61 protein-coding genes and 4 pseudogenes (1 of these 65 cut by a window edge) are annotated in these 57,671 nt (G+C 45.0%); 9 read left to right on the top strand and 56 right to left on the bottom strand.

The window, feature by feature from the left end:
* The 11 genes and pseudogenes from icmF to BLT91_RS04015 all read right to left on the bottom strand — a co-directional run.
* Positions 1-168: the 5' end (the start) of a fused isobutyryl-CoA mutase/GTPase IcmF gene (gene icmF, locus BLT91_RS04060; RefSeq protein WP_254776773.1), read on the bottom strand. The gene continues 3,105 nt to the left of window position 1, outside the view; the window shows 168 of its 3,273 coding nt (coding positions 1-168); the start codon lies at positions 166-168; its stop codon lies beyond the left edge, outside the window.
* Between the two features lie 17 nt (positions 169-185).
* Positions 186-1,328: an acyl-CoA dehydrogenase gene (locus BLT91_RS04055; protein ID WP_090816844.1), complete on the bottom strand. Its 1,143-nt coding sequence runs from the start codon at positions 1,326-1,328 to the stop codon at positions 186-188.
* 66 nt (positions 1,329-1,394) lie between these two features.
* On the bottom strand, positions 1,395-2,303 hold the full coding sequence (gene prpB, locus BLT91_RS04050) for a methylisocitrate lyase (RefSeq protein ID WP_090816841.1): 909 nt from the start codon (positions 2,301-2,303) through the stop codon (positions 1,395-1,397).
* 39 nt (positions 2,304-2,342) lie between these two features.
* A complete protein-coding gene (locus tag BLT91_RS04045) occupies positions 2,343-3,791 on the bottom strand; it encodes a bifunctional 2-methylcitrate dehydratase/aconitate hydratase (protein WP_254776772.1) in 1,449 nt (482 codons plus the stop codon).
* A gap of 19 nt (positions 3,792-3,810) precedes the next feature.
* Positions 3,811-4,938: a citrate synthase gene (mmgD, locus tag BLT91_RS04040; RefSeq protein WP_090816838.1), complete on the bottom strand. Its 1,128-nt coding sequence runs from the start codon at positions 4,936-4,938 to the stop codon at positions 3,811-3,813.
* 37 nt (positions 4,939-4,975) lie between these two features.
* Positions 4,976-6,118 carry an acyl-CoA dehydrogenase gene (locus BLT91_RS04035; RefSeq protein ID WP_090816835.1) on the bottom strand — a complete coding sequence of 381 codons (1,143 nt, stop codon included), beginning with the start codon at positions 6,116-6,118 and terminating at the stop codon, positions 4,976-4,978.
* 254 nt (positions 6,119-6,372) lie between these two features.
* Positions 6,373-7,776: an MFS transporter gene (locus BLT91_RS04030; protein ID WP_090816832.1), complete on the bottom strand. Its 1,404-nt coding sequence runs from the start codon at positions 7,774-7,776 to the stop codon at positions 6,373-6,375.
* A 72-nt stretch (positions 7,777-7,848) separates the two neighbouring features.
* Positions 7,849-8,744, bottom strand: a pseudogene (locus tag BLT91_RS04025) (IS1595 family transposase).
* 157 nt (positions 8,745-8,901) lie between these two features.
* Positions 8,902-9,078: a VOC family protein gene (locus BLT91_RS31245; protein WP_217635173.1), complete on the bottom strand. Its 177-nt coding sequence runs from the start codon at positions 9,076-9,078 to the stop codon at positions 8,902-8,904.
* Positions 9,056-9,310: an RNA polymerase sigma factor gene (locus BLT91_RS04020; protein ID WP_090816830.1), complete on the bottom strand. Its 255-nt coding sequence runs from the start codon at positions 9,308-9,310 to the stop codon at positions 9,056-9,058. The genes BLT91_RS31245 and BLT91_RS04020 overlap by 23 nt, the downstream gene beginning before the upstream one ends.
* 134 nt (positions 9,311-9,444) lie before the next feature.
* A complete protein-coding gene (locus BLT91_RS04015) occupies positions 9,445-10,950 on the bottom strand; it encodes a DUF4153 domain-containing protein (RefSeq protein ID WP_090816827.1) in 1,506 nt (501 codons plus the stop codon).
* 143 nt (positions 10,951-11,093) lie between these two features.
* Here BLT91_RS04015 and BLT91_RS04010 point away from each other — a divergent pair, with 143 nt between their 5' ends.
* A complete protein-coding gene (locus BLT91_RS04010; RefSeq protein ID WP_090816824.1) occupies positions 11,094-12,887 on the top strand; it encodes an ABC transporter substrate-binding protein in 1,794 nt (597 codons plus the stop codon).
* 19 nt (positions 12,888-12,906) lie between these two features.
* Here BLT91_RS04010 and BLT91_RS04005 read toward each other — a convergent pair whose 3' ends face one another.
* The 9 genes from BLT91_RS04005 to BLT91_RS03970 form a co-directional block, all read right to left on the bottom strand.
* The gene (locus BLT91_RS04005; protein WP_090816821.1) at positions 12,907-14,853 is read right to left on the bottom strand and encodes an ATP-dependent DNA helicase; all 1,947 of its coding nucleotides are present in this window, start codon (positions 14,851-14,853) and stop codon (positions 12,907-12,909) included.
* Positions 14,854-15,017: 164 nt separating this feature from the next.
* Entirely contained in the window at positions 15,018-15,896 is an 879-nt protein-coding gene (locus BLT91_RS04000) for a radical SAM/SPASM domain-containing protein (protein WP_090816816.1), read from the bottom strand.
* A gap of 83 nt (positions 15,897-15,979) precedes the next feature.
* Positions 15,980-16,774: a lipid II flippase Amj family protein gene (locus BLT91_RS03995; RefSeq protein ID WP_090816812.1), complete on the bottom strand. Its 795-nt coding sequence runs from the start codon at positions 16,772-16,774 to the stop codon at positions 15,980-15,982.
* A gap of 148 nt (positions 16,775-16,922) precedes the next feature.
* On the bottom strand, positions 16,923-17,450 hold the full coding sequence (locus tag BLT91_RS03990) for a DinB family protein (protein ID WP_090816809.1): 528 nt from the start codon (positions 17,448-17,450) through the stop codon (positions 16,923-16,925).
* A 262-nt stretch (positions 17,451-17,712) separates the two neighbouring features.
* The gene (locus BLT91_RS32575) at positions 17,713-17,805 is read right to left on the bottom strand and encodes a competence inhibitor ComI (RefSeq protein ID WP_254776771.1); all 93 of its coding nucleotides are present in this window, start codon (positions 17,803-17,805) and stop codon (positions 17,713-17,715) included.
* A 138-nt stretch (positions 17,806-17,943) separates the two neighbouring features.
* Positions 17,944-18,609, bottom strand: coding sequence for an HAD family hydrolase (locus BLT91_RS03985; RefSeq protein ID WP_090817287.1), 666 nt, complete (start codon positions 18,607-18,609; stop codon positions 17,944-17,946).
* 368 nt (positions 18,610-18,977) lie between these two features.
* The gene (locus BLT91_RS32570) at positions 18,978-19,157 is read right to left on the bottom strand and encodes a GNAT family N-acetyltransferase (protein ID WP_254776770.1); all 180 of its coding nucleotides are present in this window, start codon (positions 19,155-19,157) and stop codon (positions 18,978-18,980) included.
* Positions 19,158-19,438: 281 nt separating this feature from the next.
* Positions 19,439-21,313, bottom strand: coding sequence for an ABC transporter ATP-binding protein (locus BLT91_RS03975; RefSeq protein ID WP_090816806.1), 1,875 nt, complete (start codon positions 21,311-21,313; stop codon positions 19,439-19,441).
* Positions 21,310-23,073 (bottom strand): ABC transporter ATP-binding protein, encoded by a 1,764-nt coding sequence (locus tag BLT91_RS03970; RefSeq protein WP_090816803.1) that lies wholly within the window; start codon positions 23,071-23,073, stop codon positions 21,310-21,312. The genes BLT91_RS03975 and BLT91_RS03970 overlap by 4 nt, the downstream gene beginning before the upstream one ends.
* Positions 23,074-23,368: 295 nt before the next feature.
* Between BLT91_RS03970 and BLT91_RS33790 the strand changes: the two are divergent.
* Together BLT91_RS33790 and BLT91_RS03960 are read left to right on the top strand one after the other, a co-directional pair.
* Positions 23,369-23,551: pseudogene (locus BLT91_RS33790) on the top strand (PucR family transcriptional regulator ligand-binding domain-containing protein); the annotation flags it as partial.
* A gap of 2 nt (positions 23,552-23,553) precedes the next feature.
* Positions 23,554-23,844: a helix-turn-helix domain-containing protein gene (locus BLT91_RS03960; RefSeq protein WP_090816797.1), complete on the top strand. Its 291-nt coding sequence runs from the start codon at positions 23,554-23,556 to the stop codon at positions 23,842-23,844.
* Here BLT91_RS03960 and BLT91_RS03955 read toward each other — a convergent pair.
* From BLT91_RS03955 to BLT91_RS03895, 16 genes and pseudogenes are all read right to left on the bottom strand, one after another.
* The gene (locus BLT91_RS03955; protein WP_090816795.1) at positions 23,841-24,056 is read right to left on the bottom strand and encodes a hypothetical protein; all 216 of its coding nucleotides are present in this window, start codon (positions 24,054-24,056) and stop codon (positions 23,841-23,843) included. The genes BLT91_RS03960 and BLT91_RS03955 overlap by 4 nt on opposite strands.
* Positions 24,049-25,491 carry a dihydropyrimidinase gene (gene hydA / locus BLT91_RS03950; RefSeq protein WP_090816792.1) on the bottom strand — a complete coding sequence of 481 codons (1,443 nt, stop codon included), beginning with the start codon at positions 25,489-25,491 and terminating at the stop codon, positions 24,049-24,051. Before hydA ends, BLT91_RS03955 begins: the two co-directional genes overlap by 8 nt.
* 2 nt (positions 25,492-25,493) lie before the next feature.
* Positions 25,494-26,789 carry an NAD-dependent dihydropyrimidine dehydrogenase subunit PreA gene (gene preA, locus BLT91_RS03945; RefSeq protein ID WP_090816790.1) on the bottom strand — a complete coding sequence of 432 codons (1,296 nt, stop codon included), beginning with the start codon at positions 26,787-26,789 and terminating at the stop codon, positions 25,494-25,496.
* Between the two features lie 46 nt (positions 26,790-26,835).
* A complete protein-coding gene (locus BLT91_RS03940) occupies positions 26,836-28,194 on the bottom strand; it encodes an NAD(P)-dependent oxidoreductase (protein WP_090816787.1) in 1,359 nt (452 codons plus the stop codon).
* Between the two features lie 18 nt (positions 28,195-28,212).
* Positions 28,213-29,094 (bottom strand): nitrilase-related carbon-nitrogen hydrolase, encoded by an 882-nt coding sequence (locus BLT91_RS03935; RefSeq protein ID WP_090816784.1) that lies wholly within the window; start codon positions 29,092-29,094, stop codon positions 28,213-28,215.
* Positions 29,091-30,362 (bottom strand): M20 family metallo-hydrolase, encoded by a 1,272-nt coding sequence (locus BLT91_RS03930; protein ID WP_090816782.1) that lies wholly within the window; start codon positions 30,360-30,362, stop codon positions 29,091-29,093. The genes BLT91_RS03935 and BLT91_RS03930 overlap by 4 nt, the downstream gene beginning before the upstream one ends.
* Before the next feature lie 6 nt (positions 30,363-30,368).
* Positions 30,369-31,742: an aspartate aminotransferase family protein gene (locus BLT91_RS03925; protein ID WP_090816779.1), complete on the bottom strand. Its 1,374-nt coding sequence runs from the start codon at positions 31,740-31,742 to the stop codon at positions 30,369-30,371.
* A 78-nt stretch (positions 31,743-31,820) separates the two neighbouring features.
* Positions 31,821-31,943, bottom strand: a complete 123-nt coding sequence (locus tag BLT91_RS33420) for a hypothetical protein (RefSeq protein ID WP_302847449.1) — start codon at positions 31,941-31,943, stop codon at positions 31,821-31,823.
* Between the two features lie 4 nt (positions 31,944-31,947).
* Entirely contained in the window at positions 31,948-32,193 is a 246-nt protein-coding gene (locus tag BLT91_RS32565; protein ID WP_254776769.1) for an ABC transporter substrate-binding protein, read from the bottom strand.
* A pseudogene (locus BLT91_RS32560) lies at positions 32,147-32,616 on the bottom strand (ABC transporter substrate-binding protein). The gene BLT91_RS32565 and the pseudogene BLT91_RS32560 overlap by 47 nt, the downstream one beginning before the upstream one ends.
* 217 nt (positions 32,617-32,833) lie before the next feature.
* The gene (locus BLT91_RS03915; protein WP_090817284.1) at positions 32,834-33,238 is read right to left on the bottom strand and encodes an ABC transporter permease; all 405 of its coding nucleotides are present in this window, start codon (positions 33,236-33,238) and stop codon (positions 32,834-32,836) included.
* Positions 33,239-33,348: 110 nt separating this feature from the next.
* Positions 33,349-33,597, bottom strand: coding sequence for an ABC transporter permease subunit (locus BLT91_RS33785; RefSeq protein WP_368086771.1), 249 nt, complete (start codon positions 33,595-33,597; stop codon positions 33,349-33,351).
* A 9-nt stretch (positions 33,598-33,606) separates the two neighbouring features.
* A complete protein-coding gene (locus BLT91_RS32245; protein ID WP_217635172.1) occupies positions 33,607-33,933 on the bottom strand; it encodes an ATP-binding cassette domain-containing protein in 327 nt (108 codons plus the stop codon).
* Between the two features lie 307 nt (positions 33,934-34,240).
* On the bottom strand, positions 34,241-35,161 hold the full coding sequence (locus BLT91_RS03905) for a tyrosine-type recombinase/integrase (RefSeq protein WP_090816776.1): 921 nt from the start codon (positions 35,159-35,161) through the stop codon (positions 34,241-34,243).
* A 134-nt stretch (positions 35,162-35,295) separates the two neighbouring features.
* The gene (locus BLT91_RS03900) at positions 35,296-35,550 is read right to left on the bottom strand and encodes a YolD-like family protein (protein WP_090816773.1); all 255 of its coding nucleotides are present in this window, start codon (positions 35,548-35,550) and stop codon (positions 35,296-35,298) included.
* 23 nt (positions 35,551-35,573) lie between these two features.
* On the bottom strand, positions 35,574-35,777 hold the full coding sequence (locus BLT91_RS03895) for a YwbE family protein (RefSeq protein ID WP_056832733.1): 204 nt from the start codon (positions 35,775-35,777) through the stop codon (positions 35,574-35,576).
* Positions 35,778-35,882: 105 nt separating this feature from the next.
* Between BLT91_RS03895 and BLT91_RS33780 the strand changes: the two are divergent.
* From BLT91_RS33780 to BLT91_RS03880, 3 genes and pseudogenes are all read left to right on the top strand, one after another.
* A pseudogene (locus tag BLT91_RS33780) lies at positions 35,883-36,062 on the top strand (DUF2071 domain-containing protein); the annotation flags it as partial.
* Between the two features lie 182 nt (positions 36,063-36,244).
* A complete protein-coding gene (locus BLT91_RS03885; protein WP_254776768.1) occupies positions 36,245-37,108 on the top strand; it encodes a helix-turn-helix transcriptional regulator in 864 nt (287 codons plus the stop codon).
* Between the two features lie 139 nt (positions 37,109-37,247).
* Complete coding sequence (locus BLT91_RS03880) at positions 37,248-37,529, top strand: hypothetical protein (RefSeq protein WP_090816770.1); 282 nt, start codon at positions 37,248-37,250, stop codon at positions 37,527-37,529.
* A 147-nt stretch (positions 37,530-37,676) separates the two neighbouring features.
* On the opposite strand, the gene BLT91_RS32555 is transcribed toward BLT91_RS03880, so the two are convergent.
* From BLT91_RS32555 to BLT91_RS03845, 8 genes are all read right to left on the bottom strand, one after another.
* Positions 37,677-38,339, bottom strand: a complete 663-nt coding sequence (locus tag BLT91_RS32555) for a DUF3892 domain-containing protein (RefSeq protein WP_254776767.1) — start codon at positions 38,337-38,339, stop codon at positions 37,677-37,679.
* A gap of 183 nt (positions 38,340-38,522) precedes the next feature.
* Positions 38,523-38,789: an ABC-2 family transporter protein gene (locus tag BLT91_RS32550; RefSeq protein ID WP_254776791.1), complete on the bottom strand. Its 267-nt coding sequence runs from the start codon at positions 38,787-38,789 to the stop codon at positions 38,523-38,525.
* A 34-nt stretch (positions 38,790-38,823) separates the two neighbouring features.
* A complete protein-coding gene (locus tag BLT91_RS32545; RefSeq protein ID WP_254776766.1) occupies positions 38,824-39,369 on the bottom strand; it encodes an ABC-2 family transporter protein in 546 nt (181 codons plus the stop codon).
* Complete coding sequence (locus BLT91_RS03865) at positions 39,353-40,156, bottom strand: ABC transporter permease (protein WP_090816768.1); 804 nt, start codon at positions 40,154-40,156, stop codon at positions 39,353-39,355. The genes BLT91_RS32545 and BLT91_RS03865 overlap by 17 nt, the downstream gene beginning before the upstream one ends.
* Complete coding sequence (locus BLT91_RS03860; RefSeq protein WP_254776765.1) at positions 40,131-41,021, bottom strand: ABC transporter ATP-binding protein; 891 nt, start codon at positions 41,019-41,021, stop codon at positions 40,131-40,133. Before BLT91_RS03860 ends, BLT91_RS03865 begins: the two co-directional genes overlap by 26 nt.
* A gap of 468 nt (positions 41,022-41,489) precedes the next feature.
* On the bottom strand, positions 41,490-41,744 hold the full coding sequence (locus tag BLT91_RS03855; RefSeq protein WP_090816766.1) for a hypothetical protein: 255 nt from the start codon (positions 41,742-41,744) through the stop codon (positions 41,490-41,492).
* Positions 41,745-41,822: 78 nt separating this feature from the next.
* Positions 41,823-42,701: an anti-sigma-V factor RsiV gene (locus BLT91_RS03850; protein ID WP_090816763.1), complete on the bottom strand. Its 879-nt coding sequence runs from the start codon at positions 42,699-42,701 to the stop codon at positions 41,823-41,825.
* Between the two features lies 1 nt (position 42,702).
* A complete protein-coding gene (locus BLT91_RS03845; RefSeq protein WP_090817272.1) occupies positions 42,703-43,206 on the bottom strand; it encodes an RNA polymerase sigma factor in 504 nt (167 codons plus the stop codon).
* A 163-nt stretch (positions 43,207-43,369) separates the two neighbouring features.
* Between BLT91_RS03845 and xerS the strand changes: the two genes are divergently transcribed.
* Entirely contained in the window at positions 43,370-44,452 is a 1,083-nt protein-coding gene (gene xerS, locus BLT91_RS03840) for a tyrosine recombinase XerS (RefSeq protein WP_090816760.1), read from the top strand.
* A gap of 3 nt (positions 44,453-44,455) precedes the next feature.
* Here xerS and mgrA read toward each other — a convergent pair whose 3' ends face one another.
* From mgrA to BLT91_RS31230, 8 genes are all read right to left on the bottom strand, one after another.
* Positions 44,456-45,445 carry an L-glyceraldehyde 3-phosphate reductase gene (gene mgrA, locus BLT91_RS03835; RefSeq protein ID WP_090816756.1) on the bottom strand — a complete coding sequence of 330 codons (990 nt, stop codon included), beginning with the start codon at positions 45,443-45,445 and terminating at the stop codon, positions 44,456-44,458.
* Between the two features lie 367 nt (positions 45,446-45,812).
* Complete coding sequence (locus tag BLT91_RS03830) at positions 45,813-46,319, bottom strand: ADP-heptose synthase (protein ID WP_090816753.1); 507 nt, start codon at positions 46,317-46,319, stop codon at positions 45,813-45,815.
* A 161-nt stretch (positions 46,320-46,480) separates the two neighbouring features.
* Entirely contained in the window at positions 46,481-47,074 is a 594-nt protein-coding gene (locus BLT91_RS03825) for a ribonuclease H-like YkuK family protein (protein ID WP_254776764.1), read from the bottom strand.
* A 106-nt stretch (positions 47,075-47,180) separates the two neighbouring features.
* Positions 47,181-48,134 (bottom strand): C40 family peptidase, encoded by a 954-nt coding sequence (locus BLT91_RS03820; RefSeq protein WP_090816748.1) that lies wholly within the window; start codon positions 48,132-48,134, stop codon positions 47,181-47,183.
* A 126-nt stretch (positions 48,135-48,260) separates the two neighbouring features.
* Complete coding sequence (locus BLT91_RS03815) at positions 48,261-48,554, bottom strand: hypothetical protein (protein WP_090816745.1); 294 nt, start codon at positions 48,552-48,554, stop codon at positions 48,261-48,263.
* A 70-nt stretch (positions 48,555-48,624) separates the two neighbouring features.
* Positions 48,625-50,928 (bottom strand): thiamine pyrophosphate-dependent enzyme, encoded by a 2,304-nt coding sequence (locus BLT91_RS03810; RefSeq protein ID WP_090816742.1) that lies wholly within the window; start codon positions 50,926-50,928, stop codon positions 48,625-48,627.
* A 35-nt stretch (positions 50,929-50,963) separates the two neighbouring features.
* Positions 50,964-51,974, bottom strand: a complete 1,011-nt coding sequence (locus BLT91_RS03805; protein ID WP_090816739.1) for a 2-oxoacid:acceptor oxidoreductase family protein — start codon at positions 51,972-51,974, stop codon at positions 50,964-50,966.
* Between the two features lie 114 nt (positions 51,975-52,088).
* Complete coding sequence (locus BLT91_RS31230; protein WP_175532068.1) at positions 52,089-52,265, bottom strand: hypothetical protein; 177 nt, start codon at positions 52,263-52,265, stop codon at positions 52,089-52,091.
* 262 nt (positions 52,266-52,527) lie between these two features.
* Between BLT91_RS31230 and BLT91_RS03800 the strand changes: the two genes are divergently transcribed.
* Both BLT91_RS03800 and BLT91_RS03795 read left to right on the top strand, forming a co-directional pair.
* The gene (locus BLT91_RS03800; protein WP_175532067.1) at positions 52,528-53,727 is read left to right on the top strand and encodes a sensor histidine kinase; all 1,200 of its coding nucleotides are present in this window, start codon (positions 52,528-52,530) and stop codon (positions 53,725-53,727) included.
* A 91-nt stretch (positions 53,728-53,818) separates the two neighbouring features.
* The gene (locus BLT91_RS03795; protein ID WP_090816733.1) at positions 53,819-54,217 is read left to right on the top strand and encodes a hypothetical protein; all 399 of its coding nucleotides are present in this window, start codon (positions 53,819-53,821) and stop codon (positions 54,215-54,217) included.
* A gap of 86 nt (positions 54,218-54,303) precedes the next feature.
* On the opposite strand, the gene BLT91_RS03790 is transcribed toward BLT91_RS03795, so the two are convergent.
* From BLT91_RS03790 to miaB, 4 genes are all read right to left on the bottom strand, one after another.
* Positions 54,304-54,786 (bottom strand): low molecular weight protein-tyrosine-phosphatase, encoded by a 483-nt coding sequence (locus tag BLT91_RS03790; protein ID WP_090816730.1) that lies wholly within the window; start codon positions 54,784-54,786, stop codon positions 54,304-54,306.
* Entirely contained in the window at positions 54,783-55,589 is an 807-nt protein-coding gene (locus BLT91_RS03785) for a phosphonate ABC transporter ATP-binding protein (RefSeq protein ID WP_368086765.1), read from the bottom strand. The genes BLT91_RS03790 and BLT91_RS03785 overlap by 4 nt, the downstream gene beginning before the upstream one ends.
* A gap of 72 nt (positions 55,590-55,661) precedes the next feature.
* Positions 55,662-56,093, bottom strand: a complete 432-nt coding sequence (locus BLT91_RS03780) for a YlbF/YmcA family competence regulator (RefSeq protein ID WP_090817268.1) — start codon at positions 56,091-56,093, stop codon at positions 55,662-55,664.
* 68 nt (positions 56,094-56,161) lie between these two features.
* Complete coding sequence (gene miaB, locus BLT91_RS03775; RefSeq protein ID WP_090816724.1) at positions 56,162-57,643, bottom strand: tRNA (N6-isopentenyl adenosine(37)-C2)-methylthiotransferase MiaB; 1,482 nt, start codon at positions 57,641-57,643, stop codon at positions 56,162-56,164.
* Between the last annotated feature and the right edge of the window lie 28 nt (positions 57,644-57,671).

Raw genomic sequence — 57,671 nt, 5'->3', positions numbered from 1 at the left:
CTCAACCGATCGATTATGACCGAGATGGATGACCTCTGCGCCACTGGCTTGAAGAATCCGCCGCATAATCGTAATGGACACATCGTGACCGTCAAATAAGGCTGAAGCCGTTACGAATCTCACCTTATGCTTTGCACGATAGTTCGTATCCGATCCCGCTGTTGCCACTGCTGCACCTCCCTTCCTCAGTCTGACAGAAGGATTCGTGAAATAACCATACGTTGGATTTCATTCGTCCCTTCATAAATTTGCGTTATTTTCGCATCGCGCATATAACGTTCAACGGGAAATGCTTTCGTATAGCCATATCCCCCGAAAATTTGAACGGCTTCCACGGTCACCTCCATCGCGGTATCCCCCGCAAATAGCTTGGCAAAAGCGGATTCTTTGCTGTATGACAACCCTTGACTCTCTCGCCAAGCCGCTTGATACGTTAAAAGCCTAGCCGCCTCAATTTTGGTTGCCATATCAGCGAGCTTAAAGCCAATCGCCTGCTGCTGCCCAATCGGCTTACCAAACTGTCTTCGTTCCTTGGCATAAGCCACGGAAACATCTAGCGCTCCTTGGGCAATCCCTACAGCCTGGGCTGCAATCCCGCTCCTGCCGCCGTCAAGCGTCCGCATCGCGATTTTAAATCCTTCCCCTTCATTCCCGAGCAGATTTTCCTTTGGGATGATGCAATTGTCAAAAATAATCTCCATCGTAGGCGATGAGCGTATGCCCAGTTTTTTCTCTTTTTTGCCAAAAGTAAATCCTGCCGTATTTTTCTCCACAATAAACGCGCTGCAGCCCTTATGTTTTTGCGGTGGGTCCGTCAAAGCGAATACCACATAGATGTCCGCATCACCTGCATTCGTAATGAATATCTTGCTACCGTTAAGGACATAGTGATCACCGTCACGTATTGCCGTCGTTCGCATGGATCCAGCATCGGAACCGGAGCTATTCTCCGTCAAACCATATGCGCCAAGCTTCTTCCCTTCCGCCATCGGCCTCAAATACTTTTGCTTTTGCTCTTCTGTCCCAAATGTATAAATAGGCCAGCCCGCGAGTGAAATATGCGCCGATAACGTTACCCCTGTTGAGGCACAAACGCGAGACAGCTCTTCCACAACAAGACAGTAGGTCACATAGTCGGAGCCGAGTCCACCGTAGGCTTCAGGCCAAGGTATGCCAGCCAGACCGAGCTCTCCCATTTTGTCAAATAATGCCCTGTCAAACCGTTCTTCCTCATCCCTCTGGGCAGCGCTCGGTTCGACCTCGTTTTTGGCGAAATCACGGACCATCGAGCGAACCATTTGCAGTTCCTCCGATAAGTTAAAGTCCATGCCATTACCTCCCTCGGCGACTTGGTGTAGGCAAAGACCCCACCGACATCAGGATATCAGTGAGGCCTAGTCAATTTCAGGCAAAACGGTTTTGGCTATTTTCCCATCCAACGCTTCATAATCGTAATATCGAATCGTCTCATACAGCTCGTTTCGAGTTTGCATATTGCCTAGAGAGCCTATTTGCGTTCCGGTTTGACTAATTTCCTCAAATACTTTCTCATAAGCCCTGGCAGCTACTCGAAGCGAAGTGACCGGGTAAATGACCATTCGGAATCCCCAGCTTTCAAACTGCTCCGCCGTAAAATACGGTGTTCGTCCGAATTCCGTCATATTCGCTAGTAACGGACTGTTCACTTCGTTGCTAAAGCTTTGAAATTCCTCTTGATTTTCCAACGCTTCTGGGAAAATCGCATCCGCTCCGGCAGCGAGATACTGCTTCGCTCGGTTAATCGCTTTTTCTATCCCCTCAACACTCTTGGCGTCCGTACGTGCCACAATATATAACGTAGGACTGATGGCTTTGATGGTTCGAATTTTTTGAATCATTTCCTCAACAGGAACAAGCTTCTTGCCGTTCAAATGCCCGCATTTCTTCGGCATTTCCTGATCTTCAATTTGAACGGCTGCGACTTTCGCCTCCACCATTTCCTTAGCGGTTCTTGCTACGTTCAAAATACCGCCGAAGCCTGTATCGATATCTACCAGCAGGGGAAGTCCAGCTGCACGAACCAGCTCACGGGCACGTTCCGCCACCTCATTGGAGTAAATGAGGCCTAAATCAGGAAATCCTCTGCTAGCAGTATACGCTGCTCCTGACAGATAAATAGCTTTAAAATGAGCTTGCTTGGCTATTCTTGCGGCCATTCCGTCGTGGGTGCCGGGGATTTTGACAATCGGACCCGCTTCCACCAGTTTGCGAAATTCGGCAGCCAGGCGTTGTTGATCTGGTTCTTCTTCAATCAGCCATGCCATAGAGACCTCCTGCATTAACCAAACTTAAATAACCTACGGTCAAATAATGAAATGCGCCATGAACTCTTGAAAAGGTAATTGAATCAAACGCTCATAATCAAGAGAAAGCTTCAGAATTTCCGCTGTCTTTTTCCGAGGGAAGCGTGTTAATAAATGAGCTTCAAATTTCTCGATCACCTTCGGTAAACCTTCGTCCCGGCGCCTACGATGCCCGTTTGGATATTCACAAACCACTTTCTCTGTTGACGTGCCATCTTTGAAATGAATTTGGATTGCGTTTGCGATCGAACGTTTGTCAGGATCCAGGTAGTCCTTGCTGTACTGCTCATCTTCTACGACGACCATTTTCTCCCTAATCGCATCAATAAGAGGATCTTTCGCCACCATTTCCTCATAATGCTCAGCGGTCAATGTGCCAAACAGCAGCCCGATGGCAACCATGTATTGCAGACAATGATCCCGATCTGCCGGATTATGTAGGGGTCCCTTCTTATCGATAATCCGAATCGCAGATTGATGGGTGGTCAATGTGATGGTATCAATTTCGTTCAATCGGTGATGCACCGAAGGATGCAGCTCCAGCGCACATTCAACTGCCGTTTGAGCATGAAATTCAGCTGGAAATGATATTTTAAATAAAATATGCTCCATGACATAGGTACCGAGTGAGCGTCCTAATGTTAGTTCCTTTCCCTGATACAAGACATCTTGGAAACCCCAATTCTTGGCGGATAGTGCCGATGCATACCCCATTTCCCCGCCAACAGCCATCAAAGCTAGACGTACCGCGCGACTTGTGGCATCCCCGGCTGCCCAGGATTTGCGCGAACCTGTATTCGGAGCATGCCTGTAAGTTCTTAGGCTGGCTCCGTCAATCCATGCGTTTGAAAGCGCGTTGCATACCTCCTCTCTGCTTCCCCCTAACATCGCCGTCGCCACGGCCGTAGAGGCTATTTTCACGAGATGAACATGATCTAATCCTACACGGTTTAAGCTGTTCTCAAGTGCTAGCACCCCCTGAATCTCATGTGCCTTAATTGACATCGTTAGGACATCTTTGACGTAGAGCGGTGCTTTCCCCTCCGCTAATCTGGTGCGGCTTAGATAATCGGCGAGAGCTATAATACTGCCCAAGTTATCCGAAGGATGCCCCCATTCCGCAGCCAGCCAAGTATCGTTATAATCGAGCCAACGGATCATGCAGCCGATATTGAATGCCGCATGGACGGGATCTAGCTCATATCTCGTCCCCGGTACACGAGCACCTCCCGGCAAGGTCGCACCTGGTACAATCGGACCCAAATGCTTAGCGCAATCCGGGAAACGCAAAGCGAGTAATCCGGTTCCAAGTGAATCCAGTAAGACATGCTGCGCGATGCGATACGCTTCCTCACTTTCAATTTCGGCATCCAATGTATAGTTAGCAATTTCCACAATTAAGGGGTCAAATGTCATCTCCTTATTTTCCAGGTTCTCGGTACCGCTCATACTCATTCGTCCTTTCTACTTAGCGAGTCTGTGGTTCTGAAGGATGTAAACCCCGCGGTCCTGTATAGTGTACTCGAGGCCGAAACAGTCGATTATTACCGTGTTGTTCCATCACGTGCGCGCTAATACCAATGGTACGGGCAGCGAGAAATATCGGTGTAAACAAATCAATCGGAATACCGAGCAAATAATAAACGGGCGCTGCATAATAATCCAAATTCGGATGCAGATTTTTCTCTCGCTTCATGACTTCTTCGCCAAGGACACACATGTTATATAGCTCCGGTTGATTTTTTTCTATCGCGAGATCAGCTAAAGCCTCTTTCATAAGCAGTGCTCGCGGATCCGCTTTTTTCATATAGACCCTGTGTCCAAAGCCCATAATTCGTTCCTTCTGCGATAACTTGTTAAGCATCAGTGCTTCGAGGTTGGCTTCCGACCCTGCCTCTAACAGCATGGCCATAACCGCTTCATTGGCGCCGCCGTGCAAAGTCCCTTTTAGTGAAGCAACAGCGCCGGTCAACGCACCATACAAATCGGATTGAGTTGAAGCGATAACACGCGCTGCAAATGTAGAATTCGGCATTTCATGCTCACTATAGACAATCAGAGATTGATCAAAGATATCCTCCTCCATCTTGGTGGGCACCTGTCCAGTAATCATATACAAAAAATTAGCTGTAAAAGACAGCTCCTTACGTGGATCTAAGAAAGGCAGTTTCGTTTTCGCCCGATACCCGCACGCTAATATTTGTGGAACTTTCGCTAGCAAACGGATCGCTTTACGGGTGTTGGCCTCTCTGGAACGATCATCGAGTTCTTCATCGTAACTAGCCATTGCTGAGATACCTGTTCGTAAGACATCCATTAAATCGGCTTGCTCAGGGAGCAATTGTAGAATTGAACACACATTCGAAGGCAGCCCATATTCCGATTTTAGTTTACCTTCTATGGCGTTCCGTCCACTCGGAGTAGGCAGTGAACCCTCAAGTAGCAGGCCCACAATATCTAGGTAGGTTACTTTCTTCGCAAGCTCAATAAGGTCATAGCCGCGAATAACGATTTCTTCGTTCTCAACATCCAGATAAGAGATGTCGGTCTCGCTAGCAATGACATTTTCAAGCCCAGGCCGATGTAAGTCACTCATCTCATCGCTCTCCCTTCGTCTGATCCTTCTACTTCATTCAGTCGGCAAGAAGCATGCGGGATATCACTAGACGCTGAATCTCGTTCGTCCCTTCATAAATCTGTGTTACCTTAGCATCGCGCAAATACCGCTCGACCGGAAAATCCTTGGTGTAGCCGTAGCCTCCGAAAATTTGTACTGCCTCAATACTCACCTGAACCGCCGTATCACTTGCGAAAAGCTTGGCAATGGCGGCTTCCTTCCCATAAGTCAAACCCTTACTTTCCCTCCATGCAGCCTGATACGTAAGCAGTCTGGCCGCTTCAATCTTAGTCGCCATATCGGCAATCTTAAAGGCGATGGCTTGCTGTTTTCCGATCGGCTTGCCAAATTGACTTCGTTCCTTGGCATAGGAAATTGATGCATCCATTGCACCCTGCGAAATTCCAAGGGCTTGCGCAGCAATTCCGATACGGCCGCCATCGAGACTCCTCATTGCAATTCGGAAGCCTTCACCTTCTTGCCCAAGCAAGTTTTCTGCAGGAACACGGCAGTTCTCAAACCTCATTTCTATTGTCGGAGACGAACGAATCCCCAGCTTTTTTTCTTTGTTGCCGAAAATAAATCCAGCAGCCCCCTTTTCCACGATAAATGCGCTGCATCCTTTTTGCCTTTGCTGCATGTCTGTCATCGCAAAAACAATATAAACTTCTGCCTCTCCTCCATTCGTTACGAACAGTTTGGAGCCGTTTAAGACGTAACTGTCACCATCCTTCTTCGCAGTTGTTCTCATCGCCCCCGCATCAGAGCCAGAACCACTTTCAGTCAAGCTGTAGGCTCCTAGCTTTTTCCCTTCAGCTAAGGGCCGCAAAAATTGAAGTTTCTGCGCCTCTGTGCCATACTTATAGATCGCCCAGCTGGCAAGTGAGGTATGTACGGAAAGCATAACCCCTGTAGAAGCACATACCCTCGAGAGCTCTTCTACGACGATTGCATACGTGATAAAATCGGACGCAAGCCCGCCGTATTTTTCCGGCCACGGAATACCTGTTAAACCGATCTCACCCATTTTATCGAACAATGCGCGATCAAATCTCTCTTCTTCATCCCGTAGAGCAGCCGTAGGTTCGATCTCGTTTTTTGCAAAGTCTCTCACCATGGAACGAATCATGTTCTGCTCATCCGTATAGGACACATGCATGCGACCGCCTCCTTCGACATTGATGGCTTTTCCTTCATGGTCTGCCGAGGATAAATTCGGTGGTTTGTTGGATAGCAGGACAAGTTGTAACCGCTTCCAACAACATGTTTTATATATACACCCCTTCATGAAGGCTTATACCTGTGACATGAATTTTCCTCATAACTACTACATCTCCCGTCAAACAGGAATTACAAACAAAGAAAAAACACCGCCAATAGACGATGTTTTTCTAAGCCGACTTTACTATCGATTCAAATCGGTTCATGGACCGGTTGCGGGTTTTTTTTGCCGAAAGATAGGTAATACAACAACGTGCTCGCGGCGACAACTAGGCTTAATATCAAAATAAGATTGCCATACAAATAGGCATGTGAGTCAGAAATAAGCGGATGTAGCGGGAAAGCGAACAGCTCTTTCTCCATCACTTTCGCCACGAGAGCCGTTACGACGGCTCCGGAAATCGTCGATGTCATATTGAAAAAACCCATTCCGACGCCGATTTGGTGACCCGGTAATATGTGCGTAATGCTTTCCGTTAACGCCGTTTGCATGAAGGAAAATCCGATGTACATCATAACGAGGGCTGCCCCTATGTACCATACCCAAAGCCCGATTGTTGAAGATTGCAGCAGGAGACTAACCGCGATTAAAGTAAGTCCCAGATATACGACAAAATGACTTCCTCGTTTGACCGTCATATTGCCGGCAACCTTGCCAAAGATGACCGCGCTAATGGCCCCGGGAAACATAATGAGTCCGATATTTTCCGTGCTCAGACCGTATATTTTACTTAACATCAGCGGGATTACAAACATCACGGACATAACGGTTCCGAAAATAAGAAAGCCGATGATCAGTCCATTTCGGTATAGTGGATTGGTGAAAAGTGTGGGCTCAACGAACGGTTCCTTCGCCCGGCGGATCTGAACGATAAATAGGATAAGAGCTGCGAGAGCTATCAGCAAATAAAGCCAATTTGCTTTTGTTGTAAACAAAATCAGCATCGACACGACACCTCCCAGCAGCACCGCTCCAACAACATCCAATTTACCTGCTCTGCGTGGTTCCTTTGGCAGAAACTTTTGGAAAAAAGGAATCGCGATGACAACGGGGATCGAAACAAGAAACAAATAAGCCCAGTGGAACGAACCTGCAATATAACCCCCGAGTACAGGACCAATTCCGATTGCGAAGGATACCGTCGATGTGATAATACCAAACATTCTCCCCCGTTCTTCCACTGTGAAAAACCGGGCAACCATGACGAAAATCAATGCCGGGATAGCCGAACCTCCAGCTCCTTGAATAGCTCTGGAAACAATGACAGCGGGGTACCAAGATTGACATACAAAGCCCAGAACAGAACCCAAACTATACAGGATGATTCCAATTGTAATGAGTTTTTTGACGCTGTACATATCGGAAAGCTTTCCGAATATCACCATCCCCATCCCAAAGACGATAAAAAAGATCGTCACTACCCAGCTTACTCCGGAAGCATCCAGCCCGAACTGCTTGGCAATGCTTGGGGTCGATACGTTAAAAACGGATTCGTTCAGTACAGCAAAAAAGATGACATAATAAATCCATGGAACACTTTTCTTAATTTCCGAATTATCAGGTACAGATTGGGTTTGACTCTCCAACATTTTCATTTCTTTATACTTCCTTCCTAGAACATTAACCTTTATACAAAAAAGAACATTTGTTCTGACAATGCACATACCTCAGGCAACAGCAAAAGGGGTAGAAGCAAGGCATGCATTCAGAAGTCGTCCAAATAATTCTTTATTGAAAAAACGACGATTGAATCGATAGCACAATTCATCTAGATACGTTTGCAAATACTCAGAGCCTAGGCCATGATAGGTCCCTTCAACGAAAGCTTTTGCGTTGCTAATCACGGTGTGAAGCCATTTGAGAAATTCATCTTTGTCCTCTTTGTAATAGTTTTTGCTGATATGCTGGTAGCCCAATGTGCTTAGTTGCTTGTAAGAGACATGACCATCGGAAAGGATCGTTGAGCCTTTAGCAATACACTCTTCAGCCACGCGATGGATTTCTTGAATGCTGACCTTATCAATGACCTTCATTCGAAGATGCCTGGGTCTACCTTCTTCATCCGTGGACAGAGCAATAGCAACCTTTGTTTTTCCTGTACCTCTGCCATCGGTTCCTGTCTCTCGACCGCCGAAATAAGCATCATCCATCTCCACCAAGCCGCTCAACTGATAATTGGAATCTTGTGCTCTCATTGCTTCTCGAATCTTACGCAGCAAGCGTAGCGCCGTTCTGTAGTTAATTTCGAGAACGTCGGAAAGTGCAAGTGCGGATTTTCCTCTTTTGTCATGAACAACTAAGTAGATCGCCCAAAACCAGGTCAACAGAGGCAACTTCGACTTATGCATGAAGGTTCCCGCGGTCACGGAAGTTTGATGAGAACATTGCTGCACTCGTATAAACTTCGGTTTTGAATGAAGTAGTATTGTTCATGCTTACATCGTGGGCATTGAAAGCCATTTTTCCATTTCTGGGCCGAAAGGTAGGACTCACAATCTTCTTCGGTTCGAAATTCCTTTTGAAACTTGATTAAGACATCTCTTCTGCTCTTGCCATCTTCCACTCACCCCGAACGTATGTTTGATAATTCTATTTTACCACACGTATGTTCGTGTTTAAAGATGTTCCTGAGCAGAGTGTATAGTCAGAACATTTGTTCCTATTAATGTTACCACATATTTCATGTGAAATGGAATAACCTTATTCAATCCTCACTCTAATCATTGTTTTGCTTTCTCCTCTACGACCATCATACCGTTACCATCGGGATCATTGAAGATAAAGAAACGGGCACCCTGTCGGGTTTCGATCCCTTTGGCTGAGATACCGCCTTTGGAACACACATGCTCCAGTGCAGCTTCTAGGTCTGGCGACTCAATAATCACAATTGGATTCACACGAATTTCCAACTGCGGCAAATTTCCGGTCATCCTGCAAATCATGTATCTTTTCCTTCATCTTGATGAAAGCTTCCTGTACCACATCCTCTGCCAAGTAGGCATCGCGGACGATGGATTGCGCCCAAGAGATGGCTGCCAAGCGATAACGGGTAGTCACTATATCAAACGCAGCTTGGTCTCCCTGCTTGACTTGCCTTATAATATCGGGTATATCGCAATTACTCTCCACTGGTAACCTCCTGCAGAGTGATCAGTATATTTGTCTATTATGGTCATTGATCAACCTAAAATATCCTTATTTTACTAAATCGTTCACCGTCTATATTCGACAGTTGGATTTAATTCCCTTTACGAAATAGGCCGTCATGGCCTTCTACCTTGATATTTGGATAGATTCCAAGAAGGCCATGTATTGCCCTTAGAGTCTGCTTTAATGCGATCTATTGTAATTTGAACCGACACCAGTTCAGGATGCTTGATTTGCAGTTTCTTCAGTGCTGGGACAACGTCCGTTGATAGTCCACCTAGATAATCTAGGTCAATAATACCCGTTTTTTCATAGCGTTCCATGTTATTGATTGCGATACGCTGGTCGATATTCATGTAGTTCATCACCAGATAAGCGAGGATTCCCGTGGTGATATAAGCTTTAGACAAAGACATTTTTTCTACCCATATTCGGAAAAAAGCAATCACAAACAGAATCCCAAGGAAAATCATGAATCCGTGAACAAGCAATCTCGTCTGTGTGAATCCATACGCCTCTTCATACAAGGAAAGCCTTCCATAAGCTGAAATGAGCATCACAATCGTGCAAGCAACTAACATCGTTAGCAGCACTTTGCGAATGGTTTCTCCAAGTTCACCGCTGCGGCGAATCCAATGCAGGCCTGGGAACAGCAGCGTGACATTGATTAAAGCGACCGCAACAAGCTCAGCAAAGCCTCTTCGCGCATATTCCGCATAAGCCACACCATTTGGCAATAAGCCGTCAGCAGCACCAAACAAATAGGAGAACTGGATGATAGCGAACAAAACATAGACGAAATTGACACACACAAGCAATGTTCCGGCAGTTATTGGATCTAGAAGGATCTTTTTGCTTACCTTTTCGAGCTCATTTTTGGAGCCCTCAAAAGGATTAGTGACTTCGATGACTTTTGGAAAAAGCAAACCCCACAAATAGCAGAATGTATATAAGGTTATACATACCGCCATACCGGTACGTACGATCCCTTCAGCTATCGACTTTCCACTGAACCAATCAGGGATTTCCGTCACCCATGACAGAAAAATGCGATCCGCTGATGCTAACAATCCAATAATGACGAACAGAATGGGCGCTGCCAACAAAAGGCCTGCAGCTACTTTCCCCATCCTTCCCCATGCTGAATCTCCTTCGCTTACTCTCCTTGGCAGCCAAGCTTTGATCATTCCAAAGGGTACCGGCAAATAAGCAATCGGCCTGCCAAAGACATGCCTCGCCATATCCTGCAGGAACGTTGCATGATACCAGGGATGCTTACTATTTCGAGATAATACAATGGTCTGCATTACTATGCATAGCGGTAAGACCAGCACATTGAGAATATGGAAAAAGCTGTTGGCGAATAATGCATACGTCATTGCAAGTAAAGCGACTGGAACCATAAGCAGCCAACCGGCTGTACTTTGTCCTTCCCACGGCTCAAAGCCACCTAATCTTCCCTTTATCGCGTAAAAGTACAGGCTATAGAAGCCAGCCACACTAAGCAATACGGAAATGCCAGCGGTACGGCCAACAAACAAATATTGAACCATAAGACCGAATAAACAAGCGAACACAAGCATCTTTCCATATTTTTTTTGCCATGGAGCGGGATCTCTCATTGAACTTTCTCTCCTTTGTTAAACCAATTGTCAAGCAGCTTCAAGTATTTGATATTCCCTGCCTTTTATTGTAACCTGTAAAACAAGAACAAAAAGTGTAAGTTTAAATTTCATAATTTCATATTTTATGACGGAGGCTTCCGATGAAGATTCGCAAGCATTATTTGACACTTCGACGCTCCTTTCCTGAAGTACATGAAGAGCAGCCTCTTGAGACTACCCTCGAAGAGCTCGCTGCACATTTGGACTGTACACACCGCAATATGGTGCTGCTTCTTAAGCGTATGCAGCAGGAACATTGGCTCACATGGCTGCCCAAAAAAGGTCGCAGCAACCGCTCGACCCTGATCTTTACTGCACGTAAAGAAGATATCCTTCTGGAAGAAGCGAAGGAATTAGTAGCGAAACAGGATTTACGATCTGCATTGGAGCTGCTGCATGCATCCGAGCATGCAGCTTCCCTGCGGGAACAATTTCAGGATTGGCTGTCAGGACAATTCGGATTTCGATCTGAGGTACAAGGCCAACGGCGAACGGATATTTTACGCTTTCCCCTTATGCAAACGATCCACGCCTTAGACCCTGTTGCCATTCACTACGCGGGGGAATCCCATCTAGTGAATCAACTCTTTGATGGACTCGTTCGAATGGATGCTAAGGGCGAGCAGATCCTGCCTCATCTCGCACACGCATGGGATGTAGATGCTTCGCGCACGATCTGGACGTTCTATCTCCGTAAAGGCGTGCAGTTTCATCATGGTCGAGAGATGCTCGCCAGTGATGTGAAATATTCACTCGAACGGCTCCAAAGCCTAGCGCCGCGCGGTCTGTATAGCTGGGCTTATGCCGGAATCATCAGCATCACAATACCGGATGAAACAACAATCTGCCTTCAACTCGCAGAACACAATGAATTGTTTTTGGGATTCTTAACGACGAATCGCGCTTCTATCGTCCCAGCCGATGTGTGTGAGGCATCCGGAGGAATGCTTAGCAAATCGCCAATCGGCACGGGACCTTTTCGTTTAACAGGACATGACCAAGGGATATGGATCTTGGAGGCATTCCCTGCTTATTTTCAGGGAAGAGGTTTTTTGGATCGGGTCGAAGTGTGGACATTGCCGGAGAATGAACAGACCGATTTATCGGATAAAAGACAGCCCTTTCAAGTCATGCATAATGTGCGAATTTCCGACATGGATGCGCAGCGTTGGCAGCAAGTGCGTCAATCCGGCATGACGACGAAATTTATGACAGTGAATGAATTGAAAGACGGTCCTTTAAGGAATCCTCTTCTGCGCAAGGCACTTAACTTGGCTTTGGATCGAGCCTACTTGCTGGAACAGCTCTCTGGCGATGTAATTGAAGCGGCAAGCAGTTTCTTCCCACAAACGCAACCGGATACCGGTAGCCTTCATCAGTCAAAAGCAACGGGACCAAAAGAGTTGATGCAGTTGATAGATGCGTCCGGCTATCTTGGTGACATTTTGAAGCTTGCGACAATCCCGCAATATGAGCAGGATGCACTCCTCTTGCAGAAGGTGTACGCTAAGTCCGGAATCACAATAGAAATCATGCTCATTCCTGCTGAAGAATTCAAAGGTGAGCTGCGAATGACGGCGGACCTTCTGCTGTTCGCTGTGATGTTAGACGAGCATCGCGAGCTGCGGCTCTATGATATGTACAAGAGCATTCAGCAGCATGCTGCGCCGGAGGTACAAACCCTGCTCAATGACAGCTTACGGCACCTGCGTTCCGAGTCCGACTTGAAACGCAGAATGGCGCTGCTTGAGCAGTTAGAATCTCAGCTCAAGCAGCGCCATAGCTTGCTATTTCTATATCGTAAACATCTCAAAACCGCGTACCATCCATCGATTCGCGGCATATCCCTCGACTCCCTCGGATGGGTGCGGTTTCGCGACATTTGGTTCACCTAGATCCAACCATTGAAGCAAACTATTCGTTCTTCAATGTTACACCTGCAGGTAATATACGAACAATGTGATCGCGAAGCACTTCGTTATCGTGCAGTTCATCATTGAAGATGGCAATAATTCCACTGTCTTCACGCGTTCGGATCAAGCGACCAATCCCTTGTCTAAGTCTTAAAAGCATGTAAGGAATATCCACCTCTTCGTACGGCGAGTTTGAGGCTTGACGCTTCGCATTGAATACTGGATCTTGTGGAGGAAACGGGAGTGACCAGACAATCACATTGGACAACGATGGACCTGGTATATCAAGTCCCTCCCATAGGCTAACTGCTGCCAACACGCTGTGTTCATCGCCTTGGAAAGAAGCAATCAAATGACTGATTTCTTGATCCCCTTCAAATAAGAATTGCAGTTCAGCACAATCTGAACGGACTTGGATTTCTCGCTTAAACCGCTGCAGCTCCTCGTGGGTAGGGAACAGAATCAGAGCACGCCCTTCCGTTCTTTTTAGCAATTGAACGGCGGAATCCATCTTCTCTTGAAATGTGCCGCCTGACGACCATTTTGGTGCTATCACTTCCATCCGTTCCGCATAATCAAAAGGAGAGTCTACAGAGAAGGATAAATATTTATCAAGCCCCAGACTATCAGCCACGTAATGAAATGAACCCTCTACAGAAAGAGTAGCCGATGAGAAAACGATAGGCATTTTAGAAGAAAACACTTGCTCTTTCAGCACTTCTTTCACAGTTCTTGGCATAATCACCAGGCTAAGACCTGTAATACTTTCTGTCGCCCAACAGATGAAAGCTTGGTCATTACGGAACAAGGCCAGTGCCTTCTGCATCATTTCCAAATGCTCTTCCACAATTTTGAGCTGATAATCGTTTAAAGTGAACATCTCACCCTCAAAAACAAGCTCCTCTTCAATCTCCGATAAAATATCACTTAGACGATGGATCTCTCGCAGCAGTCGGTCATTTATGACAATCTGCTTACGATCCGATCCAACAATCGGTTGACAGCAGCTTTCAAGCACTTCGAACATGAGCTCACTTTGCTCAATGGCCCGATCAATACAGACGGCTAACGTCTCACGTACTTCCCCTTTTAACAAACGAATCACTAATTCCTCGAACACCATATGCTTCAGCTTGTAGGTTAATGCTTTCTGAGCAGCAGACTCCATCAGATGTCCTTCATCGAAAACAACCGTACAGTGATCTGGCAGCAAAGGAAGCTGGCCTTCACGCTTTCTTCCCTCATATGTCCACACATGCTCCATGTAGAAGTCATGAGAACAGATAATCAGATCCGCCGAACGTCTATACGATTCACGAGATAGCGTTTGACCGCAGCGATGCCGCTTATCACAGACGAAGCAATCCTGATAGGCATCCCAACTAACCTTGTGCCACTGCTCATCACTCAGATGCGGGTAGTTTTTACGATCCCCATAAGCATGAAAGGATTGCATCGCTTCACGTGTATGAACGAAGCCGGGAAGGCCTTCATACAGCTCGCGAAATAAGCCAATATCCTCGTGTCCGAATCGCGCCTCATCCAGCTTGACAAGACATACGTACTGGTCGGGTGATTTGGCAAGTCGCGCATCTATAACGAGATCCAAATGACGCGTTATTTTATCGATATCTCCACCAGGCTTAACCAGTTGTTCAATCAAAGATTCATCCGCACATGCGATGATAGCGGGTTTCTTCGTTAAACGCGAATAACAAATCGCATACAATAAATAAACAAGCGTCTTCCCTGTCCCTACTCCGGCTTCTGCGAAAATAGTCTGTTTCTCAGCATAAGCTCGCTCTAATTGGAACGCCATGTAAATCTGTTCGTCTCGCACTTCAAAACCGGCCTCAGGCAAAATTTCATAGAATATATCTGCAATCCAGTCTGAGACCTGCTGCATGTATGGCTGTGTATGATCATATGCAAATGGATACCGTCCCACGTTATGTGCCCCCAACAAATAGAATCGAATCAAACTTAAATTATCTCACGAACGATATGTAAAAGCAAAGAAGCACAAGAAGCTGCTAGGTTAATGTTTAACAAGTAAGAAAAAAAGCCCCTTTCACAGCGACACGTCAGCTGCAGAAAGGAGCTCTTCGTATTTTACATGCTGAATCGTTCGCGATACCCGCACTTGCGGCATAATTCTTCAACAACTTCACGTCTGGAAAAACCCTCAAACAAGCGGTTAGCCCTTTCACCCTCTACAATTTCAGAGAAAGGCGTTTGGTTGATGTTGCCCAAATTAATGACCCCTTCTCCATCGAGACAACATGGGATCACAGTGCCATCAACAAGAATTCCAGCTTGATTACGCAGCGCGTGACAGAAGCCCGGTCCTTCAATTTCTTGGGCCTTGAGATCCGGCCATTGGAACTCATGATCCTGATTCAGATATACGCGATCTGCTAATTTAACACCGGTACCACGCACGAATTTCTCATCGATTTTGTAATCGAGATTGAACTCTTTCTCTAGCAATTCCAGCACTTCACGATTTCGATTCCGTTCTTGATTCGTCTGATTATCCGTATCAAGGTTCCATAAGCGGAATGAGATAATGATATTGGATTTTGCTACGATTTCCTTGGCAAATCGCAGAATACTCGTCACATAGCCTTCCTTATCCTCAGATCCTTCGTGGCCATCAAAGCTGTGAAGAGAGAAATTCATTTGCCGAAGTGCCGGTTTATCCAGCAGTTTATGTCTATTTTTGTTAATGAGCGTACCGTTCGTTGTGATATTGACCTTGAAGCCTTTTTCATAGCTCAAATCCAGCAGCTCGTCAATCTTCGGATGCAGCAAAGGTTCACCTTTGACATGTAAATAAATATGATCCGTATGCGGCTTGATCTGATCTAATATATTTGTGAATGTCTCTATTTTAATAAAATTGGCTTGGCGTTTCGTCTGAGGGCAGAAGGTGCAGGCCAGGTTGCACACGCTTGTAATTTCAATATAAAATTTCTTAAACTTCTTCATTCCATGGCTCCGTTTCTAGCAGCGCTGCTATGATATTAGCTATTATAACAAGCTAGCACTATGAAAGAAAGGAAATAAAGCAATTAGAAAATCCATTTAACCATCCATCCAATAAAATGAGCAGACGGGAGAAGGAACACTTGTGCAAGCAGGGTCCCTAGAAATCGGGAAGTCATAAGCAGTGTATAAATTTTACCAAGCTGTTTACGTTGCGATTCATCATGCAGCGCTTTATCTGTGATGAGACCTAACTGAGGATCTATGAATATCGTGAGCAAAATAGTGGCGATGCCGTTAATGAGTCCGGATGCTTGCGAAGCTGTCGTAGCAAATTCAGGCAATAAATGCGCTGCATATAAGGAGGAAAGCACCCCAACGGAATAGAACGCCGTCACTACGATATTAATCAATAAGAAGCGTTTAGGAATGCCCAAATAGCGGAATTGGCTCAGCTTTAAATTGGGCTTCTTTATATAATTTTTCGTGTTCTTCAACTGCCCCACCGTTACACTCGAAATGAGTTTCGGGATGGATCCTGCCACTTCAAGTCGCGCAATTACCCTAACACTGAGGTTGATAAATGACGGAAATAAAGCAATCGCAATCAGTGTACCAATCGACGAGGCAAATAAACTAATTCGCAAGTAACGCTCCAGATTGAAGGTCGGTTCTATTTTAGCAAAATCAACGAAGTGGGCAGTCATTGGCGCCTGAATTAAATTTGCTGTGCGGGATACGAGGACGACAATCCCGACTAAGGAAAGTGCCACGGCGAGCTTTTTCACCTGCACACCAGCATAACGAATCGAGTACGACAGCGTTTCCGCGGTATGAATAATCATCGTCAAAATGAAGACCAGAATGAGCGTGTTCGTCATCGTACGAACTCACCTTCTGATAGAGCCAGGGGGAGCGTCCTTGTGACACCAATTTGGAAGCCCACCGAAGCGGTCAGACTGACTATTTCCTTCGAACTCATCTACTCTCCTCCTATTGAAATTTATTATTATGAGAAAGCCGTCTTGCTTACAGCGGGAGTCGTTTACGCATCCAACGAATCTGTCCACGATGATTAATTTCATCCTCGAACACGTGATACCACATGAAATAATGATTAGCTTGTTGATCTCGCCAGAAAGGATATTCTTCATACAACCAGTCATCCGTTTTCGTCTTAAAAACCTCATACGTTTTGCTGCGCACCTCGTGCAAAATATTGAGGTAGTACGCAAGGTTGTGACTCTTGATTTGCGCCCTTCCTTCGTCACCCAAATGAAGAGCAGCTCCCCAAATCCGTAACTCATCTTCGTTCAAATCGCGGTGCTCAAAAGTTTCCAACTGATAAGCAACCTCTACCGCTGCAAAGTGCAGCAGCAGTGCACCAATTGAGTTACTTGTCTCATCGATCCTATAGTCCAACTGTTCCGTCGTCAGCCCTTCCACACAGCGAAGCGTCGTATATCTAGCGTAATTCATCATCGACATCAGCCTGCTGATTTGCTGCGTGTATCCTGGTATATCCGTAATCAAAAGAAGATTTTGAGTATCGTTCATCCGTTTGTTCGCTCCTTTGGTCATTGTTAGTAGATATCTTATTTAGTTCGTTCTTTGGTGGATTTTCCCTGCTTTGCCTTATTTCAATCCCCTAATAAGTTTTTTCGTTTGTAGCCAATAGTTGATTGTGTTATCATAGGATTAATAAAGACCAAGTGCAGCGAACACTTGGTCACTACAATTGGCTTGGATGGCTTATTCCCTTCTAAGTCTTATAGGTAATAAAAACCCACCTTCGGCGGTCAACCTTTGGGTGGGTTTTTTACTTTCTCTTGTTGTTGTTAATGTATGTTAAAAGAGCAAGGATAAACATTCCGAATAGGAACATAATCGTGATTGCATCTTTTACTTCCATGGCTACACCTCCTCCTTACGAAGGGAAAACCATGCCCACCCAAGATTCAATTGTATCTATATTTTACCTTTTATTTACTATGCGTACAAGTGTTCTTATATTTTTAGGAATAAATACCTATAGCGTTGTCTACTTGGTTTATTCCTTTAAAATATGCTCGAAATAGCTCCTGATCTCCATTAAATCTTCAATTGTATGATCTCTTTCAAATGTTTCTTTGTAATAAACATCTGCTTTCCATACGCCTTTCATTCCCACATTCCGACTAGCAATAACATCATTCTCAGGATGATCACCAACATACACAGCTTCTTCAGGTTGCAAGCCCAAATTACTTAGAGCTCTAATAAAAATCTCTGGATCAGGTTTTCTTAAACCTTCAATTTCAGAAACTAAGAGGGTATCAAAATAATGGATAATTCCCAACGCTTCTATATTTCTTATTTGAAATTCACTGAATCCGTTTGTTATCATTCCAAGCTTCAACCCCTTATTCTTCAAATACCCAAGAAGCTCATGAAGATTAGGAAAACCAATACAATGAGAGTTGAAATTATTGATATAATCCTCTAATAATTCTTCCCATGAAAGTGATAAGTCATATTCTCGTTTGATTTGCTGATATACTTTGTCCTTCCATACGTAACCACGTTGATCTAATTCAATAAATCTGTTGACGTAGATTGATTTATCGATGCGATGAAGGTCAGAAATTCGATTATATTGGTGTTCTATGAAGTCTTTCAAGGATGAATTTCGATCAAGTAGCGTTCCATCCAGATCAAAAATAAAAGCTTTAATTATAATGACCAATCCCCCTCACTTACCTGAATTATCACGGGCAGGCCAAGGGCACCAGCCCGAAGTGTGAATATGTTGTTAAGTGATGTTAATTCCTTCTTTGATTCAGCTAAAAAAAGATCTTGGATATAGAAGTTCTCCATTCATATTCCTCAATTGCCCTTCCAATACTTCACAAACCATAAAAACATCATCTGATACTTTGAATTGGTTTAACTCATACCCATATGTTCTTGCCGGCTTAAATCCAAACCTCGGATAATATGTAGGATGACCGATAAGTAAAATAATCCCGTATCCTAATTCCTTAGTTCTTCTGATTCCTTCAAATATTAATTCCGAACCTACACCTTCTTTTTGAAAGTCGGGTATCACAGCTGGCCAATGATTTGATTATCTAATTCAGCCACAATAGATAATTCAGGTATGAATTCCTCTGAAGATCTAATTCGTTCAACTAACTTTGATTCACTATCTCTCTTTCCAAATGCCTCGTAATTTAGCTTATATACTTCTTTATGGTCATTCTGTGATTCTGTTCTAATTATCATTTGTTTAGCTCCTCTCTAAAAGTGCTCTCAAACTTTAAAAATAATTAAAAAGCCTTGTAATAAAGAACCTCCAAAACCACGCTGACAGTGGAAATGGAGGCTCTTTTTTAACGGTAGCTTCGATGCTCGGGAACTAATTAGGAGGAATTGCTCCCGCTAATTTTACACATATGAAGTGGACGTAGCTACTTAACTGGAATTCCTCCAGCTAATTAAGCGGTAGCCCCCGCTTTTAAGGATTTTTTCCATTTAATTAAATCAGACGAAATGATCCTACCTGCTCATTGCGAATGCCGCTCATCGCCATACCACAGTTCCCTGAACGTTGCACTCCGCAGGAGCAGCTCCTCTGAAGTGCCTTCGGCTTCTATGCGTCCGTCCCTCATCACAATGATGTGGTCCGCCCGCGTTAGCGCCGTTTTGCGGTGCGACACGACCAGGCAGGTCGCGTCGCTTCGACGCTGGAACATCCGCTCCCACAGCTTCTGTTCCGTCTCCACGTCGAGCGCGCTCGACAGGTCGTCGAAGACGTAAAGCTCGGCGTCGCGCACGAGCATGCGCGCTGCCGCCGTCCGCTGCGCCTGGCCGCCGGAGAGCTTCACCCCACGCGGTCCGATGACGGTGTCCAGCCCGCCAGGCAGCTGCGCGACGTCGAATTCCATCACCGCCGCGTTAAGCGCCTGCTGCAAGCCATCGCCTTGCTCCGCCTGCCCGAGCAAAATATTGTTGCGCAGCGTATCGCTGTATAACCGCGGCACTTGCGCGGTGTATGCGCTCCGCGGCGGTGTAAAGAAGGTGCCCGGGTCTTCGACGGGCACCCCATTCCACGCAATCGTTCCCTTTCCCTTGGGCAAAAGCCCAAGGAGCGAGCGAACAAGCGTGGTTTTACCCGAGCCGATCGTCCCCGTAATGACGGTGAACGATCCTCTTTTCAAGCTAAAGTGAATGTCCGAAATCCCTCTGCCAGTATCGGAATAAGCATAGGTGAGCCCATTCACATCAAGCCGCTTCAGCGCAGCCACACTTACGGTTTCTCGCTCGAATCTGCCCTCATTCTTTGCACTGCTCACGCTTTCATGCTTTAATCCTTCCTTGTGCTTTGGCCCAATCACGTTTTCACGCTCTAACCCCTCCTCTTTCTTTGCCCCCGGTAACGAACCACCCGGCTTCAAATGCAGCGAATTAACCATCGTAAGAACCTTAGCCGATGCCCCCTGCAAGAGAAACGTCAATCTCTCCAGAGACACGCTCATCTGTTTAAAATACGTAATGAATTTACCCACATTCGTAATAAACTGCGTCACAAAGGTTAAATAGTAAACGAAAAGAGCAAAATCTCCGACTGTAAATGTCCCTGCTCTCATTTTGGTTCCAGCAAGCAATAGAATGAGTCCTGTTCCAAGGTTAACGGAGTTGGAAAACACCGAATCCAGCAGTTCAGTCATCAGGCGATCCTTCAGCATTGCTTTCCTGCGGTCATCACCGAAACTGCGGAATCGATTGATCACACGTTTCTCGGCGCCTGCGACTTGAATAGCCTGCACATTGCCGAACATCTCGCTGATCTCCCCGGTTACCTTAGAGGTTGATTCTCGGCTAGCTGCGCGATACTTCTGTAAGCGGACCGTAGCTAGCTGAGCAGTCGTAATCACGAGCACAATCGGCATAAAAACAAGTAGCGTCATTTGAGCATCAATACGAATCAGAATATAACCCGACACAAGAGCAAAACAAGTCATCCCGAATACATCGACCGACCAGCTCGCAGCCTCTTCCGATTGATCGACATCGTCTCGGAAATGACTGATCGCTTCACCGGGTGAAACAGGAATGGCCTGCGCTCCAGGCTGCTTCAGTACATGCTCAAGCAAGTTTCGTCTTAGCAGCATCCCCATGCGAAAGCGGAAATTAACATCCGTAATAAAACCAATCACGATAAGTATGATTCGTCCTAAGGCAGCAGCTATCAACAGAGCAATCAGTCCCCAAACCCCGTAGCCTAGCTTCGAACTGCCTGTCAGGGAATCGAAAAATTCTTTCGTCACTAATCCCGGTACAATTGGCGCCAAATAAATAACCGTCCAAGCAATTGCGTTAATGATATACCGGAAAGGTCGGTACATAATGAGCCGCCATAAATATTGATACGTATTCATGCCAATACCTCCTCAAGGCCTGTGGCAAGTAATTGGCTGAAGCGAGAATTCGGATCCGCGGCAAGAAGTTCTCTTTTACCCGATTCCATCACACGGCCATTATCCAAAATTAAAATGTGATCAGCTCGTTGTACAGTTGCTAGTCGATGCGCAATCATAATGCAAGAACGTTCGGTCAACAGCTTAGAAACAGCTTTCTCAATACGCTGCTCGGTTAGCGGATCAAGTCTTGAGGAAGCTTCATCCATGATCACAAGTCCGGGATTCGTTAGGAAAACTCGAGCGAAGGCTAACAGTTGGGCTTCTCCTGCAGACAAGCTCCCTCCTCCAGAGGCTAGACGCGTATCCAACCCTTCAGGCATCGCTTCATACCATGCACCAAGTCCAAGCTCCCTGAGCACATCAATAATTTTCTTGTCCGTGATCGAATCATCATAGAAGGTCAAATTATCACGAATTGTCCCCTGCATGATTTCAATATTTTGCGTCACCAAGGCTACTCGCTTTCGTAGATCGGCTAGCTTACAGTTTCGTATATCGGTTCCACCAAGTGCTATCGTTCCACTTTGAGGATCGTAGAAGCGCAGAAGCAATCGAGCCATCGTTGATTTTCCGCTCCCCGTACGGCCAAGTAGGCCTAGGACTTCACCTGGCTTCATAGCTAGATGTATACCCTTTAAAGTTGGTTGATCTTCATCATAGCTGAACGTTACATCCCGGAATTCAACACCGAGCGGCCCCTCCGATAATGGCGCACCAGTTCCATCCTTGATCTCAGATTGTGTCGCGAACAGTTCACGAATGCGAGAGATACTGGCGTCTGCCTTTTGCAAATCTTCCATTTGCGTACGGATTTTCTCAATCGGTTTAGCTAACAATTCGGTATAAAAGAAAATCAAATACACGGTGCCTAGCGAGATATGCTGGGTATGCCACAGATAAGCACTTATTCCAAAAGCCATCGCATTCCCCAACGCAAAAACGAATATCGACATGTTCCACATCGCGCAGAAGCCGAGAAAGGCTTTAACCCGAAGCGGTAACATCTTTCTAAGCATGGTGTAGAAGCGATTCATGACGAACCCTACTGCACCATTCGCGCGGATATCTTCCGTTCCTTCCAAATGCTCACCAATAAAACCGTAAAACTCAGCGTTCGCCTGTCTCCATCCAGCCCATACAGGAACAGCAAATTTCCGAATCCACTGAATCATATAGACGGCAAAAATGACGAAAAAAGCCATTCCGGCGCCAATCAACCAATTTTCCCGAAATAATAAAACAATAATGCCAGCCATCAGCAATAGATTGCCAAATAAATGAATGATCATGCTAGAAAAGAAATTGGCCAAAGCATTCACGTCCCCATCAACACGCTCGATGAGTGAACCCGATGTATGTGATTTATGAAAAGTCATATCCAGTGACAAGCAATGCGCCGCAAGATCGACACGTAATTTATTCGTTGTTTTCCAGCCTACATTTTCACTAAAATAAGTGGCAATAACAGACACCAATTGCTGCACAAGTGAAAAGCTTATAAACAGAATCGCGGCTGTAATCAGCGGCTTCATGGTGCCTTGCGATTGCGCAGTATCAATAAAGTAGCGAATAATTTGCGGGTTAATAAGTTGTAAACCAATGGATGCAAATAAGAGCATCGTTAGTATTACGAGTGTACCCTTCTGAGGAAACAAATACTTGCTAAGCAGCTCAGCATATTGCCCCATCGCATTATTCTTTTTTTGTTTTCGCTTCATTATGCAGGGTCCTCCAGTAATTATTAATGACATTAACTTTTAATGTGGCTAATTGATTTTTCCACTTAAACCACACCTATTTACCTCCTCATCCAACCGTACAGTCAATCATACTAAATTGCCACTCAGCCGACAATGAACGATTTAATTATAATTAATAAATAGTAAAAAAGCCGCAATCTCTCGCGGCCCCTATCACTATATCCGTTGGTGATCGTCCTTGGTACAGACACTTTTACAATTACAAGTGAGAGATTTTTTGCAGCTTCCCTAATTTCAGAAAGCCGAAGCCAAAGCGAGTGAAGAAGCTTTGAACCGCACAGTTCGTTGGGTTCATATTATGGAAGTGCCCCAATTCGACCATTTACTCAATGGCAATGAGCTTATTTTAAACACGGGCATTGGTTGGCATGATGACGAGGAACTCAGCTTGCGAAGCCATTTTATCAAGAGCTGCATGTTAATAAAGTCATCATAAAAATGAAACAAACCGGCTCACTGGAGTCATTTTTTGATGAAAACATTGGAAGCTTGCTGAGCTATGATCGTGAGAAAAGCGGTCAGCTTTTAAAGACGTTGAAAATATATTTAGCGCAAAGCGGATCCAAACAGGAAACAGCCAAAGAGCTATTTATCGTCAGACAAACCCTCTATCATCGTCTGGACAAAATATCCGTGCTGCTTGGCGACGATTACATGCATCCACACAAAAGGATTGCCATCGAGCTTGCTCTTCACGGCTACGAATACATGCATGGGGTTATAAGTTAAACCTGCCCTTGACCTTGAGCAATGAGCAAAGCGACATAATACTTCCTTGCATTTGCCGTTATGAGATGCAGATTGGCCGTTTCACCGCCGGGGTGTTCGAGATCGAGCCAAGCACCGTTCAGATCTTCCTTCACACCGACGATTTTGAATTTCTGAGCCACAAAGTCGTCCAGCTTTTGCTTCTCAAGCTTAAATTGTTCATATTCAGACATGTGTGGCCCCCCCGTTAATAACGGCTTGCTTCATCAGCTTTACCTCAAGTGATGCTGAATTATAAGTCTTCCGCTTTACAAATTGTCCGGCACCCGGCGTGCCCACGAATTGTTTATCCTGGATCACATATTCACCTCGAGACAGTACAGTAACAGGCTCCCCAGTGATCTCAAGCCCTTCAAATGGGTTGTAATCCACATTCATATGGTGGGTTTCTGAGGAGAGCACACGTGTCACATTCGGATCAAAAATCACAATATCCGCATCGCATCCTACAGCGATCGTCCCCTTTTTTGGAAACAAACCAAACAGCTTAGCAACTCGCGTAGACACAATATCTACGAACTGATTCAAGGTAATCCTTCCTTTCACTACGCCTTCCGAATATAGAATTGAGAACCGATCCTCAATACAAGGCCCACCATTCGGAATTTTGCTAAAATCACCTAATCCCAAGTCCTTTTGTCCTTTGAAGTTAAAGGAGCAGTGATCGGAGCCAAGCGTCTGAAGCTGGCCATTTTTCAAAGCAGTCCACAACACCTCTTGGTGAAATTGCGGTCGAAGCGGAGGTGACCACACATATTTCGCCCCTTCGAAATTCGGTTTCTCCAAATAGGACTCATCCAACATCAAATACTGAGGGCACGTTTCCCCCCAAATATCAACTCCCTGATTCCGCGCGTCGGTAATCTGCTTAACTGCTTCTTCACAGGTCACATGAACCACATAGAGCTGAGATCCTGCCAACGCGGTAAGCTTGGCCGCACGCCCCGTCGCTTCGCCTTCAATCAAAGATGGGCGCGTTAGTGCATGGTAGATCGGCTCCGTATTCCCAGCTTCGAGCGCTTCTTTGATCAAGTACTCAATCACATCGCCGTTCTCCGCGTGAACCATAACAAGAGCTCCATGACGCTTCGCCTCTAGTAAAGTACGGTACAATGTTCCATCGTCGGCCTGAAACACATTTTTGTAAGCCATAAACACCTTGAGTGAGGTGATCCCCTCATCGTGAATCATTCTTGGCAGCTCTGCCAACACCTCATCGTTGATTTCTGCAATCATTAAGTGAAAACCGTAATCGATGGCGGCTTTGCCAGCAGCTTTTTTGTGCCAAGTTTGAACGGACTGACTAAGAGGAATCCCTTTGTTCGTCAAACAAAAATCAATAACCGTCGTCGTCCCTCCGAAAGCAGCCGCCCTCGTACCTGTCTCGAAATCGTCAGCTGTGACTGTGCCGCCAAATGGCATATCAAGATGGGTGTGAGGATCAATTCCACCTGGGAATACATAGTGACCCTCAGCGTCTATCATTTCTGCCCCCTCCTTGGCGAGATTCAGCCCAATTTGCGTAATGATCCCGTTTTCTATGAGGACGTCCGCTTGATACTGGTCTACAGCCGTCACGACCGTACCGTTTTTAATGAGTTTGGCCATTGTTATACTGCCTCCTTCTTCGTGGAATCTTTACCCTCTGACAGTTTGGCGACAGCCTCCTGCCTCTCGTTCCAAGTCATTGGAGCTTCTGTTCCATTAACCTCAATCATCGAGATCGCGCCTTCCACGGGACAAACAATCGCGCATAGGTTACACCCCACGCAATCTTCTTCACGTACTTGTAAATAGGACTGACCACTTTCTCCGGTTAACATATCAATACATTGATGCGCAGTATCTTCGCAAGCAATATGGCATTTGTTACAGTTGATACAGGTCTCTGTGTCAATTCGTGCCACGACCGCATAATTCAAATCCAGGTTTCCCCAATCGGAGTAGCGAGGAACGGTTTTACCGACCAAATCTGCGACGCTCGCGAGCCCTTTTTCATCCAAATAGTTATTCAAGCCATCGATCATGTCCTCCACAATGCGGAAACCATGATGCATCGCTGCGGTGCACACTTGAACGCCTGTTGCGCCCATCAGCATAAACTCCACCGCGTCACGCCAGTTGGAAATGCCGCCAATGCCGGAAATCGGGACGCCAACCTCTGGATTCCGCGCACAATCCGCAACCATATGAAGCGCAATCGGCTTCACAGCTGGTCCGCAATATCCGCCGTGAGAACCCTTGCCCCCAACATGAGGGATCGATTTCCAAGAGTCGATATCTACACCAGCTAACGAGTTGATCGTATTGATCAATGAAATCGCATCCGCTCCGCCTCGAACCGCAGCCTTAGCGGTGCTTGTAATATCAGTAATGTTTGGCGTCAACTTTACAATGACCGGTGTCGTTGCCGCTTCCTTCACCCACATCGTCTGTTCCTCCACGAGATCCGGCTGCTGCCCTGAAGCAGCGCCCATCCCGCGCTCAGCCATCCCGTGCGGACAGCCAAAGTTCAGCTCCAGACCGTCTACTCCGACAGCTTCGACCTTTTTCACTATTTCGTGCCACTTTTCCCGTTTCGGCTCAACCATAAGGGAAACAACAATCGCGTGATTCGGAAATCGCTTCTTCGTCTCATTTATCTCTTTGAGATTGACTTCGAGCGGTCGGTCCGTAATGAGCTCAATATTATTAAAGCCCGCAACGCGTTGTCCGTTGAAATGAATAGCTGCAAAGCGAGATGACGTATTAATAATTGGATCGCCAAGTGTTTTCCAAACAGCCCCGCCCCACCCGGCTTCAAACGCGCGTTGAACTTGGTAGCCTGTGTTTGTCGGTGGAGCCGATGCCAACCAGAAAGGGTTAGGTGATGCAATTCCTGCTAGATTTATGCGTAAATCAGCCATGCCGAATCCCTCCAGTTCAATTTAAATAAGTTGAACTTAACCTATATTATGCAGACTCATTCTGTTCTCTCACCAATTGATTATAAATGGCATAAGCCGTCTGCTTCCCTTGCTGAGCCGCCGATACTACCATCGCTTCTCCCTGGCCTTCTCCGAATATCACATCACCTGCTGCAAACACTTTAGGGTTCGACGTTTGACCCGTTTCCGGATTCACCGTAACCGTTCCTCGCGTATGTGCAAGTTGGAATTGTTCAATGAGGGAAACATGTCGCGTTTGGCCAATCGCCTTGATAACGGCGTCTACATGGATAACGAATTCGGAACCTTCAATTGGAACTGAACGTTTGCGTCCAGCCTCGACATCTACAAGCTCCATCTGCAGGCATTCTATAGCCACGACATTTCCACTCTCATCTCCAATGATCCGTTTTGGAGCGGTGAGCCACTTGAACTCCACGCCATCCTTCTTGGCGAAATCAAATTCAAAATCATACGCCGTCATCTCTTCCTGCGTACGACGATACACAATTTGCACCTTCTCAGCTCCAAGCCGCACCGAGCAGGTAGCCGCATCAATGGCTGTATTGCCCGCTCCGATTACAGCTACACGCTTTCCAATGAGATCTGTATCCAGCTCTAATTTTGTGGACTCAACAAACTCGATCGCATCATATACACCTGTTAAGCCCTCGCCTTCAATCCCGAGCATCGAGACCTTCGACATTCCGACTGCCAGCACAATAGCATCAAAGTCACGGAGCAGCTCGGCTGCGCTAATATCTGCACCGACTCTCGTGTTCATGCGGAACTCGACTCCTAACTGCCGTACCTGTTCAACTTCCCACAGTGAAATCTCCTGCGGCAATCGAAATGATACGATCCCATATGTATCTAATCCGCCAGCCTGTTCCTTTGCCTCAAAGACCGTCACCTTGAACCCGAAGCGGGCAAGCTCCCTAGCTGCCGATAGTCCTGCAGGCCCGCTCCCAATGACAGCAGCTGACTTCCCATTATTAGTCCCAGCCTTGAACAATATTTGTTCATTCTTGATGGCCCAATCTGTTGCATAGCGCTGTAATTGACCAATCAGGATAGGCTTGGACGAATGATTGAGTACACAAGCCCCTTCACAGAGTTCCTCGGTTGGACACACCCTTGAACAACTTGCTCCAACCGGGTTCGCCTCCATAATCGTGCGTGAAGAGCCTTTGAGATTGCCGGAAGCAATTTTTTTGATAAAGGAAGGAATATCGATCCCGGTCGGACATGCGCGAATGCAAGGAGCGTCATAACAAAACAAACAACGGTTCGATTCTTCAGTCGCTTCTTTTGGCTTCATGCCGGATTTGACCTCGGCGAAATTTCGCTTCAAATCTGTTAAAGAAATAAATGCTGTCCCCATCTTCCTCCACCTCCACGCTTATAAGCTGATGATTTGATCATAGGTTTCAGGCCTGCGATCACGATAAAATTGCCAAACATTGCGCACTTCACGGATCAATTCTTTATCCATTTCACCCATGACCACTTCATCCTGGTCCCTACTTCCGATAGCAACGATCGATCCGCGAGGATCAACTAAATAGGATTGACCATAAAACTCGCCCATGTTCCACGGAGCTTCTATCCCCACACGATTAATGGCCCCGACATAATAACCGTTCGCTACGGCATGTGCCGGCTGTTCCAGCTTCCAGAGATATTCCGATGTCCCCGCTACTGTAGCAGATGGATTAAACACAATCTCCGCGCCACCCAAACCCAGCGCCCTTGCGCCTTCGGGGAAATGTCGATCATAGCAGATGTAAACGCCAACCTTTGCAAACGCCGTATCAAAAACGGGATATCCCAAATTACCAGGTTTAAAATAATACTTCTCCCAGAACCCACAAGAACCGCCACCCGCCGCCACTTGCGGAATGTGATGCTTACGATATTTACCCAAATAGGCACCATCTGCATCAATCACAGCTGCTGTGTTGTAATACGTAGCAATGCCTTCTTTTTCATAAATGGGAAGTACAATGACAACACCGAGCTCCTTCGCAATTTCCTGAAAAAGTCGGGTTGTCGGACCATTCGGAATCTCCTCTGCCGCATCGTACCATTTTGTTGTTTGCTCTGAGCAAAAATAAGGACCATAGAAAATTTCTTGCAAAGAAATGATCTGTGCACCCTGCAGAGCCGCTTTGCGAACCAAGGCGATATGCTTTTGAATTGCTTGTTCTTTGTGCTGGGCCACGGCTTCATCTCCATGCACATCATTCGATGCTTGTATGAGACCGATTTTCACCTTACTCATGGTTGGAAGCCTCCCCTTTCCGTTGCAATCCGGCGTGCAGTGCGGTATAAAAGCTCCGTGCCCAGCGTGATATCCTCAGGACTGGCATACTCTTTGGGATTGTGGCTAATGCCTTCCAGACATCGGACAAAAATCATTCCATAATCACACACATAGGACATGGTTAGCGAATCATGGAAGGGTCCGCTCATGAGCTCAGGTGGGGTCAAACCCATCATTTCCGCTTCTTCATGCAGGGTAGCTTTGATCCAATTGGCGCAGTAGCGGGGTTCACTGTTCGTATCCTCACGGATCGTATAGGTTAGACCATGTTCGCGTGACACGTTCTCGATGACACTTAATAACTCCGCTTCGAGTGCGTTGCGACGCAATAAATCGATGTCACGCAAATCGATGGTAAAGGATACCTTCTCCGGTATGATATTGCGGGAGTCTGGGAATACCGAAAGGGAGCCCACCGTTCCGACGGTTGGAGCACCAGGCTCCTGCTGCACAAGCTCATTCAGTGCCACGATGATTTTGGCGCAGCCAAGAAGCGCATCATGGCGCATGGACATCGGCACCGAACCGGCGTGGCCCGCAAAGCCGGTCATCTCGACCGTGAGCCATAATGGACCCGAGATGCCTGTAACGATTCCGATCGGAGCATCAAGCGACTCGAGGACAGGACCTTGCTCAATGTGCAGCTCCAAAAAAGTGCCAATACGGCCTTCTTTAAACACATAGCCCTCGAAGTCAGCAGGGTCGCAGCCGAACTGCAGTAAAGCTTCTCTGCGAGTGATGCCATTTTTATCCATACGGTCTAACTCATTTTCTTCAAGCTTTCCTGTCATGCCTCGGACGCCGAACAATCCTTTGTTGAAGCGACAGCCTTCTTCATCAGAGAAAGCCATAACTTCAATATTGCATTCGGGTGTAATCCCTTCCTCCACTAGCGTTTGAACCGCCTCAATCGCACCAAGAACGCCTATTGCACCATCAAATCGACCGCCATAAGGCTGCGAATCAACATGTGATCCGAGCATTAAGACAGGAGCATCTGGATTGCTCCCCCGCCTTACTCCTACGAGGTTGGCGAAGGGATCGATCGAAGCCTCCATCCCTGCTTCTTCCATCCACTTTTTCACTAGCTCCACGCCTTCACGATCTTCTTTGGACAACGCAAGCCTGCAAACGCCCGTTTCCCCGATTTTCCCGATTTGAGCGAGTTCCTGAATTCGCCCATGCAGTCGTGAAGCATTAATTTGTATTTGAGGTGTCGTAGACAAGTCACTTCATCCTTTCTCATGATTGGCTTCAAACACGTCAAGTAAGGTGTCCACGATAAAAGCAATATCCTCATCCGTCGAAGATAACGGCGGACTTAACGTAAGAATGTTCGCGTACCCAGGGACCGTATCTCCATTCTTCCCTAAGAGCAGCCCTTTCTGCTTGCAGCCTGCAATGATCTTCATCACACGGTCGGCTGTGGCAGGGAGTTTCGACTTCTGATCTTCAACGAGCTCAATACCCATTGCAGAACCAAATATACGAATATCGCCAACATTCGGATGCTCAAGCAGTGATTCCAGACGGTCTCTAAAAACGTTCCCGATATGCGCAGAGCGCGCCACCAGACTCTCCTTTTCCAAAATCTCAATATTCTTCAAAGCAACGACGCAAGAAACTGGATTACCGCCAAACGTGTTAATATGCCTTAAATGACTGGTCGCCTCTTTATCCTTGAACGATTCATATAATTCAGCCGAAACTGCGGTTGCAGAAAGGGGTGAGTATGCACTGGTCATACCTTTGGCCATCGTCACGATGTCCGGTCTCACCCCATAATTCAGATGACCGAACTTCTCGCCAGATCGACCGAATCCACAGATCACTTCATCTACAATGAGCAGAACATCATATTTATCACATATGCTGCGCACTATTGGTAAATACTCGTCCGGCGGAACAATCATCCCGCCCCCCGTAATCACAGGCTCCAAAATCACACCGGCAACCGAATCCGCTCCCTCCCAGACGATGGCGTCCTCGATAGCTTTGGCGCATTGAAAGCTGCACTCTCCCTTCGTCTGACCAAACGGACAGCGATAGCAATAAGGCGGCGGCACATGTTGGAACCCAACACCAAGCGGTTCATATTTCAGCTTACGCTGTGCTTGCCCTGTTGCACCTAAGGCCCCCATTGAATTCCCATGATAAGCACGGTGCCGCGAGATGAACTTATGCTTCGTAGGCTTTCCGTTCTGATGATGGTACTGCCTAGCAATTTTGAAAGCCACTTCATTTGCATCCGACCCTGAGTTGGAATAAAAGATCCGATACTCGCCATCCAGCCACTCATTTATTTTTGCAGCTAGCTCAATTGCAGGAACATGGGATTGGACCAACGTCGCATAAGCGATTTTCATCATTTGCGCAGCGGCAGCTTCCGCAATTTCTTTTCGCCCGTGACCTACATTGACGCACCATAATCCGGACATCCCATCTAAGTAACGATTGCCGTCCACATCCATTACCCAACTGCCCTCACCAGACGCAATGATCATCGGATTATCGTTATGTGCGGACATATGATGCCATACATATTTGCGATCTTTCTCGAGCAGCTCCTCTTTTGTCACCAGATCACTCACCTCTTTAGTACTCATAAGCAGCTCCCCCTCTCCTGATGGTGTAAAGAAGGATCGCAGACGACGCTTATCCACGATCCACTTTATTCCGTTACTTCATTTGGCTGTTAAAATCGTCTTATCGATAGCCGCCGCCAGATCGGCCTGTTTTTTGATCAAGCCAATTTTAAGCGCGATGTCTGCGTTCCGTTTCGTAGATTCATCTACGAATGAACCCACCTGCTCATTTGAAAATCCTTCCGGCTTCATCCTGATGCTCAATTGCGTATACCCAGCCCTTCATGGTGGCTCTTACGGCTTTAACCGCGAGATTATGGTTCTTGTCGACCCAGTCCTTCTTAGCAATGAGCGAATCCTCCAGCATCGCAACACCGGCATCATCAAAATTAAACACATTCAAATCCGTCTCTTTTACACCATTTTCAAGCACGACGTAGTACTCGTTTATAAATGGTCGCTGTCGCCACATCCAATTGATCTCCAAAGAATTGATCCATCATGAAGCCTTGTTTCACCAATTGAATATCTTTCTTCGGATCCAGCCCGTTCTTCTCCATAAAAGCAAGCACTTGGAACTGCTGGCTCCCCATCCATGCCCCGACCTTTTTGTCCTTCATTTTGGCTGGCGAATCGATGCCCGTCGATTTTTGGAGAGTAAACGATAGGAGCTTTTCTGCGTCACTTGCGCTAAAGAAACGAGCGGTAATTCATTGTCACGGTTGACTAACAAGGAGTCAAAGCTCGATACGCCGATATCCACCGCGCCATTCACAACCTGCTGCTCGATGATCACATCCGGTCCGCCTGGCACAATTTCGACTTCAATGCCTTCATCCTTGTAAAAGCCCCTTTCCTTAGCCGCATAAATCCCGGCAAATTGTACTTGCGGCACCCACTTCAACTGGATTTTGAGTTTCTTGAGAGGTTCCGTCGAAGGCGATTTGCTTGCACTGACAGCAGTAGATGTTGCTGGTGTTTTGGAGACTACAACAAGGCAAAACTGTCAGTTGGTATTCTCTTTTTCAAACGAACCAATCCTCTCCTATTTTATTTCTATGTATGTAAAGATGGAGACATCCCTTGATGCTGATGTTAAATATTCTTTTTGATCAGCGTTGTGAAACTGCCCATGGTATCAAGCGTTTTTCTAGGAGTTGAATGATCGTATAAAGCGCGATGCCAAGGATTGCTGCGATAACAATACAGGCCCATGCTAAGGGCATATTGGCCAAGCGGATTTGTTCCGAAAGCAAATAGCCTAACCCTCGTGAGGCAATGAAAAATTCTCCCACAATCGCACCGATGATACTTGTAGACATATTGATTTTGAATGCCGAAAAGATTGCCGGTAAGGCTTTAGGTAATCTTAATTTAAGAAAAAGCTGTCTTGCGCTGGCCGCATAAGAAGTCATTAACTCCAATACGATCCCTATTCTGGAGGCAACGCCATCTCCCAACCAATTGTTCATCCTAGGAGCAAGCGCCACAAATGGGACAGCATTGAGTGAGGCCATGATGGAAATACCGCCGCTACCTGCTGGCAGCTGATACCGCCAAGCTAAACAATTTATGAATCCCCTCGCACTGCCAAACAAGGTCACTTGGTCTTAAAGTGTGACTTCCTTCATACGCTTCCCCTTCTGCCTTCTCGGAAGTCTGGCTGCACACCTATCCCATCAGGAGCTCCTATCAGTTCTACGATGATGGAAGCTGTGATCGCAAGCGGTGCTAATATCTTGAGTCCGGCGAACAGCCCTGGCAGTGCAGACGGCAGCTTGAGCTTAAGGTAGTTGTGCCAAGTCGAACAGCTAGGGAGCGCATGAGCTCCAGCTGCACAGGCTGCACAGCCCGCGAAGAGAGTTAATCGTGACAGGAAAGAATGTCACATAACCTGCCAAACGATCCGCGAAAGGCTCGGATCATGAAGGATGCCGTACAAGATCGGTGCAAGGCCGATGATTGGCACCATTTGAGAAGCAACCATACAGGGAGTTAGCGTATGTTCAACTGACTTTGAAAGGTATGCCATTAACCGCAGCAGCGTTGATTTGCCACAACCCGAAGGACCCAGTAAGGATACGAATTCATTTTGCCATACACCGAACGATATATCCTGGAGTACAGTCACTTGCCTCCCTTTCTTCCCGAATACCATAGAGACGCTATCCACCGATATTTCCACTTTCTGCTGGGAAAGATCTGAATTCATTGTGTCCCTCCTCATCTCAACTTCGATATGGCGTTATGTATTTGTAAATAATAGTGACTGTATATGTTATATTATATAACTTCCGTCACCTTTTACAATATACAAAGTGTTCTGAAATTAGGCTCTATAGTTGACAGAGTGTAAAATTGAAAATAAAAACAACCCTGTCTGGTTATGGAGTCAGGGTTAGCCGCATTAGGAGGAAATCCCCCTACTCGCTTCTTACTGTAATAATGGACAGCAAGATGTTCTTTTTTTAGTGTCTTTGACTAATTTGTTAACATATCTAATGTTATGTAAATAAATTCTATATTCCTATACCCACTGGTATAAACGCCGAAACCCGATTCATCGCTTCCTGCTTTTGTTTATCACCTACGTGTGTGTAAATCTGTGTGGTCTGAATGCTCGCATGCCCCAATAATTCCTGCAGGGTTCGAATGTCCGTCCCAGCAAGAACCTGCATCGTGGCAAACGTATGCCGAAGCTTGTGGCTAGAGATCGACTTCCCTTGAAGTTCATTATAATGCTTTTTCAGTTCCCCGAAATGCTTCTCTGCTATCGTTTGAATCATGCGTATACTTATCCGTCGGCCGAATTGTGACACAAAGAAAGGCTGTTCAAAGGAGCTCCTTGTATCCAGACGCTCGATCAGCGCTTTATTCAAAACTTTAACTAATTCACCGGGAAGCGGGATGACACGCCATTTCCGTCCTTTACCAAATACTTGCAGCGTGTTCGTTGAACGGTTGAAATCAGCGATATTCAATCGATGTAATTCACTGACACGCAAGCCCGCATAACTCATCAACAGAAACATCGCTACATTCCTAATCTGGTACTTTCCCTCGATCGATTGCAGAAACACAGACAGCAGCTGCTCACTGAGATATGTTGGAATTTGATTTTTTTCGACTTTTGATTTCTTAACGTTGAGTGACGGATTACTCTGCACAATTTGAAGCTCAATCAGGGCTGCGAAAAATGTCCGAATCGACGACAAATACCGATTCCGAGCAGAATCACCAACTCCGCCCTGCCGCATTTTCGTCAAGAAGCGCATAATATCTAAAGCTTCGATAATTGACAAAGACTTCTCCACAGAAGTAAGAAATAACCGGACATCACCTAAATAAGCTTGTTGTGTTCGTTTTGTAAAGCCTTGATCCTTCATCCACGAATCAAATAGCTCCAAATACTCATCATCATACTCATATTCCAGTCCCAATCGTGTTCACTCCGTCCGTTACAATCTAAGTTGCGTTAAATATAGATTTAGTGCAATTTTGATATAGGTTTAAACGGCCAAATAGCGCTTATCCCGTTTATGAAGGAATAAGCGTATTCACCGTTTGCCCTGTCTTAATCCCGCGGGTATTCAACTTTCATAATATCCATGAACGGCACTTTATCAATCTCGCCGTTGCTAGTTTGAATATGTACTCGACCCGTACGTGAATCCATTGTCGCGATGATTCCCCGTACAGACTCTTGACGGCCCCACACGGTAAGGACAATCTCAGAATTCTCCTGTTTGGCTTCTGACAATTGATTTCCGATCTCTTCCAGTACAAATTCATCCCGCGTTGGTCTTTTAGCTACCTTTGCCTTCGCCATCCTTAGCTCCCCCTAAGTTATATTCACCTTGACGGCGATAATATTTCTTTGACCCGTCCAACCTGTCCATCTGCAAGTCTTACCTTAATACCATGCGGATGGGTCGGTGAATTCGTTAATAAATCTTTCACAATCCCCCGCGTTAACTTCCCGCTTCGTTGGTCTTGCTTCAACACAATATTGACTTCAATTCCCGGAATCACATCTTTACGATTTTGGCCATTCATGCTGTATAGGTCGCCTGCTTTCTTTCCTAATTGTGCTTCATTATAACATATTTTGCCCCTATTCCCCATCGCAAGTAAGGACATTTAGAAAACAGCCGTGGAAATGTATATCGGGGAGAAATTGATCATGAACCATGGCCATTACAATCGGCTGAAGCTTTTATAAGCGTCAACACCCTCCCTTTATCTTTTGGGATCGACCTTCCAGACACAGCACCACGATTACATTTTGCAAAAAAATTAAAAGTAAAAATTTGGGCACTCAATAAGCTCAGCTATTCATAAGAACCCAGATGACTGGGCCAATTTGAGCTAGTTCATCTCTCAGACAAATCAGCCTTACTCAAAAAGTAGGGAATTGTATAGTTTCCATGGATTCATTAATCATATAGAATGAGAATAGTTCACGTTCCATTTTCACACTTTATCAACGATACCATGCAGTTAGTACGGAAGGAATGTACGATATGCCAAAATTCATGGACTTTATGATCAGTCCTTATCCGCTTCGGATCATTACACTGCCCATTGATTCAAGTAAGCTCAAGCTGCAATCCTTGATTATCCTTAACGTTGGACATCTTCCTGGACGAATATCCTTTCGACATCATTCGACGTTCGAGAAATGGGCATTTATTTATCTAGCCGGTGGAAAAGGCTCCTATCAAGTAGATGATGGCGCCGTTCAACGCGTTGAAAGCGGCAGTCTGCTCTTCCTTCGACCTGGCGTCGTTTATAATTATGGACCTGATGCGGACGGTTATTGGGATGAGTATTATTTCACATTCGAGGGAAACCGAATTGAGGAATGGCTTAGTAGTTGGCTCACACAAGTGGATCTGGCGAAACAGGTCGGTCATGAAGACGCTACCCAGCACAATCGGATCGAGCGCATCTTCATGCTCATGGAAAGCGGTTTGCCCGATAACATCGATCGTGCTGCTTTACTGCTGGAATCCTTGCTTTTTGAATTTATGCTTAAAGCACAAGTGCCAACCGAAACGACGAAAACGCAGCAAGTGATCGACCTCATGGACGACCTCGGCGATTCGTTATTTCAGCCTTTTGACGCGAAGAGTATTGCAAAAAGGCACCATATCTCAGTCTCCACTCTCCGCAGGGTCGTAAGCGAATATACCGGCTACCCACTGAATGCTTATATTCACCGTTTGAAAATTGCTGAGGCCAAAAACATTCTACTTAATACAGACAACACCGTTAAGGAGATCGCAGATTCACTTGGTTATAGAGATGTCTTTTACTTCTCCCGTTTATTCAAAAAATACGTTGGTGTCTCACCGCTTTTTTATAGGAACAACATGCAGCTTTGAATTTTGTTTACATAACTATTATTTTGTAAACAATGTTATTTTTTTATTAAAATGTGCGTAACGCCCTAGTACGACTTGTCATGCTGCAACATATGATAAAGCAGAAGTAAATCTTCCTACTACGGGGAGGTGAATTTAAATGACACTTGCACTTACGGGTTGGATGCTCTATTCGATGTTGATAGTTCTTGGTTTTATGGGCCTAAACTTTTTGTTTGGCTTATACAAATCACTCAAAGCTGGTTCCTTCTCCAGTTCACCGTTTCTAGCTTATCTGCGTGACTTGCTGTATTATGTGTTCCCATTATTTTTACTTTCCAACATGATGTCCCTTGATCCAACAGGCTTTTTATTATTAATCGCTTATTACCTCGGCGCACTCGGAGTTGTTCTCAAGTATCTGGAAGGATTTAAAAAATAATTTGTAACCGCATTCAATAGAATGCTAATATATGATCTCTCAACAGAGAGCTAAAGCTGCCGGGTTGTAATGGTGGCTTTTTTTGTGTGTTTTCATAAAAAAGAACAGTTTGCCCCAAGGCAAACTGCTAAGATAGGGTAAAATCGATTAAAATCGAGGTAAATTGGATAAATTGTTGCTCGGATCGCCATCCGGATAAGATCTTAGCGTTTTTTGACCTTCACGATTTCTGCCGGTATTCACATCTTCTATTAAACCTGCCTCTGTCATTGCAATGGCACCCGCGATGTCTACCACCCTGCCATCCTGGAATTGAACCGCACTGATGCCGCCATCGCCATAATGGACAGATTGAATAATAGCCTTATTAGGGTCTATGGTGTGTGGACCTGCGCCATACTGAGTTCCATCCCGCATAAATGTACCGTATTGTGTAGGCTGACCATTCGGACTATAGCCGGTGTATCCCCCTTGAAACCCTACATTCCGCGCATCCGCATGGTTTATACCTGTATTACGGATACCATATTCAGCATTCATGTTGCCTGAAGAACCTGGAGCAGGCATTCCACCTTGAAATGTCTGATTTTGATTATTGCGAGCTTGAGGAATGAAAGGCTGCTGCCCCCCCTGTCCAGCTTGTTGGTACATTTGGACATTTGGTATCGGTTGACCATTCCAGGCAAAGTTCTCATTGTGTACAGGCTCGACTGCATTACTGTAATTAGGGTTTGGATCAAGCTGTGAATTCGTCATTCCATAAGGCTGGCTTTGCATGTTAGGCTGTTGCCCACGTCGGCGTCGCGACATAGTTATCAAACTCCTTTGTTACTTCTTAGTGGCTACCCACTTATATAGCATGCGTCAACTGTATGCAGCTTATCCCTATTCTGGATTTACAGTCCATTTACTCGTGATTTACATCGCCATACACTTTTTGAAGTAAGCACCGAAGTACGGACGCCCATCTCTCACTTTTGTCCCTTCTACCTATTAACGCCGAAGCCCCATCATATTCCCAGAAGCGTATCTCCGGAGTCCTCGGTAAAACAAAGTTATCCCTCCCAAACAAAGCAGCACGGTCACGGCGATGGCTCCTGTAATAAACGGTATGTCCGCATGACGTAAAAGCCCAATTGGTAAGTAGCTAATGAATCCCGCTGGCAACACCGTAAATAACACGATTTTTCCTAACCCCCGAAATATGCTAGTTGGATACGTAGTGAATGTTAGGAGGCCATTATATAGCTGAAAACTCAGCCCATCTGCATTGCCTATCCAGAAGGCAAGACAATTAACGATAACCGTGAAAAAATAAGAATATCAGCGTCGAAAGCACAATCGCTAGCGCAAACTTAACAAATCCAATCCACGATTTATCTCCAAATGCCACATATATCAATAGTGCGAATAGAACATCTCCAATTGCGCTAACCGACATACGGCTAATGAGCACATGAAGCAACACAGGCTTCGGCTGAGTTAAATAAATATCAAGTTGTCCCGTCGCGATGAGATTCGAGATTCGCATCGCGTTACCGAATAACGTCGCCATTACCCCAAACCCTCCAGCTGCTATTGCCCATAGCATCATTACATCCCTCAGTTCCCATCCATTCAAGACGGGGAACCTCCCGAAATAAATCCCCCAGAACACAATCCACACGACATTATTGATGACCATCATGCCGGCCGTGAGCAGGAAGCTCATCCGAAACTCCATGGCTCCCGCAAGATTTAGCTTCCAGCATTGCCAGACGAAGCGAAGTAAGCGCCAATGCTTGCCTGGCTGACCAATTTCACTCATAGGTGTCATTTTGCTGTTATCCACCATTAACATTGAGCTTTTTCACTCCTTTCCTATAGACCATAGAAACGATAACGCCAATAAAAAGCACCCATATCAGTTGCGTAGTAAGCGCGCCTGCCAGTTTATTTGCATCAAAGGCTACCGCTGTTTTCGCCGGAATGTAGACAATAGCTTGAAACGGCAGCCAGTAGCCTACCCGCTGCAGTACGTCCGGAAATAACTCGAGCGGCATCAGCATGCCGCCAATCGTAAATAAAAATTTGTTATATACAAATTCCAATCCGCGTGTCTCCTCTACCCAGAAAGAGCAAAGCGCTAAAACCATATTCAACATGAAATTAACTGTGAAGCCGAACCATACCACAATAGGCAGCCACACTAACCCGAAACCAAAAGCAGGCGGTCCAATAATAATTAGCCCCAGAATGCCGCCAATCGTCGCGTTGACAACGAAACGAATCGCGGCTTCACTCATGTACTCAACATAATGAAACACAACAAAGCTGACAGGGCGGACAAACTTAAACACGATATCCCCGCTTTTCACTTCTTCCTCAATTCGAGAGCAGAGACTTGGGCAGGCAAGGATCATCGCTTCCGTTATAACCAGATACCACATGATCTGCTTAAAGCTGAAGCCAGCGATGGTTTCCGTTCCTTCACCGTGAAATGTCGTCTGCCAAAGCTGAAGAAAAATATAAAGGATCAACAGCAGAAATAACGACCGGATGATAAAATCGGCCACATAAGCGAATTGATTGCGCAGCGTGATTTTACCGATGAAAGCATATTTAACCGATTTGCTCCAGCTGCTCATGACCATTCGCCTCCTTACCGAAGTCCCCGTACATGCGCGTGATGATATCCTCCATTGGCGGATCTTCAACCGTTACATCGACAATTCTATGTCCAGCCATGATCTTGGACAAAGCAGCTTCAATCGTAGTGAGCTCTGTATCTACGGAGAGAGAAAGTCTCGCACCACTTCGCTCAAGTACCTTCACCCCTTTAAGTTCCATAGCTTCAGGTTCCTCTTCGAGAACAAGACGAACTGTTTTATGTGTCAAAAACCGCTGCTTCATCAAGTCAACACGGTCATCGAAAACAATACGGCCATGATTGATAACAATCGCCCGATCACAAAGCCGCTCGATATCACCAGCATCATGAGACGTAAGGAAAATCGTTGTCCCCGCCTCACGCTTTAACTCGAGGATGAGTTCACGAATGCGCTGTTTAACGACGACGTCTAGCCCTATCGTAGGCTCATCAAGAAACAAGATCTGTGGACGGTGCATCAATGAGACGGCAATCTCACAGCGCATGCGTTCACCTAAGGACAACTTGCGAACGGCCGTATGCAAATAAGGCCCCAGTTCAAATCGTTCAATAAGGTCGTCGCGCCGTCGTACATATTCGCTGCGCCGCAGCTCATAAATACGGCTCATCAGCTCAAACGTGTCGATGGGAGGTAAATGATACCACAACTGCGACTTTTGTCCGAAAACGGAGCCGATCCGATAGCTCAGCTTCGTCCGCTCCTTCCATGGACAGCAGCCCAGAACCTCGGCCTGACCTGTTGTTGGGTGAAGGATACCCGTCAGCATCTTGATCGTCGTTGATTTACCGGCACCATTCGGCCCGAGAAAGGCAAGCGTCTCTCCTTGCTGGACCGAGAACAATGCCCTCGACGGCTGACTTCTCTTCGTATTCCGGCCTTATCAGCGATCTGACACTCCCCATAAAGCCTTCTTCTTTCTTCTTGAGACGAAATGATTTCCCCAATTGCTCTACACGTATCGAAGTCATTTCTGTATCCACCGCCCTTTATTTCATTAAAGCAAAAAAGACCTCAGTCCGTTTCGCCTAAACAGGCGGAACTTTCCGAAGGTCTTTTATCCCTTACGGTGTAACACGTCTTTGCCCGTGTCGGCTTCGCTCGGTTCGCCACCCTTCATAGGTTCGGATCCCTAGAAGCCCTTCCGTTTATTTTCCACATATTAACACAGTATGTCATGTACAGACAACACATTTTTTGCGACCCAAAGCAAGCACAAAAAAGCCTGTTGCCAAGGCACAAGGCACAGACTTTTTTTGTGTAACATTTTATGAGGCCAACCCGAGAAGCAAAACCTTTTTTAATAATTCACTTATTCGGACTGTTGTGTTGATTGTAATTCCTGTTTTAATTCGGCCGACTTTTGCTGGGCCTGCTTAATTTGCCCTTGGAGCTGTTGTACCTGCTTTTCTGCCTCAGTCAGTGCGGCTTCAGTCGCCTGCGTGTGAATTTCTTGAGCTACTTGCAGGGTCTGTTGAGCAGCTTGCTCAGCTTTTTCCGCGGCTAATTTAATCTGCTCAATACTTTGTTGACTTTGATTCTGGTTTAGTTGATCTTGTAGTGGCATAGAGGTACCCCCAGCTGAATTTTCCATACCCGATTAATTTTAGTAAAACATCCTTTTTTTATTCTTATCCGCTCAAATTCAACGAATATATTCATCCCTACTACTCAAAATATCGGACAACACATTTGTTGGAATGACAAATTCAACAATCCCCATGTAACCGGGAGCAACCTCGTATTTTTGAAAAGATATGACCAGCTGTCCGTTCGTATTGATGTAGAAGCTTTGATCTTTGTTAATCGTTTTGAAATAAGAATTGATTTCATTAGGAACACCCTCAACCCAATAAATCTTTTGCTGGTCCTGTTTCATCTGTCCCTTCATCTGTTCTTTAATATTCTCGCTGATCACACCGATATAGCGATCATCTATGAACAAACTTGGCAATGTAATGAGTAGTTGTTTCTTTTTGTCGATTGTGTCGTATTTAAATGTTGTCGAGGAAGAACCGACCGTATTTACCACGTATTTGCCCACAGCGAAGATTTGATCATTATCGGTTTTAACGACATATCCGCTATTTACACCTAAGTGACCGCCGCCGCCTTTTTGCTTCAAACTTTCCATTTCAGCCATGAAATCACTATACAGTTTCTTACCTTCTTCCAGGTATTTGTTATTCAGGGTATCCTCTAAAGTTTTATTTTCTAAATTCGTAATTGCAGGCACTGCTAACTTAGCTTGATAGGATCCATCATTGAACTTATATTCTCTAAAAGTTAGCACCTTGATTAGGTTCCCTACTAAAGGCACTTCCGATAAAGCATGGGCAAAGGATGGACTGGTATTGATGCCTGTCACAAATAGGATGCCCGCTGCAGCAACAGCAGAAATCCATTTGACGTTACTTTTTCTCTTTTTATTTTGTTTAATGGCTTTGTTAACGATAAAATCCAGTTCTTCAGGAATCGGTATATCCATGTATTGTTGTTTCATTTGTTCTAATTTCCTATCCATGTTATTTTACCTCCTCTAGCTTTTCATCGATCATTTTAATCCGGAGTAATCGGAGGGCTTGATACAATCGTGTTTTTATCGTACTGCTATTTTCTTTTAAAACATCAGCGATCTCATCAATCTTCAAATCTTCAAAATACCTAAGTGTAATGATACTGCGATACATCGTTGGCAATTCATCCAGCGCCTTTTCCAGATCAATATTGGAATAGACGTCTTCACTACCTTGGGCAAATGATTCCAACATAGTCTCATCAACCACTTGAATCCTCTTATGCTTCCTCAAGAAATCTAACGAGGTATTCACCACAATCCTATAAAACCAACTCTTTATGGATGCTGTGTTCCTTAGTGAATCTGAAGAAGCAAATGCCTTATGTATAGAGTCTTGAACAATATCAAGTGCATCCTCCGAATTTTTTACATAGCTGTAAGCTAAACGATACACATTTTCTTTATGTTCCGTTATACATGCAATAAGTATGTTTTCAAACTTGCCGTTCATCGTCATGAGATTAAAGACGCTCCTTTTGCCCGCGCGTACTAAGAATTAGCCGTGTAAGTGTTAGGACGTTCAAGCGAGCCAAATAGTTTGGTGTAAATTCTACCAATTTCCATTACCCACTGCTATACTTACAGCAAGAAGAGCTCGTGAGGTGACGCTACATATGAACATTATTAAAGTCAAAGATCGCAATGAATTAGAGAAAAAAATCCCCTCCATGCCATGGTATATAGAGAAATTTATCAATTACAAGCTGCCAGACCTCTCTCCATCTTCCTTATTGGAATATGTCCGTGATTACGAAATCTTTCTATCCTGGCTGTTGGCCGAAGGATTAAGCACTGCCCCGGCAATGAACCAAGTTCCTCTGGAGGATCTGGAAAAATTACATATGGACAGCGTGGATAACTTCCGAATGTTCCTTGCTACACGCAAAGCACAAGCTAACGTGAAGACCACGATTAACCGCAAGCTATCCGCGCTGCGTTCCTTGTTCCATTATTTAAGCCAAATTGCAGAAGACGAGAATTTCTACCCGCTTCTGAAGCGCAATGTCATGGCCAAGGTGGAAATTAAGCGATCGCATAGGCCCAAGGACAGTGCCGCGAAGCTTGAGGGCAAGCTGCTACAGGAAGAGGAAATCGTTGAATTTATCGAATATGTGCAGCATGGGTACGAGCACGATGTAGCTAAGAACAAACAAGCTCTCTATTCCTATGAGCTGAACAAAATAAGAGATACTTGCATCATTACACTCATTCTAAATTCGGGGCTTCGTGTATCCGAGGTATTCAATCTGAATGTTGATGATATTGACCTCAAGAAGAAGCTAACCTACGTGTATCGCAAAGGTAAGAACGATGATACGTTCAAAACCCCTGTCTATTTCCGAAATGAAGCGATTCAAGCGCTAACGGACTATATTGCTATCCGACAAACGCGATATAAGCCGGTCAAAAAAGAAAAAGCCCTCTTCCTTGCCATAGCAAATGGCAAAAAAGAAGGCGAACGCATGACGAAGCGGGCTATACAAGAACTCGTTATCAAATACGCAAAACGCTTTGGCAAGCCATACTTGTCCGTTCATAAACTGCGGCACTCATTCGCCACAGATTACTACTTACAGAATGACTTGTATAAAACGCAAGAGCAGCTAGGACACGCATCTCCGGAAACAACACAAATCTACGCGCATCTCACGGATAAAACAATGTCCCAAGCAATTGATAAACGATTGGAATCCTGAAGATTATTTCAGGATTTTTTCAATTTTGGCTAGCTCTTCTGGAGCGAACTCTAGATTTTTCAGTGCAGCTACATTCTCCTCAATCTGAGAGACACGGCTTGCACCAATCAACGCGGACGTTACTCGTTCGCCGCGAAGAACCCAAGCTAGTGCCATTTGCGCTAAGCTTTGGCCACGACTGCTTGCCAACTCATTCAGTTGATTAATTTGAGCAATTTTATCTTCCGTAATATCTTTCGTGTTTAGGGATTGACTCTTTCCACTCGCGCGAGAATCGCTTGGAATGCCGTTCACATACTTGTTCGTCAGCAAACCTTGTGCAAGCGGACAAAATGCAATACTGCCTACGCCAAACTCATCCAGTACATCCTGCAGGCCATTCTCGATCCAACGATTCAACATACTGTAGGATGGCTGATGAATCACAAGTGGTGTCCCCCAACCTTTCAGAATGGTTACAGCTTCTCTCGTTTGCTCAGCCGTATAGCTGGAAAGACCTACATACAGAGCCTTACCTTGACGAACAACTAAATCCAGTGCAGCCATAGTTTCCTCGAAGGGAGTGTTAGGATCCGGTCTGTGGGAATAGAAAATATCTACGTATTCCAGTCCCATCCTTTTCAAACTTTGATCTAAGCTGGAAACCAGATATTTCTTAGAACCCCACTCTCCATAAGGACCTTCCCACATGTGATAACCAGCTTTCGTTGAGATGATCAACTCATCACGGTACGCGGCCAAGTCGCTTTTCAGCACCTTACCGAACATTTCCTCTGCTGACCCCGGAGGCGGACCGTAGTTATTAGCGAGATCAAAGTGGGTAATTCCTAAATCAAAAGCGCGAAGCAGCATAGCTTTCCCGTTTTCATGAATATCCAAGCCACCGAAATTGTGCCACAGACCCAATGAAATAGCCGGAAGCTTTAGACCCGATTTACCTGAACGATTATATTTCATTTCTGCATAGCGAGTTGAACTTGCTTGATAGACCATGTTATCCTCCTTAAATGTTTTGCTGAAAACTAACGTTGCAAGTATCCAGCAAAGTTTCACCAGTGAAATGGCTTCATATGTACTAGTATAGGCTAACCAGACCAACAAAAAAAGAACTGAAAAAAACGTGTCTTACTTACCTCGAGGTTAGTTATGCTTTTCTCGACTTCCTTCAGCAAATAAAAAAACTGCCGAATCGCTTCGACAGCTGCTAAGTTTTACTTACATTTTCCACAACCGCAATTACATTTACGCTTAGGCTTGTGAACCATTTTTTCATTTAATAATACAGTGGATTTCGCACTACCTAAGCACCACGACAGAATAAGTTTAGAGCTATGTTTATGCAGCCTTCAGCTCCCTCTCATTAAACCTGATTGTCACCTTCTACCGCGAATTCGAAATCCTCCACATCAAAAGCTTCAACTGGAATCCCTGCTTCAACAAGCCGCTCAATGAAATCCAACTGATCCGTTAACAGAGCAGCTTGCTCTTTGATCCCAGTAAGTATTAATTCCGTTTCTATCGGGTCGAATTGGTCGCCATATTCCTCATTATCGATCGCAAACACAACCATTAAGGTGACATGCTCATTGATTGGCAAAGGGGGACTTTTCCGCCATGGAACGGATAGCGCTTTTTCAATTTTTTTCTTATTAAAGGATTCCTCGAAGAAAGCAATCAGCTCACCAATCATTTGCTTCACAAATCCGTCGTCGTCTTCCTCTAACATGATCGGTTCGCTGCCTGTCTGAAGCTCATATAGCTCTTGTATACTGGTATAAGGGATTATATAAGTAACAGGCTGTTCTGGCAGCATTAACTGACCATGCACAGCTAGCATAACTGCTTCAATAATAAATGTTTTGCTCAATGGGATCTCCCCTCTCTCTAAAGCTGTAACAGCAATATTTCGCTAAGAAGTTGTGAAAATCCTTTTTTTATATCATCAAACAGTTAATCCGATGTATTTAAACAAAACCGTCAGCTCTATTGATCCATGTGACCACTTTGAACTAACGGTTCTTATTTATGCTATAGAATGCCATCGATGACCTCGCGGTCATCATTAACAGGCTGATAAGGCTTCTTCGAAAATCGATTAGCGTAAGCCGAAGCCACATAACAATCCGGTTTAATCACAGGAACCATGCCGACCGATTCCACACGCCGTACCATCTCTTGGACGAATTTCGCCGTCCGGTTCTTTTTCTCATCATCCCCGGCATCAATATGAATAAACATATCGAATGAGGCGCCTTGATACAGATGAGGAAGAATAATATTTTCCATATCCTGCCGCTTAGACTCATCAAAGTACATCGCGATCTCCTCGCTCAAAGCAGTTTCCATCGAAAGTTTTTCTTTAATCGAGTGTAAGGATCGGTGAACGATGACTTGACGATAGCACGCCCACGCTCCTTTTCCTAATCGTTGGATGACTACACCGGTAATGAATTTTGTATGACCTGTGTGTACCTGACAATCTGTACCAATAATAAATTTGTAGGTAGCTACAGGGTCTTGACGCATGAAATGGAGAATACGCTCGTGAACGGTGTCCAGGTCAAGTCCTCTTTCCGTTGTGTTCCGAAATTCCAGTGGTTGGCTCGTCGTCGAAGGTTTCAAAGATAAGGTTCTTCCTTTCTCCTTAGAATCAGGAAGAAGCGGATGCTGGTCGATGCATCCGCCCCTATCTATAGTATATGGCAAAGTTCCTCTGATCGAACCATACTTATCGTAAAACGCTGCCACCGTACAAGAAGCGATTTTCCCATTGCTTCCCGGCGATCGTGTCGATACGAACTCCGCCTGATTCAATCGAATACGTATGCAGCAAATTCCCATTTCCTAAGTAAAGGCCAACATGAGTGATTGGTTCTGTAAGCACATTCACATTATCATAATCTGAAGCTTTGTTCCCTTTGTAGCTGCTGAAGAACATTAGGTCTCCGCGCTTCAAATTTGTCCACTTCGTAACAACGGGACCTAGCGATTTAACGTAATTGCCTTGTGCCCCAGAATCACTTGGAACGGAGAAGCGAAGAGCATCCCAGAATATGGTTTGAATGAAATCCGAGCAATCAAAAGTAGTCGTATCATTGCGAACTGAACCAAATTCATAGGGTGTACCTAAGTAATCATTGCCAACTGCAATAACAGCTTCTATTTCTTCGGCTAGAGGTACATTCGGCTTGATTACAGAAAAGTCAGTACTTATGTATTTACTGTTTGTGCTAACATACCCTCTGATTCCATTAGCATCTTGGATTTTGTACCAACCGTCATTGACTTTATCAGTCACGAGAACTTGTTCCCCTTTAGTGAGCATCCGAATCACTTTGGAGCCGGTTTCTGAAGAAGGAAGTGTTCGAAAGTTAACACCATAGATGATTTTAGCATTGCTGATTATTTTTATGTATTTACTATTTGTCGAAACATATCCGCTTACACCTTGCACATCCTTGATTTTGTACCAATTCGTCGTTACATAATCCGTGACAGTAACGATTTCTTTTGTTTTCAATAAACGAATGACATTGCTAGATGTACTAGCTTGATCTCTGAAACTTACCCCTGAAACAATTTGTGCCCTTGTCGTTACCCCTTCATCAGCCAATATTGCCGTTGGAAAAACAATTGTAAGTGCTAACACAAGCAAACCAATAAGCCGCGTCCATTTTCTCATCGAATCTTCCTCCAAAGTTAAGTGTTCTCTAGCTGATTATAATTTAGAGGGTGTCCAGCGAATATAGGCGAAAGGATGCGTTTGTTGTCAAATTCATAATGGCTGCGTACCTATTGACGCATCGGTTTAATTTTCCAGTTTACGGATTTCAGGTTTTCGAGTGGGAAGCCAAAATACTTGAAGGTGGGGGTCATTTTTCAGCTTCACATTACAAAGCTTCATCTCCCCTTCCTCGAACTCAATGACTTGCCAATCCTCTGTTCTTATCCCTTCCGTTGTTTGTAGAAAAGTAAGATATTGCTCTTCAGCCTCTTCTTGATCAGGCCAAAATTTAACGCCATAATAAGCTAGTCCATAGTGATTGACGAGTGAACATGTGAAAATTTGTTCTGATATTTTGTGCTGCAGTACATAAGGCATCTTTCATTCCTCCGATAAAAAGACACGTTCACCACCCGGGTGAATGTGCCTTCATTTTTATGATGACGACTTATAAATAAGCATTCTCGTGCTTTGCTTTTAACATATTCCAACGACGCTCAACTTCCGTCTCGAACGATTTCAGGGAAGCCTCGTATTCTGGCTTCGTCATGTGCTTCGTTTTCCCCATGGTCTTCAGCCAATCCGACAATGGAATCTTTTTGCTCTTATCCTCTGGGTTATACGTAATGGACGTTACCCCATGCTCCACTTCATAGAGTGGAAAGAAACAAGAATCCACTGCAGCGCCGACGATATTGGAGCCTTCCTGATCATCTGATAACCAGTTCAGTGGACAAGCAATTAGAATTTTGCCATAAACCAAACCTTCATTCTGCGCATACCATTGCGCTTTCGCAGCTTTCTTCACGAGATCCTGCGGATACGCTTCAGAACCTGTAAATACATACGGAATATGCGTAGCGGCCATAATTTGCGCCGTATCCTTGTGATGAAACACTTTACCGCCTTGATGCTTCCCGACGTTCGATGTCGAGGTACGATGACCCATTGGTGTTGAATACGACAATTGTGCGCCTGTATTCATGTAGCCCTCGTTATCGTACTCAAGAATAATCATCTTGTGATTGCGCAGAGCGGCCCCGATCGCTGGTCCCATGCCAATATCCATCCCGCCATCCCCTGTAATCATGACGAAGGTGAAATCGTCCTTCAAACCAAGATGGTCTAGCTCGCCACGGCGCTTCCGCTCCCAGAACATCTCTACAACTCCTGAGAGCGTTGCTGCGCCGTTCTGGAATAAATTATGGATATATGTCGCTTTATGCGCCGAGTATGGATAGCCGGTCGTTACAACCATCGCACAGCCAGTATGGAAGATCGAGACGATATCACCTTCAATCCCCTTGAAAAACAGCTCCAAGCCTGAAAAAATTCCGCAGCCTGGACAGGCGCCATGACCCGGAGCAATACGCTTCGGTTTCTTCGTCAGGGCACGCAGTGGCGGGATACGCACGTTCAGCTTACCCGTGTTCTCATCCGGTGTTACCGTGATAAGTCCCGTCTTAAGATCCTCATACTTCATCGGCGTCAGTACCCGCTTCGGTGCTTTAGAAGGATCACCCGGCGTATGGCCATAGTAATCGAAGGGCACTTCTACCTTGCCGCTTTGCACCGCGTCAATGGCAAATTGGAACAAATTATGCCCGTCTTCGGCATAAAAGTCCTTGCCACCTAAGCCGTAGATTCGGCTTATGACAAGCGTATCTCTGTTCCCATGCGTGAACAGCGCCGCTTTAATTTCATTGACCATATTGCCGCCATGGCCGCCATAGGAATCCGCGCGATCCCCGACGGTGATCGCCTTCACGTGCTGCAAAGCTTCAGCGATCTGCTTTGCTGGGAAAGGACGGATCATGTTCGGTGCGATCGATCCGGCCTTAATGCCCTTCTCGCGGAGCTGGTCGACGACGTCTTTGATGATTTCGGAAGCCGAATTCATCAAGAACACCGCGACTTCCGCGTCCTCCATCCGATACTGATCGAGAATCGGATAATCACGGCCCGTCAGTTCGGCATATTCTTGCCGAATGCGATCATACACATCTCCGGCGTTATACATGGCCATAGACTGTTGGTAGCAGTTATTAATATAATCCGGCTCATTCATATATGGACCAACAGTGATCGGATTATTACGATCTAACGTATCAGGGAAGCCCTGTGGCTGTTCTCCTACGAAAGCGTGCACGTCTTCGCGTTGTGCGAATGTTTGTACCCTGCGCTTTTGGTGGGACGTGAAATACCCGTCCGAAGCAACCAATACCGGCAAGCGCACCGCCTGATCTTCAGCCAATTTTAAAGCGATAATATTCATATCGTAAACCGCTTGTGGGTCACGACACATCAAAATGGGCCATCCCGTATTTAAGGCATAGTACAAGTCTGAGTGATCCCCGTGAATATTTAGGGGGCCAGACACAGAGCGGCATACCAAGTTCATCACCATAGGGAAGCGTGTGCCGGATTGCACAGGCATCTGTTCCAACATATACAAATAACCGTTGGCGCTTGTCGCGTTAAATACGCGGCCGCCAGCAGTTGAAGCGCCATAGCATATACCTGCAGAACCGTGTTCACCATCTGCTGGAATAAGCACAATATCATGCTGTCCGTTGGACTTCATGAGATCTAGAAATTGGGCTACCTCCGTTGAAGGAGATATCGGAAAGTATCCCATGACGTGATAATTGATTTGATGAGCCGCATAAGCCGCCATCTCGTTTCCTGATTCGTATACAATGCGTTGTTCAACCTTGGCCTGTCCTAATTCCTTCTTGATATCAATGGACATAACGAGTAGTTCCACCCTTCTCCCATAAATACTCTCTAAGAGTTTATCGCTAGATTGAAACGATGCGGCATGCGATTTGCGTCTGCATAACCATCTTCTTCACGCTCATTAGAGAGCGCTTCGGTCGGACAAGCCTGTACACATTTAAGGCAACCTTTACAGTATTGATAGTCAATACCCTGCAAGAACATCTGCGGACGTCCCTTTTTGTCCGGGAGCTCATCCCATACGAAGCAAAAGTCCGGACATACATTATCGCAAGAAGCGCAGTGAATACATTTATCTTCATGGAAATGCGGCATCATCCCCGCACGCGAAATACTTAAATCTTTCAGAATGCTGTTCCCGGGGTTCGTAATGACCCCTCCAATGGATTGCGTTTCATACCCAAGCACTGGCGTATCAAAACGAACGAAATCGGGCATCGTTTCCCCTTCTGGAAGAGCATACGTTTGGAATTTAACTTCATTGTAACCACGGTCGAAAGTTCGTAGGGCTGGTGCAACGGCCAGTGGATATTTCTTTTCTAATGATTTACGAATAACGCCTCTCATTACATCGGGATCAAGGAAGTCGCACAACCGGAACAGCGCACCAAGCATCGCCATGTTCACACGGTTTTTCTCCTCTAACGAAATTCCGATAGCATCGATAACCGCAATGGTGCCGCCCCTCAACTTCATCTTTTCCTTAAGCTCATCTGGTGTTTTCGTTGAATTTACTAATACTGTACTATCCTCATAGATGCCGCTGATAACGTTTACAGTTTTAGAAAGCGATTCGTGAAACACTCCAACAACGTGGGGTCGTTCTACGGGTGATGTATCCCGAATTTTCGTATCCATGTCACAAAATCGAATATGTGCTTTCACTGCCGAACCTTTCTTTTCCGAACCGTAGGAAGAAAAGCTAACTCCGTTCAATCCAACCCCTACAACTCCCGCTTCCGCCAGCATCTTACCAGCTAGATTTGCGCCGAGCCCACCGATGGATTCCAGTCTAATCTCGAAAAAACCGAGATCGTTCAATTTAGGTAAAGTTACCATGCTAGGTCTCCTTTCAAAAATGAACCGCATAAAAAATGAATAGTATGAATAGTAAATCTACTTTCATTGTAACAAGAAATCTCTGGTAATCAACCTTTTTTTAGCTCGTTCCCTTCATAGCAAGTAATCGATAATAAGACCGCACTTTCCTAGATAGTAACTTTGCAGCCCCGTACTCTCCACCTCTGTAGGATGTTCCTTTTCGGTATCCATACAATCCTCACATACGTCCACATAATCTTCGTCAATCGGATTAAAGACAACACCGCAAACCTGTGAGCACGCCCTCATCCTCATCTCTCCTCGTATTCAAACCCTATGGAATTGTAAACGTTTGCAATCTCGTGTTTTCCTTATTATACAGCGGTTTATAGGAATAACACCATAAGTCTTTATCAAATCTTTAGCATTCAAATGCCCCATTTCCCTTGATTAGGTCTATATATGTGAGATAATGTAGAAATAAAAAAGATTCTGTCGTATAAACGGAAAGGATGGCATCGATTTGCTCCATTCAATCATTTCCTATGAACTGCATGGAACCTTCTACATCATGAGTGCTATATTGATCCAACTAGTTCTTAGCCCAATTTTCATTTACAAAGAACAACAACGTCAATTTCTGTTCGCTCTTATATTAATCGTTTTAATCGTTTTTTACTGGAAATATGAAGATATTGATCCTCTGATCTATTCCCTTCATTTGTTCCCTATTTGTTTGACAGCAGTCATTCTGTTTGCGAGATTTGTCCCTGCTTTTATGACTTGGATCTGTTTTAATATTGGTTGTATGTTCGTCCTTAATTATTATTGGCAGCCCGCTTTAATTAGCAGTGCTGTTCTATTACTAGGCGGATACTTTCTCAGAAATGCTGCAAACCTGCATAACCTCAAGATCAAATTAGCTTTTGCATCGGGCATGCTAATCGTGTACGAAGTATTGTATGCTTTGCTCGCTCCATACATACGATCTCATATTTCTTTGTATGTTATATACACCACCCTGTTTTCTTTTATCTCTCTATGGTTGATCACTTATTTGCTATTTTATGTGAAAAGACATGAGGTTCATAAACAGCGTCTCGTTGCTTTGGAAAAAGATCGTATGCTCGGCCAATTAGCCGCCACGATTTCTCATGAAGTACGTAATCCCCTAACAACAACACGAGGCTTCCTTCAGCTGTTAGAACAGAAAGACCTTTCCATTCACGATCATAAGCGTTACGTCGAGCTTGCTTTATCGGGTGTGGATCAGGCGAACACGATTATCAACGATTACTTGAACTATGCTAAGCCGTCAACTGGCTTACACGAACAATTAGATATCAAAGAAGAATTAGAGGCCATGCAGCGCTTCGTTACACCATTTGCCACAGATCATCAGGTTGTTATCGATATTTCTCATGAAAATGAAGACCCGCTTTACATCCTTGGAGAATCCAAAAAACTGCGCCAATGCTTGATGAATCTCGTCAAAAATGCGATAGAGTCCATGCCTAATGGCGGTAAAATTTCATTAAGAACCTGCAAGCTGCCTAACGCCGTCCAAATCTCCATTACCGATACAGGTGTTGGGATGAGCAAAACACAATTAAATTCATTGGGTAGGCCCTTCTATACGACCAAAGAACAAGGAACTGGACTTGGTCTCGTCGTTGTCATGAGTATTATCAAAATGATGAATGGGAAGATCTCCTTCTCCAGTAACTTAAACCAAGGCACACAATGCTCCATCCTTTTTCACCAAAAGTAAACACCCAGTACCCTCCATTAACATGACTGATGATCTGTGTTATTCTGATAAAACAAACAATCATTATGACAAGTGAAGGAGGCGCTTTGCTATGAATTCGGACTTCATTTCGATTAAATCGCTTGAGGGCGACTTGAAGATGTCGCATAAAAAGAAGGATTACGGTCTCACTATCTCAACGAAAGAGCTAATTCTTCATAAACCGCACGTTAATTATTATTTTAAGTTGGAAAATATATTTAGTATTGTTCCTTATGACAATAAGGCTCTTAAAGCCATCAGTTTTGTTAACTTTCGTTTGGGTAATCAAGAATCTACCCATTTATCTCCTGGATCTGAGCAATTCCGAATTTATGTCCAAGCAGCTACGGTCCATAATCGCAGCGGGGTATTCGAATTAGGGCCAACCGACGTCATCATTCCTATCCATCCGAGTATGCTCAAAGCTATATCTGAATGTATGCAGCGTACGGGAATAACCATATTTTAAAGCTTGCCTCACAACAAAAAAGCAGCGGTGAGAAGAAGAATTTTTGTTCTTTCTCACCATTGCTTTTTTTATTTCATAAGATCATCTTACAAATTTCCCTTCTCGATGATATAGGCGAGTAAACGTTCACAACTCTCTTCTACCATCTCATATACCTCTTGAAAGTTCCCCGTATAATAAGGGTCTGGCACATCTTTATTCGTACGACTCGGTGCAAAATCCAACAATTTATGAATGGAAGCACGCTTCTCACCATCTATAGGGGCTGGCTCAAATGATGCCAAATTACGAACATTACTTTCATCCATAGCAATGATATAGGTATAATGGACAAAATCAGTTGGTCTTACTTGTCTGGCTTTCAAGCCTTTGTGTTCGATATGGTACAGTTCCAAAATATCTCTTGTTCCTTGATGTGGAGGGTGACCAATGTGCCAATCACCGGTTCCAGCTGAATCGATCGCGATCATTGCTTCATACCCCGCCTGTTTCACCTGATGACGGAACACGGCTTCCGCCATGGGAGACCGACATATATTCCCTAAACAAACGAATAAGACTTGGATCATACTTCACCAAAAACGAGCTTTTTTTCGCGCATAGTGAGCGACCTTGCAGGGATATCCAACACAATTCTACCTTCAGATAGTCCCCAGATACGTGTAGCGAATCTCTCCGCCAGCTCAACTTGATGCAGTGAAGCGATTACGCTCATATTCCGATCTTTGCATAGTGACTTCAAATCCTGAATGATGTATTCCGTCGATTTCGGATCAAGACCAGATACTGGCTCATCAGCAACGAGCACCTTAGGTCCAAGAATCAAAGCTTTGGCAATGGCTACACGCTGCTGCTCACCGCCGCTTAGCTGACCAACCTTCTTGTCTCCCTTATCAAGCAGACCCACTTTTTCCAAATAGTCCATGCTATCCACATGCTCGTCTCTTGAGGTCATACCGGTCAAAATACGTAAAGGCGCTTGATAGACTCTACCCATCATGACATTTTTGACAGCGCTTTTATTTCGATTCAGAGCAGGCTTCTCTTCAAGGAATGCGAAATCTTTGCCTAATTTGAATCGCTCAAATGGTCCTGGTTTCGAGATATCAATTGAGTTGTAGATCAGTTGACCACTTGTCCATTTCTCTTGATGACTAATACAGCGCAGTAACGTTGTTTTCCCACTCCCGCTGCTCCCAATAACCGCAATAAACTCGCCTTCATCCACTTGAAAGCTGATTTGTGAAAGTACCTGATTGTCTGGAGGATATACTTTACTTAAATTACGAACGGTAAGCATGACAATGTCTCCTTCGAGTAGGCATATTCTTCCGTCTCTCCGATTGAAAGACTTATTACCTAATTTGTTCATTTGGAAAAAATCGCCGCTCGTATCAAGCATCTGCCTGAGTAGAGGGCGATTTTTATCCCACAGAATGTCATCTTAATCACAAGCTGTCGGAGCTTCTGCTGTACCTGCTTCTACATTAATTTTTTCCGAAATCGTATCACGGATGACCGACATAACAAGCTGCAATAAATAGTTGATGTCATCTTGTGTTTGCTTAAATTCACTCACAATCGGGATACCATCTAATTCATCCTGAAGCACTTCAATCTCGTTCTCAATTTTTTCAATCATTTTAGCATTTTGGAATGTCTCGAAAGCAACAATTTCCTTCTGTTTCTTCTTAATGGAACTAATTAGTACTTGGATATCGGGATTAGTTGCGATTTGTTTCTCCGCTTTTTGGTAGAACTGCACTTCATTCGAAGTCGTTAACAAATCAGCCAATTCTTTGGCTTTGGATAATATATCTTCGCGAACGATCATTTCCGTATTTGTAAATTCCTCTACTTTAAAAGCATGAGGCATATTATCGTTATGTTCATGATCACAATGGGACACTTTCATACACGCTCCTATCTATTTGGCTTACCAATTTACATGGATAATTTCATGGGTTTTTGTACAATCTCACCCTTCAAAATCCATGTTTGCGCATGCGTCACTTCTACTTCAACCATACGACCAATTAACTCTTTTGAACCGGTGAAGTGAATCAGTTTATTCGTACGTGTGCGTCCGGCTAGAACATCAGCGTTATTCTTGCTTTCGCCTTCTACCAGCACTTCTACGGTTTGACCTAACAATTTATCGTTACTCGCTTTACTGTGAGCATTCACAAGTTCATTCAAGCGATATAGACGTTGTTTCTTGACTTCCATCGGAACATTATCTTCCATATCGGCAGCAGGCGTACCCTCTCGCGGCGAATAAATAAATGTAAACGCGAAATCGAATCCTACTTTCTCATAAAGAGACATGGTTTCATCAAATTGCTCGTCAGTTTCACCTGGGAAACCTACAATGATATCCGTTGTCAAAACAACATCTGGAAGCATTTCTTTAATTTTACGGGCCAGCTCTAAATAATGATCTCGAGAATACTTTCTGCTCATTCTTTTGAGTACCTCGGTATTACCCGACTGAACTGGCAGATGGATATGTTCTACAAGATTACCGCGTTTACCTAACACCTCAATCAAACGATCATCAAAATCTCGAGGATGCGAGGTCGTGAAGCGAATACGCGGAACATCGATTTTTCGAATATCATCCATCAAATCAGCGAAGGAATACGTAATATCTTCAAAATCTTTGCCATAGGCATTGACATTCTGTCCAAGCAGCGTAATTTCCTGGAACCCTTGACGAGCCAAGTCTCTAACTTCAGCTAGCACGTCTTGTGGTCTGCGACTTCTCTCTTTACCACGTGTATACGGAACGATACAGTACGTACAGAACTTATCGCATCCGAACATGATGTTTACCCAAGCACGGATACCTTCCCGTTTCTTCGGTAAATTTTCAACTATGTCGCCTTCCTTAGACCATACCTCAACAACCATTTCCTTGTTATAATAAGCATCCTTCAATAATGTCGGCAGTCGATGAATATTGTGTGTTCCGAAAATCAAATCAACAAAAGCATGTTTTTGCATAATTCGATTAACGACAGCTTCCTCTTGCGACATACAACCACAAACACCAAGAACGAGGCCTGGTTTCTGTGCCTTCAGTGCCTTCAAATGTCCGAGCTCGCCGAACACTTTGTCTTCGGCATTCTCCCTGATCGCACAAGTGTTTAGCAGAATAACATCTGCTTGGTTCTTGTCCTCTGTCGTTTGATAGCCCATATGCTCGAGTAAGCCCTTCATTACTTCTGTATCGTGCTCATTCATCTGGCATCCGTAAGTGCGAATCAAATAATATTTATCTTTGCCGAACTCCTGCATGTCCTCAGGAATGGTGAAGTCATAATGAACGGCGATCTCTTCTTTTCCGCGCTTCTTAGCATCTGTCAGTGAAGGAGGCTGAAAATATTGGGAATAATCCTTGTCGGATTTCACTTGGTTAGCCACTTTCGTTCCTCCTAAGAGTTTTGCTTTA

It is taken from the genome of Paenibacillus sp. yr247 (genome assembly GCF_900103825.1).
In the GTDB taxonomy this organism is placed as follows: Bacteria; Bacillota; Bacilli; order Paenibacillales; family NBRC-103111; genus Paenibacillus_E.
Note: the sequence above shows the minus strand (reverse complement) of the source record. Positions and strands in the feature narration are given on the sequence as shown.

What these genes read in the sequence shown, in the direction of transcription:
- BLT91_RS32575 (WP_254776771.1), bottom strand. Translation starts at nt 17,805, where the DNA reads ATGGAAGTAAAAGATGCAATCACGATTATGTTCCTATTCGGAATGTTT.
- BLT91_RS03970 (WP_090816803.1), bottom strand. Translation starts at nt 23,073, where the DNA reads ATGAAGCGAAAACAAAAAAAGAATAATGCGATGGGGCAATATGCTGAG.
- BLT91_RS03810 (WP_090816742.1), bottom strand. Translation starts at nt 50,928, where the DNA reads ATGTCCATTGATATCAAGAAGGAATTAGGACAGGCCAAGGTTGAACAA.
- BLT91_RS03805 (WP_090816739.1), bottom strand. Translation starts at nt 51,974, where the DNA reads ATGGTAACTTTACCTAAATTGAACGATCTCGGTTTTTTCGAGATTAGA.
- BLT91_RS03925 (WP_090816779.1), bottom strand. Translation starts at nt 31,742, where the DNA reads ATGAGTACTAAAGAGGTGAGTGATCTGGTGACAAAAGAGGAGCTGCTC.
- BLT91_RS03935 (WP_090816784.1), bottom strand. Translation starts at nt 29,094, where the DNA reads ATGAGTAAGGTGAAAATCGGTCTCATACAAGCATCGAATGATGTGCAT.
- BLT91_RS03915 (WP_090817284.1), bottom strand. Translation starts at nt 33,238, where the DNA reads ATGGCCTCACTCAATGCTGTCCCATTTGTGGCGCTTGCTCCTAGGATG.
- BLT91_RS04035 (WP_090816835.1), bottom strand. Translation starts at nt 6,118, where the DNA reads ATGCATGTGTCCTATACGGATGAGCAGAACATGATTCGTTCCATGGTG.
- preA (WP_090816790.1), bottom strand. Translation starts at nt 26,789, where the DNA reads ATGGCTGATTTACGCATAAATCTAGCAGGAATTGCATCACCTAACCCT.
- BLT91_RS32545 (WP_254776766.1), bottom strand. Translation starts at nt 39,369, where the DNA reads ATGTTAATGGTGGATAACAGCAAAATGACACCTATGAGTGAAATTGGT.
- BLT91_RS04010 (WP_090816824.1), top strand. Translation starts at nt 11,094, where the DNA reads ATGAAGATTCGCAAGCATTATTTGACACTTCGACGCTCCTTTCCTGAA.
- BLT91_RS03895 (WP_056832733.1), bottom strand. Translation starts at nt 35,777, where the DNA reads ATGAATGGCCAAAATCGTAAAGATGTGATTCCGGGAATTGAAGTCAAT.
- BLT91_RS03975 (WP_090816806.1), bottom strand. Translation starts at nt 21,313, where the DNA reads ATGAATACGTATCAATATTTATGGCGGCTCATTATGTACCGACCTTTC.
- BLT91_RS03815 (WP_090816745.1), bottom strand. Translation starts at nt 48,554, where the DNA reads ATGCCTTATGTACTGCAGCACAAAATATCAGAACAAATTTTCACATGT.
- BLT91_RS03800 (WP_175532067.1), top strand. Translation starts at nt 52,528, where the DNA reads ATGAGTGCTATATTGATCCAACTAGTTCTTAGCCCAATTTTCATTTAC.
- mgrA (WP_090816756.1), bottom strand. Translation starts at nt 45,445, where the DNA reads ATGGTCTATCAAGCAAGTTCAACTCGCTATGCAGAAATGAAATATAAT.
- BLT91_RS03780 (WP_090817268.1), bottom strand. Translation starts at nt 56,093, where the DNA reads ATGCCTCATGCTTTTAAAGTAGAGGAATTTACAAATACGGAAATGATC.
- BLT91_RS32565 (WP_254776769.1), bottom strand. Translation starts at nt 32,193, where the DNA reads ATGTGGCGACAGCGACCATTTATAAACGAGTACTACGTCGTGCTTGAA.
- BLT91_RS04030 (WP_090816832.1), bottom strand. Translation starts at nt 7,776, where the DNA reads ATGAAAATGTTGGAGAGTCAAACCCAATCTGTACCTGATAATTCGGAA.
- prpB (WP_090816841.1), bottom strand. Translation starts at nt 2,303, where the DNA reads ATGGCATGGCTGATTGAAGAAGAACCAGATCAACAACGCCTGGCTGCC.
- xerS (WP_090816760.1), top strand. Translation starts at nt 43,370, where the DNA reads ATGAACATTATTAAAGTCAAAGATCGCAATGAATTAGAGAAAAAAATC.
- BLT91_RS04000 (WP_090816816.1), bottom strand. Translation starts at nt 15,896, where the DNA reads ATGAAGAAGTTTAAGAAATTTTATATTGAAATTACAAGCGTGTGCAAC.
- BLT91_RS03820 (WP_090816748.1), bottom strand. Translation starts at nt 48,134, where the DNA reads ATGAGAAAATGGACGCGGCTTATTGGTTTGCTTGTGTTAGCACTTACA.
- hydA (WP_090816792.1), bottom strand. Translation starts at nt 25,491, where the DNA reads ATGGCCAAACTCATTAAAAACGGTACGGTCGTGACGGCTGTAGACCAG.
- BLT91_RS32555 (WP_254776767.1), bottom strand. Translation starts at nt 38,339, where the DNA reads ATGTCGCGACGCCGACGTGGGCAACAGCCTAACATGCAAAGCCAGCCT.
- BLT91_RS03845 (WP_090817272.1), bottom strand. Translation starts at nt 43,206, where the DNA reads ATGAACGGCAAGTTTGAAAACATACTTATTGCATGTATAACGGAACAT.
- BLT91_RS03940 (WP_090816787.1), bottom strand. Translation starts at nt 28,194, where the DNA reads ATGGGGACAGCATTTATTTCTTTAACAGATTTGAAGCGAAATTTCGCC.
- BLT91_RS03785 (WP_368086765.1), bottom strand. Translation starts at nt 55,589, where the DNA reads ATGAACAAATTAGGTAATAAGTCTTTCAATCGGAGAGACGGAAGAATA.
- BLT91_RS03795 (WP_090816733.1), top strand. Translation starts at nt 53,819, where the DNA reads ATGAATTCGGACTTCATTTCGATTAAATCGCTTGAGGGCGACTTGAAG.
- BLT91_RS03955 (WP_090816795.1), bottom strand. Translation starts at nt 24,056, where the DNA reads ATGTCTGAATATGAACAATTTAAGCTTGAGAAGCAAAAGCTGGACGAC.
- BLT91_RS04015 (WP_090816827.1), bottom strand. Translation starts at nt 10,950, where the DNA reads ATGAGAGATCCCGCTCCATGGCAAAAAAAATATGGAAAGATGCTTGTG.
- BLT91_RS03880 (WP_090816770.1), top strand. Translation starts at nt 37,248, where the DNA reads ATGACACTTGCACTTACGGGTTGGATGCTCTATTCGATGTTGATAGTT.
- BLT91_RS03855 (WP_090816766.1), bottom strand. Translation starts at nt 41,744, where the DNA reads ATGCCACTACAAGATCAACTAAACCAGAATCAAAGTCAACAAAGTATT.
- BLT91_RS32570 (WP_254776770.1), bottom strand. Translation starts at nt 19,157, where the DNA reads ATGATAATTAGAACAGAATCACAGAATGACCATAAAGAAGTATATAAG.
- BLT91_RS03900 (WP_090816773.1), bottom strand. Translation starts at nt 35,550, where the DNA reads ATGGCGAAGGCAAAGGTAGCTAAAAGACCAACGCGGGATGAATTTGTA.
- BLT91_RS03850 (WP_090816763.1), bottom strand. Translation starts at nt 42,701, where the DNA reads ATGGATAGGAAATTAGAACAAATGAAACAACAATACATGGATATACCG.
- BLT91_RS03990 (WP_090816809.1), bottom strand. Translation starts at nt 17,450, where the DNA reads ATGAACGATACTCAAAATCTTCTTTTGATTACGGATATACCAGGATAC.
- BLT91_RS31230 (WP_175532068.1), bottom strand. Translation starts at nt 52,265, where the DNA reads ATGAGGGCGTGCTCACAGGTTTGCGGTGTTGTCTTTAATCCGATTGAC.
- BLT91_RS03960 (WP_090816797.1), top strand. Translation starts at nt 23,554, where the DNA reads ATGAAACAAACCGGCTCACTGGAGTCATTTTTTGATGAAAACATTGGA.
- BLT91_RS03865 (WP_090816768.1), bottom strand. Translation starts at nt 40,156, where the DNA reads ATGAGCAGCTGGAGCAAATCGGTTAAATATGCTTTCATCGGTAAAATC.
- BLT91_RS03885 (WP_254776768.1), top strand. Translation starts at nt 36,245, where the DNA reads ATGCCAAAATTCATGGACTTTATGATCAGTCCTTATCCGCTTCGGATC.
- BLT91_RS04055 (WP_090816844.1), bottom strand. Translation starts at nt 1,328, where the DNA reads ATGGACTTTAACTTATCGGAGGAACTGCAAATGGTTCGCTCGATGGTC.
- mmgD (WP_090816838.1), bottom strand. Translation starts at nt 4,938, where the DNA reads ATGAGTGACTTACATCGGCCTGGGCTTGAAAATGTCATTGCTAGCGAG.
- BLT91_RS03790 (WP_090816730.1), bottom strand. Translation starts at nt 54,786, where the DNA reads ATGATCCAAGTCTTATTCGTTTGTTTAGGGAATATATGTCGGTCTCCC.
- BLT91_RS32245 (WP_217635172.1), bottom strand. Translation starts at nt 33,933, where the DNA reads ATGAATTCAGATCTTTCCCAGCAGAAAGTGGAAATATCGGTGGATAGC.
- BLT91_RS04045 (WP_254776772.1), bottom strand. Translation starts at nt 3,791, where the DNA reads ATGAGCGGTACCGAGAACCTGGAAAATAAGGAGATGACATTTGACCCC.
- BLT91_RS03995 (WP_090816812.1), bottom strand. Translation starts at nt 16,774, where the DNA reads ATGACGAACACGCTCATTCTGGTCTTCATTTTGACGATGATTATTCAT.